The following is a 56,811-nucleotide window of genomic DNA, read 5'->3' as shown; positions in this document are numbered from 1 at the left end:
GTGCCGGTCACCGTCACGCGGCCGCAGGCCCGCCGTGACCCCGCGGCCTGCGTGTCCCAGCGGGGTCGGCGCCGCTGAGGCCGCCGCCGCCGCCGTTGCCCGTGGAACGGCGGCCGCGGGGCCGTGGGTGGTGTGCGCGTCACGCCGCACCACCCACGTGCCCGCCCCGCACGGAAGCCGTCCCGCACGGAAGCCGTCCCGCGCGGAAGCCGTCCCGCTCAGGCCGCGGACGCCTTGTCCGCGATGACGCGCTCCTCGCCCACGGGATGCGTCACGTGGTGCATCAGCGCGGCCAGCACGCCGCCCACCAGGGGCGCCAGGATGAACAGCCAGAGCTGCGTCAGGGCCCCTCCCCCGGCGAACAGGGCCGGACCCAGGCTGCGCGCGGGGTTGACGGACGTACCGGTCAGCGGGATGCCGACCAGGTGGATGACGGCCAGCGCGATGCCGATCGGCAGCCCGTCGAAGCCGGTGACCGCCACGCGGTGCGTGACCCCGAGGACCACGAACACCAGCAGGAACGTCAGCACCATCTCGGCGAGGAAGGCGCCGCCGATGTTGATGCCGACCGCCGACCTGTCGCCGTAGCCGTTGCTGCCGAAGGAGCCGCTCGTCCGCAGCCCCGGCACCTGCTTGGCCAGCAGGAAGAGCAGGGCCGCGCCGATGATGCCGCCGACGATCTGGGCGACCCAGTACGTGACGGCGGTGCGGACGTCGATGCGGCGCGCGCAGAGCATGCCGAGGGTGACGGCGGGGTTCACGTGACAACCCGAGATCGGGCCGAGCGTGTAGGCGAGGGCCAGCAGCGTGAAACCGAAGGCCAGCGCGATGCCGAGGGTGCCGATGTACTCCACGGCGAGCACCGCCGACCCCACGGCGAAGAAGACCAGGAGCAACGTACCGAGGAACTCCGAGATCACCGCTCTTGTCTCCACAGCTACCACCTCGCAGGGTCTGCCGGACTGTCCGGCTCATCGTCCCTTCGGCCGCACGTGCCCGCCTTCCGGGCGACCCGGGAGAAGACGGACCGCCGGCCGTACGGACGGCGGTCCTCTCAGGCCGGGCCGTGCCCCTCGCGCCGGACCTCGCCTCCATCGCTCCGTACGCCCGGTCGAGTGACGGCGATGGTTGAAGACCGGTGATTTCGCCGATGCGCACGGCATGGGATCGCCCGGACAGTGGCCGCTGCCGACAGACGCCTTCCCCCGAAAGGAACCCACCGTCGTGCAGCAGCCCAGCAACGAGACCCAGACCATCACCGCCACCACGCCACCCCCCGGCGGAAACCGGACCCGCACCCGCCTCCTGCGGGCCGGCCTCGCCGCCCTGCTGGCCGCGGGCGGCCTGATGACCGCCCAGACGGGCAGCGCGGGCGCCGCGGACAACCCGTACGAGCGTGGCCCGGCGCCGACCGTGTCGAGCATCGAGGCGTCGCGCGGCCACTACTCCGTGTCCGAAGCGCGCGTGTCGTCCCTGAGCGTCAGCGGCTTCGGCGGCGGGACCATCTACTACCCGACGTCGACCAGTGACGGCACGTTCGGTGCCGTCGCGATCTCGCCCGGCTACACGGGCACCCAGTCGTCCATCTCCTGGCTGGGCCCGCGGCTCGCCTCGCAGGGCTTCGTCGTCTTCACCATCGACACCCTCTCCACGGTCGACCAGCCCGCCAGCCGGGGCCGCCAACTGCTGGCCGCGCTGGACTACCTGACCGAGCGCAGCACCGTACGCGGCCGGATCGACGGCAGCAGACTCGGCGTCATGGGCCACTCCATGGGTGGCGGCGGCTCCCTGGAGGCCGCCAAGAGCCGTCCCGCGCTCCAGGCGGCGATCCCGCTGACCGGCTGGAACCTCGACAAGAGCTGGCCTGAGCTGCGCACGCCCACGCTCCTCGTCGGCGCCGACGGCGACAGCATCGCCCCGGTCGGCTCGCACTCGGAGCCCTTCTACGAGAGCCTGCCCGGCTCCCTCGACAAGGCGTACCTGGAGCTGAACGGCGCGAGCCACTTCACTCCGAACACGTCCAACACCACGATCGCGAAGTACAGCGTCTCGTGGCTCAAGCGCTTCATCGACAACGACGTGCGCTACGAGCAGTTCCTCTGCCCGCTGCCACGCCCGAGCCTGACCATCGAGGAGTACCGGGGGAACTGCCCGCACACCTCCTGAGCAACGCCTTCCGCATCGGTTTACGCGGCAGTAACGTGACGGTCGTGGCCGGACCGACGACCGTGACGACACCTTGCCGGATATACGGCCGGAGCGCCCCGCTGCGCGCCGTCGACGCCCTGTCGGACGGCGTGCACGCGGGCCGTGGCGGGGCCCTGGTGCTCGCGGCGGCTCCCGGGCTCGGGCGCACCACGCTGCTCGCGCACGCCGCCCGCGCCTTCCGCTCCCGCCACCCGTCGGGCGAGGGCACGGTCCTGAGCACGCGTGCCGTGCCCGCGGAGAGCCTGATCCCCTGGAGCGGGCTGCACTCCCTGTGGTGTGCGGGGGCGGACCTGCCCGCACCTCCGGCCCAACCGGGGGCCCTGCTCGCCATGGTGCGCGACCTGGCGGGCGGCGGCCCCCTCCTGCTCTGCGTGGACGACTTCCACCTGTGGGACGCGGCGTCCCGCGCCGCCCTCGGCTTCACCGCCCGCCGCCTGAACGGGCCGTACCGCGTCGGCCTCCTCGTCTCCGTCGCCGAGCGCCGCGCCGGTGATCCGCACCTGGCCGAGCTGCCCGTGCTGCGCCTGGACCCGCTCGCGCCCGACGCGGCGGGCGCGCTCTTCGACGAGCTCACACGGGGCGGTGCCGATCCCGTCGTACGGGACGAACTGCTGCGGGCCGCGGCCGGCAACCCGGGGCTACTCCACGGCCTCGTCGCCGGGCTGACCCCACGCCAGCTCTCCGGACGAGCGGCACTGCCCCGCCCGCTGCCCGCGAGTCCGGCACCGCCCTACGGCGGCATGGCCCCGGAGACCACGGAGCTGCTGCTGCTCGCCGCGGCGGCCCATGTGCCGGGGGCCGAGTGTGCGGGCGCCGACGCCGATCTCGTCCTGCGGGCCGCCGCGGCCGCGGGCCTCGACGGCGCGGCGCTCGGTACCGCCGAGGCGGCCGGGATCGTGCACCTCGCGGACGGCCGCGTCCGCTTCGACGCCCCCGGGCCGCGCGAGACGCTTTACGCCGATGCCCCGCCCGCGCGGCGCCGGGCCGCCCACCGGCTGCTCGCCGCCGCCCTCGACGACACCCGCACCCCGCCGCTCCACCACCGCCTGCACCGGGCGCTGGCGGCGACCGCTCCCGACCCCGGCCTCGCCGCGGCGCTGGTCGCCGCCGCGCACGACGCGGGCACGGGTACCTCCCACGCCGAGCGGGCGGCGGCCCTGGCCGCCGCGGCGGACCTCACCGAGGCCGCGCGGGAGCGGGCGCTGCGCAGGGCGGCGGCCGCCGACCACGCCCGGCTCGCGGGCAGACCCGCCCGGGCCAGGGAGCTGCTGGCCACCGCGTGCTCCGAGTCGACCGACCCGCTGGTGCGCGGAGCCGTCGAACTGACCCGGGGGCGGCTCGCCCTCGGGGACGGTCCCGTGGCCGACGCCCGCGAGGCGCTGCTGCTCGCGGCGGAGCTGCTCCTGCCGCACGACCCGGACGCCGCCGCGGAAGCCCGGTTCTGCGCCATGGCGGCGGCCTGGGACATGGGGGACGCCACGGCCTACCTCTCCGCGCTCGGCACTCCCCCGGCCGCAGGCTCCGCACGGCGGGACCGTACGGACGCCGATCCTCAGGCGGAGGAGTACCGCGCCGCCATGTTCGTCGTCATGCGCGGGCGGCTCGGCGCGGCGAGCCGCGGGCTGCGCAAGGTCGTCGAGCAGGGCGAGCGGGCCGACGAGCCCGGGCGTCTGCTGCGGGCCGGGGTCGCCGCGCTCGTGGTCGGGGACCTCCCCGCGGCCTCCCGCATCAACGCCCGGGCGCTGGCCGCCGCGCGTTCGCGGGGCACGGACATCCACGTACCGCAAGCCCTTGAGCACCTGGCCTACGCCGAGCTGCGCGCCGGGCGGCACGCGCGGGCCAGGGCGCACGCCGAGGAGGGGCTGCGGGCCGCGGAGGCCACCGGGCAGTGCAACATCGCCGCCCAGCACCACGCGATCCTCGCCCTGGTGGCGTCGGTCGAGGGTGAGGACGAGGCGGTCACCGCGCGGGCCTCGGCCGCCGCGAGGATCGCCGACCGGCACGGCCTCGCGCAGGCGTCGACGCTGGCCCAGTGGGCGCTGGCCCGCCTTGAGCTGAGCCGTGGCCGCGCGCCGGAGGCCGCGGCGCGGCTCGGCCCCGTGGTGCGGCCGGGCCCGCGGCGCGGCCACTTCGCCGTGCGGATGCTCGCCGTGCCCTGTTACGTGGAGGCGGCCGTGCTCGCCGGGGAGGGCGAGCGGGCGCGGGCCTGCGTCGCGGAGTTCGCCGAGTGGGCGGCCCAGGGCGCCGATCCGCAGGCCCCCGCGCAACTGGCCCGCTGCCACGCGCTGCTCGCGGGCCCCGAGCAGAGCGACGCCCTCTACGCCGCCGCGCTCGCCCGCCATGAACTGTCGGGCGGCGACTTCGAGAACGCCCGCACCCAGCTCCTGTACGGCAAGTGGCTGCGCCGCAGGCGCCGCCCCGGCGAGGCCAGGGGCAGGCTGCGGGACGCCCTGGTCTCGTTCGAACGCTGTGGGGCGCGTGCCTGGGCCGAGCAGGCGCGGGCCGAGCTGCGCGCCACGGGCGAGGCCGGAGCCGCCGAGCCGCCGGGGGGCCGGTTGTCGTGCCTGACCCCGCAGCAGCTCAGGATCGCCCGCTGCGTCGCGGAGGGCGCCACCAACCGCGAGGTGGCCCGGCGCCTCTCGGTGAGTCCGCGCACCGTCGACCACCACCTGCGGAACGTCTTCGCGCTGCTCGGGGTACGCTCGCGCGTCGAACTGTCCCGGCTCGTCGCCCGGTGCGAGCAGCTCTCCGCGCACGACGGGCGTTAGGCCATCCGGTTTCTGTTATCCGGGCGTGGCCCCCGCGTCTCCCTCGTGCCGGAGGAGACAAGCCCCCCACACAGAAAGTGGACACAGCGTGAGCAGCGAACGCCAAGTCGCGATGGTCAGAGCGGCACAGGACGGGAACCAGCAGGCGCAGGACACCCTTGTGGCGGAGTATCTGCCGCTGGTCTACAACATCGTCGGGCGGGCCCTGAACGGGCACGCGGACGTGGACGACGTGGTGCAGGAGACCATGATCCGGGTCCTGGGCGGTCTGGACGGTCTTCGCGACCCGGAGAACTTCCGCAGCTGGCTCGTGGCGATCACCATGAACCAGATACGCGGCCACTGGCGGGAGCGCGCCACGGGCGCGATACCCGGCGGCGGCGGTCTCGGCGACGGGTACGACGTCGAGGACCCGGGCGCGGACTTCGTGGACCTGACCATCACCAGGCTCGGCCTCTCGGGCCAGCGCAGGGAGACCGCGGAGGCCACCCGGTGGCTGGACGAGGACGACCGGGCCCTGCTGTCGCTGTGGTGGCTGGAGGCCGCGGGTGAGCTGACCCGGGCGGAGGTCGCCGAGGCGCTCGAACTGACCCCGCAGCACGCGGCGGTACGGGTGCAGCGGATGAAGGCCCAGCTGGAGACGAGCCGCGTGGTGGTCCGTGCCCTGGTGACCGACCCCCGCTGTGCGGGCCTCCAGCAGATAGCCGCCGGCTGGGACGGCGTACCGTCCGCCCTCTGGCGCAAGCGCCTGGCGCGCCATGCCCGTGACTGCGCGGTCTGCACGAGCCACTGGTCGAATCTCGTGCCCGCCGAGCGGCTCCTCGTGGCGCTCGGCCTCGTGCCCGCCGGGGCCGCCCTCACCGCCGCGGTCTCCCGTCCCGGGCTGGTCACGGTCGGCTTCGCCCAGGACGCGCCCGTCTCCGCGCGCGCCCTCGCCCGTCGCGCACGCGCCAAGCGGCAGCGCCGCACCGCCGGGGTGGCCGCCGCGGTCGCCGCGCTGGTCGCCGGGGGCGCGGCGGTGCATCTGTTCACGGGCCCGGAGGAGGACGAGAGCTCCCGGGCCACCGCCGCCGCCCCGGCCGACCCCACCGCCGAGAAGACCACGAAGAGCGCCTCGCCCTCCGCGAAGCCGTCCCCCGGCAAGAGCAAGGACAAGACGGAGAAGAAGGAGAAGGAGAAGGACGAAAAGAAGGAGGGAAAGAAGGCCAAGGCGACGAAGAAGCCGAAGCCCTCGCCGAAGCCCACCAAGGCCGCGCCGAGACCGAAGCCCGAGGCCCCCGCCCCCGAGACCCCCAGCGGCGCCGCCGCCCAGGTCGTCTCGCTGGTCAACGCCGAGCGCGCGAAGGCGGGTTGCGGGCCCGTCCGCGCCAACTCCGAGCTGGACACGGCCGCCACGAAGCACTCCGCGGACATGGACGCGCGCGACTACTTCGACCACACCAGCCCGGACGGCACCGACCCCGGCGACCGCATCACCGCCGCCGGCTATCAGTGGAGCACGTACGGCGAGAACATAGCCCGCGGCCAGCAGACCCCGGCCGCGGTGATGGACTCCTGGATGAACAGCTCGGGCCACCGCGCCAACATCCTCAACTGCGACTTCAAGGAGCTGGGCGTCGGCATCCACCGCGCCTCCGGCGGCCCGTGGTGGACACAGGCGTTCGGCACGTCCCGCTGACGGCACCCGGGTCCGCCGGACGGGGCGTCCCCCACAGGCACCTCCGCTGTCGCTTCTACCGCAACCGTGCACAGTTCGCCGTTCCCGCGCACCGCGCGGAAGCGGCGGGCCCTATGCTCCCGCAGTAGATGGCAGCGGGTCACGGCGAGTGCCCGCTCGGGGGCGACGGGGGGACGGGACCGCATGACCGTCGAGGAGTACTGGAGCAGGAGCGACGACGAGCTGTACGCCTTGCTGGGGGCGGAGCTCCTGGGTGCGGGCGTGGGGCTCTCACCCGCTGACGACGAGGACAAACGCCGGTTCGGGCAGCAGTGGTTCGCCAACAAGCACCGGGAACTCCAGAGCAAGATCTGCCATCACGAGCGGACCCAGGCGCTCATGGGCACCACCGGTTCGGACCGGCTCCTCGACGCCTGCGCCCTCCAGGAAGTGCTCCAGCAGTCCTTCGGCGACCCCACGACGGCCGCCCTCATCGCCGTCCTCGTCGCCAGGGTGGGACTCGGCACCTTCTGCCACAACGCGCCCGCGCGCCCATGACGACCCTGGCGGACCGCAAGCGCGCGATGCTCCAGGCGGACCGCGAGGCGGTGCTGGAGGAAAAGCGGCGGCAACTGCGGGAACTCGGGGCCCACGACCTGCTCCGACAGGTCGACGACTACGCCACCAGCTGGCGACAGGACCCTCGGTGCGAGCCGGGCACCGACCTGTCCGCCGGCTTCATGGACATGGTGGGCGAGGAGTTGAGGGCCGCGATGGCCGACCTCGGGGCGAGCGCCGCCCGGCTCGACTCGCTACGCCTCGTCACCACGCTCGACCAAGCCGTGTCGGCCCAGATGACCCCCTTCGACGACGGCTCGGGCCTGATCATCGTCGCCGACGGGATCTTCGGCATCTGCTCCGGCTACTGCCAGTACCTCGCTCTCTGCGCCGACCAGAGGTCCCACGCCGCGTCACCGCCCACGGCCTTCTGGCGACTGCTGCGCGACCTGGGCAAGGGGGAGGTCTTCGGGTACGAGGACGTGCTCACCGCCCTGCTGCGCTACCACACCGCCCATCAGCGGGCCTTGGCCGTGTCGACGCAGTTGGGGGTGCGGCTCAGCCCGCAGGGCGAGCGGTACGCCTGGCAGCTGAGCCACCTCGCCCATCGCTTCGTCATCGGCCATGAGATGGCCCACCACGTTCTCGGGCACTCCCACGGCCCGAACGCGTTCGCGCCGGGCGAGCACCTCCCGGCCTGCTCCGCGGACGACCGCAGGGAACGGGACGCGGACCGGCTCGCCTTCCGGGCCACCAGACGAGCCAGTGAGAGGCAGAGCCACGGCCGGTGGGAAGCGTTGGTCATGCTGGAGCGGGCCACCATGGCCGCGCTGGTGGCCATGATGGCCCTGCACGTGGCGGAACGGACGCTGTTCGTCCACCGCGGTTGCACGCACCCCCCGGCCGAGGTCAGGACGGGCTGGCTGCTGGAGCAGCTCAAGCCGGGCAAGCAGCGGTCCACACGCCGTCTCCTGCGCGTGCCGATGCAGGCCACGGAGGCCGCCACCGATCTGTCGGAGCATGCCCGGCCCTTCTCCTGGCAGGCGTTGGACCCGGACCTGGTGTTCAGCCCCATGCCGCGCTCGCACCTGGAGGCGATCGGCGAGTTCGACGCGTTGCAGTGCGAGACGGAGGCCTTCCACGTCGCCTGGCTGGAACGGCACGCCACGGCCGACACCGCCTGGCTGGGCGAGGGAGCGAGGCTGGCCGCCGCCGGGGAACCGGCGTCCGCGCTGCGGCGCTGGGGCGTGGACGAAGAAACCTCCCGCGCACTGTGCGACCCTCGACGGGCACTCACCTTCTTCACGTTGAAGGAGCACATCGCCCGGTCCTTCACCGCGCGGGGCATCGCGGAGCCGTGGGTGGCGCCGCACGCGCTGGCGGCGGGCATGCTGATCGCCCGGCGCGTGCAGCCGCGCCGGGCGGCGACCACCCGGCCGGGGCTATGACGCAGGCTCTCAGCCGACCCGCTGGGAGTGGAACTGCTCCAGGCGGCGCTGGGCCAGCGAGAGGGCGCCTCGCTGGCGGCCCGGCACCCGTCGGCGCAGGGCGATCATGGCGGGGCCGAGGGCGCGTACGGTCTCGGCGTCGCGTACGCGGTCCCAGAGGTGGTGCGCACGGTCCGCCGCGGCCTCCACCTCCGGTGAGTCGGGCGTCTGACCCGCCGTCAGGCGGGCCGCGGCGACGGCGAGCCAGGTCTCGCAGCCGCGTGCCGGGTCACCGGCGAAGCGCGCGAGGTCGGCGCGGACTTCCATCCAATGGATGACCTCGTTCGAACCGGGTCCGTGCGTGCGCAGCGCGGTCTGCTCCCACGAGGCCGCGAGGGCCGCCGCCTCGCCGTGCCGTCCCGCCTGCACGGCCTCGGTGATCGCCGCGTGCGGATCGGCGGGCCGCTGGGGCAGTGACTGCGGGGGTCGCGCGGCGGGCGGCGCCGTGGCGGGATCGTGGGCGAGCACCAGGTCCTTGGCGTCGTCGCCGAGGGACTGGGCGACGGCCTGCTGGTGGAGCTGGAGGGGCGGCGGGCGGTGTCCGCTGCGCAGGACGGTGGCGAGCGCCTTCATGTACGCGGGGTCGGCGGGCGCCCTGCGGCGGGCCGGCGGGGCGACTCGGCCGTACAGCGCGACGCCGGGGCCGGCTTCGAGCGGGTGCGCGGCCAGGGCCGCCCAGCTCTCGGCGTCGGTGTGCAGGTCGGCGATGACCGTGGTGCTGCCCGCGGGGCGCAGCCGCACCTCCTGGGCGATCCAGTGCCAGGGGAATCCGGTGTACCGCATGGTCGCCGGGGTGGTGCGGGCCAGCGCGAGGTGCAGCATGCGCTGGCGTTTGTCCAGGTGCACCTGTCCGATCAGGTAAATGGTCAGCGGGCCCGGCGCCATGGCCGCGGCGCGCAGCCGGGTCAGGACCGTCTGCGGCTCCAGCGGATCGGCCAGTTCCACCACGCTCGCGGTCGCGGTCCCGGCGAGCGTCGCCGGGGTCACCGCCGCGAGTACGGGCAGGACGGAGGCCGCGTCGACCAGACGGCTCTTGTTCACGGGGGCCGCCGCGACGAGCAGCGCAGTACCTGGCACCGGCCCCTCCCTCTCGATCACCACGTCAGCACCGTAGCCGCTGCTTGCGCCGGGCACGACAACAGGGCGGTGATCCGTACGAATTGGCGGTGGTTATGGGCGGTTCGACCCCTCCTGATGAGCCTCCGGCCGGTCACCCGGAGTACGCCGGATGGCACAGTCGGCGTGCGCCCCGCGCGTTCGGCCGCTGTGCTTGGTGAGATGGAGAACCACATAGACGGCCCGCTTCCGGCGGGCACGACCACACGACGTGAGGCCCTGGGCCTCGCCGCGGGGCTCCTGGCGGGCGGTGCCCTCTCCCTGGGGGCCGCCGCGCCCGGAAGCGCCGCGGACCCCTTCGCCGCGGGAGCCGACGGCGACTGCCTGCTCGACTACGACGCCGAGTTCGAGGAGGCGCTGGCCCACGGAGACGCCGAGTTCCCCGTGGAGGACGACGAGCGCAACCGCGCGCCGCGTCCGCGCCGCATCCTCCCCGTGCGGCGGCGCTACCGGGTCAGTGCCCGCTACGGGGTGCGCGGCAATTGGGCCGCGGGTCACCACACCGGTGTCGACCTGGCGGTTCCGCGCGGCACCCCGGTGTACTCGGTCGGCGGCGGGCGGGTCGTGCTGGCGGGCTGGTCGGGTGCGTACGGCATGGCCGTCACCGTGCGGATGCCGGACGGGTACTACGCGGTCTACGCCCATCTCTCCCGCATCTCGGTGCGGCGGGGCGCCCGTATCCGCACCGGCTCCAGGATCGCGAGCAGCGGCGCGACGGGCCGGGCCACAGGACCGCACCTCCATCTGGAGATCCGTGCCCGGCGCGGCTACGGCTCGGACGTGAACCCCGTCAAGTACCTGGCCCGGCGCGGCGCCCGCATCTGATTACCCTGTGTAGTCAGTGAACTGACGCTCCATCAGTTCCGTCTCTCGCTCAAACTTCCCGACGGACAAGGGTACGAACGCCTCTGAGCGGGAACGATGGACATGGGACCTCGGCACCGTCCTTGGACGGCGACAGCGTCCGAACCCGGTTCCACCAGGTCAAGCCACCTCCAATGACTACGCTCCGTGAATTCCGTGAAGGAGGCAGGAAACTGCTGAACCGTGAGACGGACACTGCCGACTTCACCTTCGGTCTGCGTCACCGCGTGGTGAACGGCACCGATGTCCTTACGTTCTGGGGCGAGCTGGACGCCTGGGCGGACCAGGAGCTCGGCCCCCATGTCATAGCCCTCCTCGACCAAGCGGGCCACCAGGTCGTGGCCGACCTCAGAAAGGTGACGTTCCTGGACGCCGGCGGCCTGCGGCTGCTCGTGCGGATCCGCAAGCGCGTGGCCGCCGACCGGGGCACCCTGTGGCTCGTTCCCGGCCGCCCCGGCAACTGGCGGGTACTGCGGCTCACGCGGCTCGACCGCACGTTCACCATCCCCGCCAGCGCTCCGTACGCGGACGGCCGGACGGGCGTGAGCACCGGCTTCCGCTGAGTCCGCATGCCCCCGCCAGGCGCCGCCTTGACCGCATGAAGCGGTGGTGGCGGGGCATCCGGGAGCCATGCATCTGCCTTCGATGACAGCGCAAGGAAAGGGCCATGCCCGGCGGGCGGCCAAGGGACGGACCGCCGACGCGGTGGCGCGGGCCGGTTTCATCGGCCGTGGCGTGATCTACCTCCTCGTCGGAGCGCTCGCCCTGCGGATCGCCTTCTCCGACGAGGGGCAGCGCCAGGCCGACCGCGGGGGTGCCGTGGCCGAGCTGGCTGACCGCCCGTTCGGGAACGTACTCCTGTGGCTGCTCGGCCTCGCCCTGGCCGGGATGGCGCTGTGGCGGCTCTCCGAGGCCGCGTTCGGCCAGGCCGGGCCGGACGGTCACAAGGCGGGCAAGCGGGCCACGTCCGGCGCGCGCTTCCTCTTCTACTGCTTCGTTTCGTACTCCGTCCTCGCCTACGCGGCCGGCGACGAGGGAAGCGGCAGCGGATCGAGCGACAAGCACACCAAGGACGTGACGGCCAAGGTCCTCGACTGGCCGGGCGGGCAGTGGATCGTCGCCGCCGCGGGCGCCGGTGTCGTCGTGGCGGGGATCTGGATCGCCGTACGGGCCATGATGCGGAAGTTCCACAAGCGGCTGCGCCTCTCCGAGATGCCGCGGCGCACGCGCCAGGGCGTCGACGTCCTCGGCGTCGTCGGCGGCACCGCCAGGGGCGTGGTGTTCGGCGTCGCCGGCGGATTCGCCGTCGCCGCGGCGCTGCGGCACAAGCCCGGCGAGGCCAAGGGCATGGACAACACCCTGCGCTCGTTCACCGGCACCGGCGCGGGCCCCTGGCTGCTCGCGCTCATCGCGGTCGGCCTCGTCGCCTTCGGCCTCTTCTCCTGGGCGAACGCCCGCTGGCGCAAGGTCTGAGCCATCGGCAAGGCCTGAGCCACCGGCACACGCCGGGAGAGGCGCGGCGTCAGTGCTGCGGGGCGAACGCGAACCGTACGCCGGTCAGTTGCCCGGAGACCTCCCACAGGCGGCGTCCTGCCCCGGCGTCGGCCGCCCCGGGTGACAGCTCCACCCGTGTCGGCGCGCCCCGCAGCTCCGCCGGGCCGCCCGGCCCGATGAACTCGCCGCCCACGACGTCCGGATCGGTCGCCGCGCGGAGCTGCGACCGGGCGCCGTCCGCGGGGCGCTGGGCGAACAGCGGGTTGCCGATGCGGCCGAGCAGCACGCGCCAGAGGCCGGTGGGCCCGTTGAGCTGAAGGTTGGTCGCGGTGTAGCCGGGGTGGGCGAGCACGCTGCGCACCGGGCTGCCCGCCTCGGTGAGACGCAGGTGGAGCTCACGGCCGAAGACGGCGTTGGCGAGCTTGGACTGGTTGTAGTAGGCCATGGGCCGGTAGCGGCGCTCGCCGTGCAGGTCGTCGAAGAAGAGCCGCCCCTGCCGGTGGTTCACCGAACTGACCGTCACCACACGCGGATCGCGGCCCGCGCACAGGAGGTCGAGCAGCAGCCCGGTGAGCGCGAAGTGGCCCAGGTGGTTGACCGCGAACTGAAGCTCGTGCCCCTGCGCGCTCAGCGAGCGCGGCGGCGCCATCACGCCGGCGTTGTTGACGAGCACGTCGAGGCGGGAGTGGTCGGCCCTGAGCCCTTCGGCGAAGGCGCGGACCGAGTCGAGATCGGCCAGATCGAGGCGGCGCACCTCCAGGCTCGCACCGGGCCGCTCAGCGGTGATCTCGGCGACGGCGCGACGCCCTTTCGCCTCGTCCCGCACGGCGAGGATCACATGCCCGCCCCTGCGGGCGAGCGCCCGCGCCGTCGCGAGACCGAGTCCGCTGCCCGCCCCCGTGACAATGAAGGTCCGGCCGGTCTGATCCGGCATCTCATCGATGGTCCACTGTCGCTGCGTCATGCGGCACATGCTGCCCTCACTGGCACTGAGTGTCAACATGTTCCCTCAGTGCCAAACACGGCATCAGATGTACGATGACGGGGTGAGCCAACGCCCCGAAATGACCATGGCCGAGCGCAAGCGACGGCTCGTGTCGGACGAACTGACCGAGTCGGCGCTCCAATTGCTGGCGCTGAAGGGGTTCGACGCGGTCACCGTCGACGAGATCGTGACCACCGCCGGTGTCTCCCGGCGCACCTTCTTCCGCTACTTCGCGTCCAAGGAGGACGTGGTCGTCCAGTTCCTCGCCGACATGGGCACCGGCATGCGCGCGGACCTCGCGGAGCGCCCCGCGGACGAACCGCCCTCGGTGGCGCTGCTGCACGCCGTGCGGGTGCCGCTGGCGACCTGCGCCGCCCACTCCGAACGTGCGCTGCGCGTGGTGCAGTTGATCCTGCGCACGCCCGCCCTGCTGGGGCGTTTCCTGGAGCGTCAGGCGCAGTGGCGCGACGATCTGGCCGAGGAGCTGGCGCACCGGCTCGGCCTCGGGCACGGGAGCGCCCTGTATCCACGCCTCGCCGCCGGGATGGCGCTGGCCGCCTTCGACGCGACGCTCCAGCGGTGGAGTGACGCGGAGGGCGCCGAGGACCCGGTCGCGCTCCTCGACCGGGCGTTCGCCGTGATCGCCCCGGCGCTGGACTCCACCGAGGGGCGGTAGCCCGGGACGGACCCCGGGCCACCGTCACCGGTCCTCTCAGACGACCGCCCCCGTCCCGCGCTCCTTCCCCCGCCGCGCCTCCAACGGGCTGTAATCGCCCGACGTCCTGCCGGGCCGTCCGGGCCTGGCGGGCGGCGGCTGGGCGGGGCTGCGCTGTTCGAGGGCCACGGCGATCGGCACGGCCGTGAAGACCGTCGATGCCATGCCGACCAGGACCCCGGCGATCAGCGCCAGGGAGAAGTCGGCGAGCGAGTCGCCGCCGAGCACGGCGAGCGCGGCGAGGATGAACAGCGCGCCCATGCCGGTGTTCACCGTGCGCGGCAGGGTCCGCACGACCGCGCGGTTGGCGGTGGACGCCAGATCGGCACGCGGATCCCGGCGCCTGGCCTCGCGTACGCGGTCGAAGACGACCACCGTGTCGTTGACCGAGTAGCCGATCACGGTGAGCACCGCGGCGAGGAAGACGCTGTCCACCGGCTTGCCCAGCCAGGCGAAGAGGCCCACCACCAGCAGGACGTCATGGACCATCGCCGACACGGCCGCCGCCGCGAACGTCCAGCGGAAGCGCACGCTCAGATAGAGCAACTGGGCGCCGACGGCGATGGCGAGGGCGATGAGTGCCTTCTGCCGCAGCTCGTCGCCGAGGCTGGGGCCGATCAGTTCGTCGCGCTCGACGGTGACGGTGCCGCCTTCCTTCTCCAGCGCCGCCGTGACGCGCCGCTGCTCGTCGTCGGTGAGCTTCTCCGTGCGTACCGTGATGTCGCCCTCCCCCGACTCCTGCACCACGGCGCGCGGGAAGCCCGCGTCGGACACCGCACCGCGGGCCGTGTCCGCGTCGAGGGGCTTGCTCGTGCTGTACTCCACGAGGCGGCCGCCCGTGAACTCCACGCCGAAGTCCAGGCCGCGCAGCACGATGCCCGCCACGGCCACCACGACCAGCAGGGCGCTCGCGCCGAGCCAGCGGCGCCTGTGGCGCAGCAGATCGGGGTCGCGCCGGGCCAGCCAGGCGCGGACCCGGCCGGTGGTGGTGATGCCGGTCAGGGCGGGCCGCCTGCGTACGGCCTCCCGGCTGACGGCGAAGTCGGCGAAGCACCGGGTGATGACGAGGGCGGTGACCATCGAGGCGAGCACACCGACGCACAGGGTGACGCCGAAGCCCTTGACCGGACCGGTGGCGAAGAAGAACAGCAGCCCCGCGGCGAGCAGCGTCGTCACGTTCGAGTCGATGACCGCGCTCCACGCCTTGGCGAAGCCGGTGCGTACGGGCTTCGCCAGATCCGGTGATCTGACCGCGAGGTACTCCTCCCGCGCCCGCTCGAAGACGAGGACGTTGGCGTCGACGGCCATACCGATGGCCAGGACGAATCCGGCGAGCCCCGGCAGAGTGAGCGTCGCGCCGAGCGCCACCAGGGCGGCGTACGAGATCAGCCCGTACAGCGCGAGGGCGAGGGCGGCGAGCGCACCGAGCAGCCGGTAGACGACGGTGATGAACAGCGCGGTCAGGGCGATGCCGATGAGGGCGGCCTGGGTGCTCGCGGCGATGGCGTCGGCGCCGAGCGTGGCACCGACGGTGCGCTGCTCGATGACGTCGACGGGCACCGGCAGGGCGCCGCCCTTGACGAGCGCCGCGAGGTCGCGGGCCTCTGCCTGGTCGAAGCCGCCGGTGATCTGGGTGGAGCCGCCGGTGATGCCGGTCTTGCAGGCCACGTCCGGGTTGACGCTCGGCGCCGAGATGATCTTGTCGTCGAGGGTGATGGCGACGCGCCGCTCGGGTGCGCCCTGCGGCGCGCACGCCGCCTCGCCGGTGACGCGTGCCCAGGCGTCGCCCGCACCGTCTCGGAAGTCGAGCGAGACGGTCCAGCCGGCGAGCGACTGCTGGTCGAGGACCGCCTCGGCGTCCTTGACGCCGTCTCCGGAGAGTACGGCCGGGCCGAGGACGAGACGGCTGCCGGGCCGGTCGGGGTCGGGCAGGGCGCGCGATCCGCCGGGAGCCTTCTTCTCGGCGGTCTCGCCCGTCACCGGGTGCACGGAGAGCTGGGCCGTGCGGCCGATGACCTCGGCGGCCTTGCGCGGGTCCTGGACGCCGGGCAGTTCGACGATGATCCGCTTCTCGCCGGAGCGGGCGAGGCCGGGTTCGGAGACGCCGAGGGCGTCGACGCGCTGCCTCAGCACCTCAAGGGCGCGATCGGTGGACCCGGCGTCGGCCTTGACCTTCGGCGCGTCCTTGGTCTCCAGGACGATCTGGGTGCCGCCCCGCAGATCGAGGCCGAGGCGGGCGGTCTGGGTCAGGGCCACATAGAGCGAGAGGCCGACGACGGCCAGCGCGACGACCGCCCGCCACAGGGTCGCCCGCGACTTCCGGGTGCGTGGCTTGGTGGCGCGTGGCTTGGCGGTGCGTGGCTTGCGGGCGCGTGGCGCACGGGGAGCGGGCGCAGGGGACATGGGTTCTCCACGATGAGGGCAGGACGGAGGGACGCGTGACCGTGCGGCGCGAAAGGCGCCGGGTCAGGCGTCGGGGAGGGTCTGCGTGCTCATCGGTGGGGCGGGCCCCGCGGGACGGCGGCCCCGCTCGCCTGACGCGGCGTCGACCGCGCGGCGGGGCGGGCGTCCGGCTCGTACGGAGCGCGGGGCGGCACCACGTCGGGGGACGTGCGCGGGGAGCCCAGTGGCTGCGGCCCCGGGATGTGGGCGTCCAGGCGGTGGGCGACGGTGACGCGGAGCGCGGGGACGTCCTCGGGCCCGGTCTGCTTGCCCGCGTGCGGCGCCACCGCGTGGTGGGCGAGCCGCCCGTCGCCCGGCACTCCGTACGCCGTCGCGGTGGACGGCACGAACAGGGCGAGGACGGCGACGAGGAGGGAGAGCGCGGACGCGGCCAGGCGTGCGGGACGGCGCTGCTGCGACACGCGGGTCCCCCGTCCTCGGTCTCCGGCACCGCCGGCCGGTGCTTCACGGGGCGCACACGGCGTGCCCCGACCTGCCCAACGTACGAGGCGCTCCCGGAGGTTCCGCACCACGGTACCCACCGCATCGTAGGCGGTGGGCGGCCACGGGAAGCGGGTTCAGGCCCTTTGGCCTGCCGCGGAGGTGACGTCCTCCACGGCTCCGGTGCCGATGTCGAAGACCCAGCCGTGCAGGGTGAGGGCGCCGCGGTCCACGGCGTCGGCGACGCGGGCGTACGCGGCGAGGCGGGAGAGCTGGAGGCGGACGTTGGCACGGATGAGCGCGTCCTTGCGCTTCGACGGCGCGACGTCGGCCGTCTCGGCCACGGCGGCGTCCGCGTGCCGGAGCCAGTCGGCCACCGCGGGCGTGGCGCTCAGGTCGGCCCCCTCGGCGAGGGCCGTCATCGCGCCGCAGTCGGAGTGGCCGCACACCACGACATCGGTGACGCCGAGCTCGGCCACGGCGAACTCGATGCTCGCGGCCACCCCGTCCCCGTACGGCGTGTGGACGGGGATGAGGTTGCCCGCGGTGCGGACGACGAAGAGCTCGCCGGGCTCGCGCTGGGTGATCAGCTCGGGCACGACACGGGAGTCGGAGCAGCCGATGTACAGGGCGTCCGGTGTCTGGCCGGTGGCGAGGCGCTCGAAGAGGCGCGCCTTCGCGGGGAAGACGTCCCGCTGGAAACGTCTCACCCCGGCCGCGAGGCCTTCTGTCACGGTCACTCCCTCGGGTAGGGGGCGGCCCTGTGCGGACCGGCGCGATTCACCATGCCCGACCTCGGGCCATGGAGCCGGAGACGCGGCCGGGCAGTAACTCTGACGGCGGACCGGCGGTCCCACGCGCAACTTCCGGCGCTTGAACATCACTTGAAGCCTTGACGGAGTTCTGACAACCAGTATGGTCTAGGCCAATGAGTCGACCGAGGCGCCCGGTCGTCTCTTCCCCCTCACCCCCCCACCCAGAGGGAGCAGAGATGCGTTCCAAGCGAAAGCTGGCAGCAGTCGTGGGCGCGGGCATCGCGCCCGTGCTCGTCCTGACCGCGGTCGGTCCGGCCGGGGCCCACGGTTACGTCTCCACACCGCCGAGCCGCCAGGCCCAGTGCGCCGCGGGCACCGTGGCGTGCGGCGAGATCACCCATGAGCCGCAGAGCGTCGAGGGCCCCAAGGGACAGACGACGTGCAGCGGCGGCAACTCACGCTTCGCCGAGCTGGACGACGACAGCAAGGGCTGGCGGGTCACCGACGTCGGCTCGTCGCAGGACTTCAGCTGGAAGCTGACGGCGGCCCACCGGACCAACACCTGGCAGTACTTCGTCGACGGCAACAAGATCGCCGAGGTCGACGACGGCGGCGCCCAGCCCGGTTCGACCGTCACCCACAAGGTCGACTTCGGCGGCCTGACCGGCAAGAAGAAGGTCCTCGCGGTGTGGAACATCGCGGACACCTCCAACGCGTTCTACGCCTGCATCGACGTGAACATCAAGGGCTGAACCCACGCCGGTGAGTGGTACGGGCTGAACACCCACCCCCCACACACCCGTGCCGCATCGCCCGCCCCAGGGGAACGCCGGCGTTCCCCCGGGGCGGGCGCTCCGGTGTGTCCCGGGGAGCCCCCGTCACCGGGCCCCGCTAGTCACCCGTATGCCAAAAGGATCCGTCCGGACGCGCATCTCCAGGCATAGCAGGCCGTTGAAGACCTGCACTAGCTTGCCCGAGCCCCCCTCTGCACCCCCACCGCGCACCGCCCCCACGTCCGGAGGAGATCGCTCATGCGGATGCCCGCACAGCAGCGCGCCGTCGCCACCCTCGCCGCCGTCACAGGAATCGCCGCGCTCGGCCTCGGCGCGGGTCCCGCCGCCGCCGAGAGCTCCGATCCGCTGCGGTACGTCGCCCTCGGCGACAGCTACAGCGCCGGATCGGGCGTACTGCCCCTGGACCCGCAGGCACCGCTCCTGTGCGCCCGCACCTCGAAGAACTACCCGCACCTCCTTGCCGCCTCGACCGGCGCGAAGCTCACCGACGTGACCTGCGGCGGCGCGCAGACCAAACACTTCACCACCGCCCAGTACCCCGGCGTGGCCCCGCAGTTCGACGCGCTGAAGAGCGACACCCAGCTCGTCACCCTCACCATCGGCGGCAACGACAACAGCACGTTCATCAACGCGATCCTCTCCTGCGGCAGCGCCGGCATCCTCACGGGCGGCAAGGGCAGCCCCTGCAAGGACAAGTACGGCAGCACCTTCAAGGACCAGATCGACAAGAACACGTACCCGGCGCTCAAGGCCTCGCTGAACGAGATCAGGGCCAAGTCCCCGAAGGCGAAGGTCGCGATCCTCGGCTACCCGTGGATCACCCCGGCGCAGGCCGTCCCCGGCTGCTTCGCCAAGATGCCCATCGCCGAGGGCGACGTGCCCTACCTGCGCGACCTCCAGACCCATCTGAACGGCGCCGCCCAGCGCGCGGCCGGCGAGACCGGCACGACGTTCGTCGACCTGGCCGCGGCCTCCGACGCGCACGACGCCTGCCGCCCCGCCGCCGAGCGGTGGATCGAGCCGGTGCTGTTCGGCACCAACTTCATCCCCGTGCACCCGAACGCGGCGGGCGAGGCGGGGATGGCCAAGGAAGCGGCAAAAGCCTTGAACCTGACCTGACCGGACACCCCGCGCGCGGCCCGGCAGAGGGGGCTGAGATCCTGGTGCGGTGATCGGGATCATATGGCCCACCAGCAAGAACCGCAGCGACCGCGCCCGCAGGGACCGCTCGTCGCGGGCCCTCCGTGCCGGGGTCTGCGGTGCGTTGCTCCTCGCCCTTCTCAGCTCCCTCGCCGCCTGCTCGTCCGGCGGGTCCGACAGGGCCGGGCCCGGCAGGTCCGCGGCCCGGACATTGGGGGACGGCGTCCGTCAGCCCGCTGCCGACGCCGTCTTCGACTACCAGTTGGGCGGGGCATACCAGCCCCCGGCGAAGACGCGGGCCGTCTCCCGCGACCGCTCCGCCGACCCCGCGCCCGGCCTCTACTCCATCTGCTACGTCAACGCCTTCCAGGCCCAGCCCGGCAAGAAGGCCGCCCGCTGGTGGCAGCGCGAGCACCCCGACCTCCTCCTGCGCGACGACGAGGGGGAGACGGTCATCGACGAGGACTGGCGGGAGCCCCTGCTCGACATCTCCACCGGCAAGAAGCGCGCGGCCCTCGCCGGCATCGTCGGCGAGTGGATCGACGGCTGCGCGGACTCCGGCTTCGACGCGGTGGAGCCCGACAACCTCGACTCCTACGAACGCTCCGACGGGCTGCTCACCGCCGACGACGCGGCGGAGTTCGCCCGCCTCCTGGCCGAGCGGGCCCACCGCTCGGGCCTGGCCATCGCCCAGAAGAACACCACGGACCTGATCGACGAGCGCCGCCGCATCGGCTTCGACTTCGCCGTGACCGAGGAGTGCGCCCGCTACCAGGAGTGCCCCGACTTCGCGGCGGCGTACGACGGGAAGGTCTTCGACATCGAGTACGAGAAGAAGGACTTCGCCGCCGCCTGCCGCTCCTGGGGCAAGGAGCTCTCCATCACCCTGCGCGACCGCGACGTCCTGCCCGCGGGCGAGGAAGGCCACGTGTACGAGCACTGCTGAGGCAGGCGCGTCACGCCTTGTCCCGCGGCGGCGGAGGCGGCGTCGGTGCTCCGCGCGGGGGCGCGATCTTCGCGTACGCCGCCGGGGCGCCGGACCCGGGCGCGTCCGCGGCGGCCGGGGTGAGCGCCTCGTCCGGCGGCAGCATCCTGTCGCGGTGGGCACCGGGGTCCCAGCCGGTGTCCACGACCCGCTTCTGGAAGACGACCGCGCCGAGCAGGACGGCGGCGCCGATCAGCAGCATCAGGATGACGCCGCCGGTCTCGCCCGCCTTGGCCGCGTAGCCGATCAGTGTGCCGAACCAGCCGAAGTCGGCGTCCCCGAACGTGGTGTTCTCGTCGCCGAAGGCACCGAGGACCTTCAGGAGCAGCGCGGGCAGGAACGTGATGAGGACGCCGTTGACGAAGGCGCCGGCGGCCGCCCCGCGCCGTCCGCCGGTGGCGTTGCCGTAGACGCCCGCGGCGCCGCCGGTGAAGAAGTGCGGGACCAGGCCGGGCAGGACCAGGGCGAGCCCGAACGCGGGGTGGAAGACCCAGGCGAGCAGGCCGAGGCTGACGAGGCCGCCGATGAAGCTGGAGATGAAGCCGACGAGGACGGCGTTCTGGGCGTAGGGGAAGACGATCGGCGCGTCGAGCGAGGGCACCGCTCCGGGCACCAGCTTCCTCGCGATGCCCTGGAAGGCCGGCACGAGCTCGCCGAGGATCGTGCGGACGCCGAAGAGGATCACGGCGACCGCGATGCCGAACTGCAGGCCCTGCATCACGGACTGCATGACGTAGTCGCCGACGCCGCTCGCGCCGGCCCCGCCGTCGCCGAAGGCCTTGAAGGCGGTCTCCTTGCCGGCCTTGCCGAGGAAGACGAGCGACATGATGAGGTAGATCAGGACCATGGACAGGGCGGTCGCCACCATCGAGTCGCGCAGGAAGCGCAGTCCTTCGGGGAGGTTCATCTCCTCGGTGCTGCGGCTGCGGCGGCCCACCAGTTGGCCCGTGGCGCCGGACGCGATGTATCCGGCCGTGCCGAAGTGGCCGATGGCGACGCTGTCGTTGCCGGTGACCCGCTTGGTCCAGGGGTGCGCGAAGGCGGGCATCGCCACGAGGAGGATGCCGAGCAGGAAGCCGCCGACCACGACCACCACCCATGAGGACTGGCCCGCGATGGCGAGGACCATCGTCAGGAGCGTCGCCATGAACAGCATGTGGTGGCCGGTCAGGAAGACATAGCGCAGGGGTGTGAAGCGGGCGAGGAGCAGGCTGAACGCGAAGCCGAGGATCATCAGCCAGGCGACGCGGGCGCCGTACTGTTCCTGGGCGATGCCGACGATCGCCTCGTTGGTGGGGATCACCCCATGGGCGCCGGTGGCGCCCTGGATCATCTCGCCGAGCGGGGCGAGGGCGCCGACGACGAGCGTGGCGCCCGCCCCGATCAGCAGGAAGCCCAGGGTCGCCTTGATGGCGCCGCCGACGACCTGGCCCGCGGACTTCCTCAGCGCGAGCAGCCCCGCGGCGGTGATGAGGCCGATGAGATAGGCGGGTTGGCTGAGGATCTCGTTGACGAGGAACTCGGCGATCGACACGAGCCAGTCCATGGTGGTTCTCCTTGGACGGCCGGCCGCCGCGGGGCGGTCGGTGGGTCTGGTCCGGTCAGACGTCGTAGGTGTCGCGCAGGACGCGGTCGGCCTCGGCCGCGCTGGTGAAGTCCTCGACGACCTTCACGGGGACGCCCACGTCACCGAGGGTCCGCGCGATCTCCCGCGAGGTGAGGATGGCGACGGCCTCATCGGCCTTGCCCTTGGCCGAGATGGTGTCCGTCGCCTCGACGGTGACGTACCGGCTCCATCCCCAGCGGTCCAGGACGCCTTCGAGGGTCTGCTTGAGGAAGAGGCTGGTGCCGACTCCGTTGCCGCACACGGTCAGGATCTTGTGCGGGCCGCCGCCGCGTGCCGCTTCCTTCCGCGGCGATGCGGGCTCGGCGCCGCCGGCGGGCTCGGGGCCACCGGTCAGCAGCGCGTGCACCGCCTCGGGGGTCGGCGCCTCGCGCAGGGCGCGCGCCTTGTCGGGGTCGGCGAGCAGCCGGGCCAGGGCGCCCATCGCCGCGGTGTGCTCGGAGGCGTCCTTCGCGGCGAGGCCGACGACCAGCTCGACGGGGTCGTTGGCCTCGTGGCCGAACTCCACGGGCCCCGCGAGCCGCACCCACGACATGCCGGTGCCGAGTACGGCGGGCGAGGGCCTCGCGTGCGCGAAGGCGAGACCGGGCGCGATGACGATGTAGGGCCCGTTCCGCTCCACGTTCTCGATCATCTCGGCGGTGTACGTGTCCGTGGCGGCGCCCGTCGCGACCATCAGGTCACCGGCGCGCCGCACGGCTTCGCGCCAGTCGGCCGCCGGGGCGTCGAGGAGGACGGCTTCCACGGGGAGGATTTCGTTCAGCGCTGCCATACGCATGATTCTCACCGACCTGCGCGGATCACGCAGTCACGTCGATGACCTTGCCGCCGACTTCGAGGAGCCGTCCCGCCCCTGCGGCCCCGGTCGGGGTCAGCCGCCACCGCCCGCGGGCCGGACCACCTCGCGAACGAACGCCCCCGGTTCAGGCGCCGACGTACGCCGCGAGGTGCTCGCCGGTGAGCGTCGCGCGCTTGGCCACCAGGTCGGCGGGGGTGCCCTCGAAGACGACCTTGCCGCCGTCGTGACCGGCGCCGGGGCCGAGGTCGATGATCCAGTCGGCGTGCGCCATGACGGCCTGGTGGTGCTCGACGACGATGACCGACTTGCCGGAGTCGACGAGACGGTCGAGCAGCCCCAGCAGTTGCTCCACGTCGGCGAGGTGGAGCCCCGCGGTCGGCTCGTCCAGGATGTAGACGCCGCCCTTCTCGTTCATGTTCGTGGCGAGCTTGAGCCGCTGCCGCTCGCCGCCCGAGAGCGTGGTGAGCGGCTGGCCGAGGCTCAGGTAGCCGAGCCCGACGTCGACGAGGCGGGTGAGGACGCGGTGCGCGGCGGGTGTGCGGGCCTCCCCCTCGCCGAAGAACTCCGCGGCCTCCGTCACGGACATCGCGAGGACCTCGCTGATGTCGCGCCCGCCGAGGCGGTATTCGAGGACCTCGGGCTGGAACCGCTTGCCCTCGCACTCGTCGCAGGGCGTGGAGACCCCGGCCATCATCGCCAGGTCGGTGAAGATGACGCCGGCGCCGTTGCAGGCGGGGCAGGCGCCTTCGGAGTTGGCGCTGAACAGTGCGGGCTTGACGCCGTTGGCCTTGGCGAAGGCCTTGCGGACCGGGTCCAGCAGACCGGTGTACGTCGCCGGGTTGCTGCGCCGTGAGCCGCGGATCGCGCCTTGGTCGACGACCACCACATCCGGGTCGACGCCCTGGGAGCCGCCGACGAGCGAGCCGTGCACCAGCGAGCTCTTGCCGGAGCCCGCGACCCCGGTGACGACGGTCAGCACGCCGAGCGGGATGTCCACGTCGACGTCGCGCAGGTTGTGCGTCGAGGCGCCGCGGATCTCCAGGGCGCCGGTGGGTTCGCGCACCGTCTCCTTCAGGGACGCCCGGTCGTCGAAGTGGCGTCCGGTGAGGGTGCCGCCGGACCGCAGCCCCTCGACGGTGCCCTCGAAGCAGACGGTGCCGCCCGCCGCGCCCGCGCCGGGGCCGAGGTCGACGACGTGGTCGGCGATCGCGATCGTCTCCGGCTTGTGCTCCACGACGAGCACGGTGTTGCCCTTGTCCCGCAGCCGAAGCAGCAGGTCGTTCATCCGCTGGATGTCGTGCGGGTGCAGGCCGACGGTGGGCTCGTCGAAGACGTACGTGGTGTCGGTGAGCGAGGAGCCGAGGTGGCGGATCATCTTCACGCGCTGTGCCTCGCCGCCCGAGAGCGTGCCCGCGGGCCGGTCGAGGGAGAGGTAGCCGAGGCCGATCTCCACGAACGAGTCGAGGGAGCGCCGCAGCGCGGTCAGCAGCGGCGCCACGGAGGGCTCGTCGAGTCCGCCGACCCACGTGGCCAGGTCGCTGATCTGCATGGCGCAGGCGTCGGCGATGCTGATCTTCTCGATCTTCGAGGACCGCGCCTCGGCGCTGAGCCGGGTGCCGTCGCACTCGGGGCAGGTGGCGAAGGCGACAGCCCGGTCCACGAAGTCCCTGATGTGGGGCTGCATGCCCTCGCGGTCCTTGGCCAGGAACGACTTCTGGATCTTGGGGATGAGCCCCTCGTAGGTGAGGTTGACGCCGTTGACCTTCACCTTGACCGGCTCGCCGTACAGGAAGGCCTGGAGCTCCTTCTCGGTGTACTCGCGGATCGGCTTGTCCGGGTCGACGAAGCCCGACTGGGCGTAGACCTGCACGGTCCACTGGCTGTCGGACTTCCAGCCGGGGATCGTGAAAGCCCCCTCGGCGAGCGACTTGGAGTCGTCGTAGAGCTGGGTGAGGTCGATGTCGGAGACCTTGCCGCGGCCCTCGCAACGCACGCACATGCCGCCGGTGCGGTTGAAGGTCGCCTTCACGGTTTTGGTCTTGCCCGCGCCGCGCTCGACGGTGATCCCGCCGCTCGCCCGGACCGATGCGACGTTGAAGGCGAACGCGTTGGGCGAGCCGATGTGCGGCTTGCCGAGGCGGCTGAAGAGGATGCGCAGCATCGCGTTGACGTCGGTGGCGGTGCCGACCGTGGAGCGCGGGTCGGCGCCGAGCCGCTGCTGGTCGACGATGATCGCGGTGGTGAGGCCGTCGAGCACGTCGACCTCGGGCCGGGCGAGGCTCGGCATGAAGCCCTGCACGAAGGTGCTGTACGTCTCGTTGATCATCCGCTGCGACTCGGCGGCGATGGTGTTGAACACCAGGGAGCTCTTGCCGGATCCCGAGACGCCGGTGAACACCGTGAGCCTGCGCTTGGGGAGTTCGACGCTGACGTCCTTGAGGTTGTTCTCCCGCGCCCCGTGTACGCGGATCAGGTCGTGGCTGTCGGCGGCGGGCAGCGCGGGCGCCTGCTCGTCCGTACGTGGGGCCTTGCTCATCGTCTCTTCCTCTCCCGGGGCGTGCTGTGCGTGGCGCCCAGGTTATGGAGGCTGTGGTGCGGGCGCTTCTTGATTCCTGATCGGTTGCGGAACCGTGCCCTGCCCGCGGGGACGCGGCGCCGGACCGACCGGCCAAAACGTCCTCCGCACACGGCTGGGCGGGCCGGCCGGAACCCCTTTGTCAGGTGGTCCCGGCCGGCCCGCCCGGCGGGTACGACGGTGTGTCAGCGGCCCACGGGCGCCAGCTCACGTTCGGTCTCCGCGCCGGGCGTCGCCGTGTCGCCGAGGTTCTTGTGCAGCTTCTCGCCCTCCACGTCCACGTTCGGCAGCGCCTTGTCCAGCCAGCGCGGCAGCCACCACGCGGACTTGCCGAGCAGGGCGAGCACCGCGGGGACGATCGCCATGCGGACGACGAAGGCGTCGAAGAGGACGGCGACGGCAAGGCCGAAGCCCATCATCTTGATCATGTCGTCGTTCTCCATGATGAAGCCGGAGAAGACGCTCATCATGATGACCGCGGCCGCGGCCACGACCCGCCCGCCGTGGGTGAAGCCGGTGACGACCGACTCGCCGGCGCTCGACCCGTGGACGTACGCCTCGCGCATCCGGGTCACGAGGAAGACCTCGTAGTCCATGGCGAGACCGAAGACCACGCCGATCATGAAGATCGGCATCATGCTCATGATCGGGCCAGGCTGGTCGACGCCCACGATGTCCGCGAGCCAGCCCCACTGGAAGACGGCGACGACTGCGCCGAGCGCGGCCGCCACCGAGAGCAGGAAGCCGAGCGCCGCCTTGAGCGGGACCAGGATCGAGCGGAAGACCAGCATCAGGAGCAGGAACGCCAGGCCGACGACCAGGGCGAGGTACGGAATGAGCGCGTCGTCCAGGGTCTGCGAGAAGTCGATGGTCATCGCGGTCTGGCCGGTGACCAGGATCTCGGAGCCGGTGTCGTCGCCGATGTCACCGGCGTTCGAACGGATCGTCTTGACCAGTTCCTCGGTCTCGTGGTCGCTCGGCCCGGTCTTCGGCACCACGTTCATGATCGCGGTGTCGTCGGCCTTGTTGGGCGCGGGCGGCGTCACGGCGACGACTCCCTCGACCTTGGCGAGCTTGTCGCTGACGGTCTTGGCGGCGGCCGCCACGTCGGCGTCCTTGCTGATCGTGACCATCAGGGGGCCGTTGAAGCCCGCGCCGAAGGACTCGGACAGCATGTCGTACGCCTTGCGCTGGGTGGTGTCCGGCGCGGACGTGCCCTCGTCGGGCAGGCCGAGTTCGAGGCTGGTGGCAGGCACCGCCACCGCGCCGAGGCCGACGACCGCGACGATCAGGACGGCGAGCGGGCGGCGCAGGACGAAGCGGGCCCAGCGGGTGCCGAGCTTGGGCTTGGCGTGCGGGTCGTCCAGCGTGCCCGCGGGCTTCTTGCGGTCCTTGCGGCGCAGCACCTTGCGGCCCGCGAAGCCGAGCAGCGCGGGGATCATGGTGAGCGCGATGAGGACGGCGACCACGACGGTGCCTGCGGCGGCCAGGCCCATCTTGGTGAGGATCGGGATGTTGACGACCGCGAGGCCGGAGAGGGCGACGACGACGGTGAGTCCCGCGAAGACCACGGCGGATCCCGCGGTTCCGGTGGCCCGTCCCGCGGCGTCCTCCGGCGTGCGGCCCTCGGCTATCTCCGCCCGGTAGCGGGAGACGATGAAGAGGGCGTAGTCGATGCCGACGGCGAGGCCGATCATCATGGCCAGCGTCGAGGTGGTGGCGGAGAGGTCGAGGACACTGCCCAGCGCCCCGATGGCGGAGATGCCGATGCCGACGCCGATGATCGCGGTGAGCAGCGGCATGCCCGCGGCGACCATCGAACCGAAGGTGAGGATCAGGACGACCGCGGAGATCGCGATGCCGATGAGTTCGGCGGTGCCGCCCATCTCCTGCTCGGCCATGACGGCGTCACCGCCGGTCTCGACGGTGAGCCCCGCGTCACGGGTCTCGTCGGTGGCCTTGGTGAGGGCCTCCCGCGACTTGTCGGTCAGCTCGGTGGCGACCACCTTGTACGTGACGGACGCGTACGCGGTGGTGCCGTCCTTGCTGACGGTCTTCGCCTTGTACGGGTCGTCGACGCTCGCCACCTGCGAGCCCTTGCCGATGGCCGCGATCATCTGCTCGACCTCGGCCTTGGGCTTCGCCGAGGTGATCTTCTCGCCCTCGGGGGCCCGTATGACGACGCGGGCACTGGCGCCATCGGCGCTGGCGGCGGGGAAGCGCTTCTCCAGGAGGTCGAAGGCCTTCTGCGACTCCGTTCCCGGCATCGAGAACGAGTCCTCGGGCGCTGCCGGAGCGGTCGAGGCCGCGACGATCGCACCGCCGAGGAGAGCCACCCATAGCAGTGCCACATAGCGGCGTCGCCTGAAGGCGAGGCGGCCTAGTTTGTACAGGAACGTAGCCACGGCGAAGGAGACTCCCGTCGGGGTTGGGCAGGCAGGGTCGGCCCCCTTCGATGCGCGGTCTCCGCACATCCGAGGTGCGATCTCCGCACGTCAGGGGGTCCAGCAGGATGCCTTTCCATAGTCACCGCCGAATGCGGGGCGGAAGTCCGACTGCGAGCCGGACTATCGACCCACATGCGCTGTACTGCGTCACGCGGAGTGTCATCCCGTGGGATGAGAGCGCCTCCCGGCTTCTCGGCCACAGGGTGCAGTCACGTGTCAACGGTTTGGACGTCATTGGCGCGGAATTTTCGGTTCCCCTTCGCCCGGTACCTGCACGATGTGCAGGAATGTCCGCGCCTTGACGCCCTAGCCCGGCCGCGCTAGCCGGCCACGTACTTCCTCAGATGCTGTGCCGTCACGGTGTCCCCTTCGGCGACGAGTTCGGCCGGGGTTCCCGTGAAGACCACTCGTCCGCCGTCGTGCCCACCGCCGGGGCCCAGGTCGACGATCCAGTCGGCGTGGGCCATGACGGCCTGGTGGTGCTCGATGACGATCACGGTGTTGCCGTCGTCGACGAGGCGGTCGAGGAGGGCGAGGAGCTTGTCGACGTCGGCCAGGTGCAGTCCGGTGGTCGGCTCGTCGAGGATGTACGTCGACGACTTCTCCGCCATGTGGATGGCGAGTTTCAGCCGCTGCCGCTCGCCGCCCGAGAGCGTGTCGAGCGGCTGGCCGAGCCGCAGATAGCCGAGACCGACGTCGAAGAGCCGGCCCAGGATGGTGTGCGCCTGCCTGGAGGTGGACGTCTGCCGGGAGCCGGACTCCTGCCCGGAGCCGAAGAAGTCGCGCGCCTCGGCCACCGACATCCCGAGGACCTCGCTGATGTTCTTGCCGCGCAGCCGGTAGGTGAGCACCTCGGCGGTGAAGCGCTCGCCGTCGCACTTCTCGCACACCGAAGCCACCCCGGCCATCATCGCCAGGTCGGTGTAGACCAGGCCGAGTCCGTTGCAGCCGGGGCACGCGCCCTCGGAGTTCGCGCTGAACAGCGCCGCCTTGACGCCGTTGGCCTTGGCGAAGGCGGTGCGGATCGGACCGAGGAGCCCGGTGTACGTCGCCGGATTGCTGCGCCGGGAGCCACGGATCGGCGACTGGTCGGCGACGGCCACACCGTCCCGGACCGAGAGGTAGCCGTGGATCAGCGAGCTCTTGCCCGAGCCCGCGACTCCGGTGACCACGGTGAGCACGCCGGCCGGGATGTCGACCTCGACGTCCTTGAGGTTGTGCAGGTCGGCGCCCTTGACGGAGAGCTGCCCGGTGGGCGTGCGCACCGTCTCGCGCAGCCGGGCGCGGTGGCCCAGATGCCGTCCGGTCAGCGTCCCCGAGGCCCGCAGCCCCGCCACGTCACCGGTGTAGCAGACGGTCCCGCCCGCCTCACCGGCCCCGGGCCCCAGATCCACCACGTGGTCGGCGATCTCGATGACCTCGGGTTTGTGCTCCACCACGAGCACGGTGTTGCCCTTGTCCCGCAGCCGGACGAGCAGGTCGTTCATCCGCTGTATGTCGTGCGGGTGCAGGCCGATGGTGGGTTCGTCGAAGACGTACGTGACGTCGGTGATGCTGGAACCGAGGTGGCGGACCATCTTCACGCGCTGCGCCTCACCCCCGGACAGCGAGCCGGACGGCCGGTCCAGACTGAGATACCCGAGCCCGATCTCGGTCAGCGACTCCAACAGCTCCCGCAGCCCGGCGATGAGCGGCGCGACACCGGGGTCGTCGAGCTCGCGTACGAACTCGGCGAGATCGCTGATCTGCATCGACGAGCACTCGGCGATGTTGCGCCCGCCGATCCGCGAGGAGAGCGCGGCGGCGGAGAGCCGCGTTCCGTCACAGACCGGGCAGCGCGCGAAGACGACCGCGCGGTCCACGAAGGCCTTGATGTGCGACTGGAGGGAGTCGCGGTCCTTGGCGAGCCAGGTCCGCTGCATCTTGGCGACGAGACCTTCGTAGGTGAAGCCGTTGGAGCCGACCTTCACCTTGACGGGCTCCTTGTGGAGGAGGTCGGCCCACTCCTGCTCGGTGAAGTCGGCGAGCTTCGTGTCGGGATCGTAGAAACCGGAGTGGGCCATGACCTGCCAGCTCCAGGAGTCGACCGCGTAGTTCGGCACGAGGAGAGCGCCCTCGTTGAGCGAGAGCGAGCGGTCAACGATCTGGTCGACGTCGACGGTGGAGACCTCGCCGGTGCCCTCGCACTCGGGGCACATGCCCTCCGGCAGGTTGAAGCTGAACGCCGCCGACGTGCCGATACCGGGAACGCCCAGGCGGCTGAAGATGATCCGCAGCATCGTGTACGCGTCCGTGGCGGTGCCCACCGTGGAGCGCGAGTTGGCGCCCATCCGCTCCTGGTCGACCACGATCGCCGCGCTGAGGTTGCGCAGCGCGTCGACGTCGGGGCGGCCGAGGCTCGGCATGAACGACTGGACGAAGGCCGTGTACGTCTCGTTGATCAGCCGCTGCGACTCGGCGGCGATGGTGCCGAAGACGAGCGAGGACTTGCCCGATCCGGAGACTCCGGTGAAGACGGTGAGCCGTCTCTTGGGCACGTCGACGGAGACGTTCCGCAGGTTGTTCTCGCGGGCGCCGCGGACCTGGATGACGGTGTGGCTGTCGGCGGAGGTGGGGCGGCGGTCGTCGGCGGGGTCGGTCTGCACGGGGCACTCCTTGGCAGGGCAGGGCAGGGCGGGGTGAGGCAGAGGCAGAGGCAGGGGGGCGAGTCAGAGACGGAGACAGGGAAAGCGTACACCGTACCCAATTTCAGCGAAGAGGTTTTCCGCGGGCGAGTGCCACGGGACGGGGCGTCCAGGGCGGCAGCCGTCGGCGGAGGTCTGTGGTCCGGGCGCCCCTTCCTCCTCCAGACTGGCCCCATGCATACCGAACAGACCGATGCCTACCTGCGGCGCATCGGCGTCGAGCGCCCCGCTTCGCCGAGCGCGCGGGCCCTGCGCGAGCTGCACGTGGCGCATCTGCGCAGCGTCCCCTTCGAGAACCTCTCCATCCACCTCGGCGAGGAGATCGAACTCCGCGACGAGGCACTGGTGGCGAAGGTGGTGGACGCTCGCAGGGGCGGCTTCTGCTACGAACTCAACGGCGCGTTCGCGGCCCTCCTCACCTCCCTGGGCTTCGGCGTCACCCTGCTCCAGGCCCGGGTGTACGGCGAGGCGGGACGGCTCGGCATCCCCTACGACCACCTCGCGCTGCGCGTGCGCACCGAGGACGGCGGCGACTGGCTGGCCGACGTCGGCTTCGGCGCCCACAGCCAGTTGCCGCTCCGCTTCGACGAGCGGGGCGACCAGGCCGACCCCGCGGGCACGTTCCGCCTGGTGGAGACCGCCGGGGGCGACCTTGACGTGGTCCACGCCGGAAACCCGCAGTACGTCCTGGAGCTCCGCCCGCACGAGCTGGCCGACTTCAGGGCCGGCGCCTGGTACCACCGGACGTCACCGGAGTCCCACTTCACCCGGAAGCTGGTCTGCTCGATCCTCACCGAGGACGGCCGGACCACGCTGAGCGGCCGCAAGCTCACCACGACGGTGGACGGCGAGCGGCACGTGACCGAGCTGACGTCGGAGGCTGAGGTGCTGGCGGCGTACGAGCGGCACTTCGGCGTCGTCCTGAAGGAGGAACCCGTTCTCGGGCACATTGCCTGACGGTGCGGCGATGAGTTCCGGGCGGCGCGGCGGTCTCCAGTACTAGGAGCGCGGCAGCAGCCCGCGGCCGCGACACGGGACAGGAGAGTCCTCATGCCGAAGATCAAGCCGAACCTGTGGTTCGACACACAGGGCGAGGAGGCCGCGAAGTTCTACTGCTCGGTCTTCCCGAACAGCTCCATCAAGAACGTCGCGCACTACGGGGAGGACGCCCCGCGCCCGGCCGGCACCGTCATGTCGATCGAGTTCGAACTGGACGGCAATCCGTTCACGGCGATCAACGGCGGCCCCGAGTTCCAGTTCACCGAGGCCATCTCCCTCATGATCGACTGTGCTGACCAGCAGGAGGTCGACCACTACTGGTCCAAGCTCACCGAAGGCGGCGAGGAAGGCCCCTGCGGCTGGCTCAAGGACAAGTACGGCCTGTCCTGGCAGGTGATCCCGCGCGCCCTCACCGAGCTGCTCGGCGACCCGGACCCGGCACGCGCCCAGCGAGCGACGCAGGCGATGTTCGGCATGAAGAAGCTGGACGTGGCGGGCCTGTACGCGGCGGCGGACGCGAAGGCGTAGGAGGAGAGGCGCGGCCCCGGCAGCGGCCGTCCGACGCGACGTGCGCGTCCGCCGCCCGGCGGCAGTCGTCGGCCCGGCCCCGGGGCCGCGGGGGGCGAAGTGGCACACGGCCGCCGCACGCGATTGGCCCAGCCGGGGCCGCCGCCCGCTGCCTAGCGTCGACACGTCAGCCAGGGCCGGCCGGAAGGCCGCCGACTCGGGGAGCTTCGTGTCGTTCCGTCTTCTTCCGCCGCCGGGGGCGCCCCGCGTCCTCGCCACCGCACAGCTCAGCAACTCCGTCGGGGACGGGGCCTTCTACGTATCGTCCGCGCTGTACTTCACCCGTGTCGTCGGCCTCTCCCCCGCGCAGGTCGGACTCGGGCTCACCGTGGCGTGGGCGGTCGGGTCCGTGGCCGGGGTGCCGCTGGGCGCGCTGGCCGACCGGTGGGGGCCGCGCGGGGCGTCGGTGCTGCTCGCCGTGGCCACGGGGGCGGCCGTCGGATCGTTCCTGTTCATCCACTCGTTCGCGCTCTTCGTCGCGGCCGCCGTCCTCTACGCCGTCGCCCAGTGCGGCCTCGCCGCGGCCCGGCAGGCGCTGCTGGCGGGGCTCGTGCCGCCGCCGGCCCGCACCGCCCTGCTCGCCCACCTCCAGTCGACGCTCAACGCCGGGCTCGCGGTCGGCGCCGCCATCGGCGGCCTGGCCCTGCGGTACGACACCGCCGACGCCTACCGCGCGGTGTTCGTGCTGGACACGGTGAGCTTTCTGCTCTGTGCGGCCGTGCTGCTGCGGCTGCCCGCCGTGGCGTACGGGACCTCACCGCACGGCCGCGGGCCCCGGCTCGCCGTGCTCCGCGACCGGCCCTACGCCGCGGTCACGCTGCTCAACGCCGTGCTGCTGCTCCGGCTGCCGCTGCTCAGCCTCGCCATCCCGCTCTGGATCGTGGAGCGTACGGACGCCCCCCGGTGGCTGGCCTCCGCGCTGTTCGTCCTCAACACCCTGGCGGTGATGGCCTTCCAGGTGCGGATGGCCCGGGGCGTCACCGGCCTGGCCGGCGCCGCGCGCGCGGTGCGGTGGTCCGGGCTCGTCATGGCCGCCTCCTGCCTCGTCTTCGCGCTGTCGGCTGCGGCCGGGCTTCCGCCCTGGGCGGCGGCCGCCGTCCTCGTCGCGGGGGCGGCGCTTCACGTGGTCGGCGAGATGCAGCAGTCCGCGGGGTCGTGGCAGATCGGCTTCGCGCTGGCGCCCGCCGCGCACGTCGGCCAGTACCAGGGCTTCTTCGGTACGGGCGTGCCTCTCGCCCGTACCTTCGGGCCGCTCCTGCTCACCTGGCTCCTCGTGGTGTGGGGCGTGCCGGGGTGGCTGGTGCTCGGGGCGGTCTTCCTCGGGGCGTCCCTGGCCATGGGGCCCGCCGTGCGGTGGGCCGAACGCGCCGCAGCGCGTGGCCCGGAGGCGCACGCCGCGGGCCCGGAGGCGCACCGGCCCCTCATACCCTCCGGGCCACGACCAGCCGCCAGTGCGGGCTTCCGTCCGGGCGGCGGCCGAACTCCTCCAGGGGCAGCAGCCGCACCTCGAAGCCCGCGCGGATGAGGTCCTCGCGTACGGCGGCCAGCTCGAAGGTGCGGTAGTACATGACGAACGGCGGGCGCCACAGTGCGTTGCGGACCCGCATCACCCCGTCGAAGCCGAGCAGCGCCCAGTGCCACGGGGAGCGGACCGGCTGCGGGGCGCCGATCGGGAACGCGAAGAGGCCGCCGGGGCGCAGCGCCCGGTGGACGCCGGCGAAGAGCGCGGGGCGCTCGGCGGGCAGGAAGTGGCCGAAGGCCCCGAAGCTGACGGCGAGGTCGTAGTCCCCGGCGAAGGGCAGGGCGCGGGCGTCGGCCCGGACGAAGCCGACCGTGGGCCCGCCCCCGGGGCCGCCCCGCACCGCCGCCGCGGCGGCCCCCAGCATCCCCGCGCTGAAATCCACCCCGGTGACCCGCTCCCGGCAGAGCGGCAGCAGCGTCGAGACGCCCGCCCCCGTCCCGCAGCACACGTCGAGACCGGCGTCGAAGGGGCCGAGCGGGCGCAGCGCTTCGGCCGTCGCGGCGAGAAACCGGTCAGGAGTGCGGAACGGTGTCCGGTCGAACTTCGGGGCGAGCAGGTCGTAGCCCCGCTCGGTGGAGGAGAGCGCCTGAACGGCCAGTTCGCGCAGCGTGGGACCCTGGGAGGTGAACATCGGCACCAGGGTAGCCAGGGCGGCGGTCCCGGGGCGGTGCCATGGCCGGTTACCGCCACGAGGTCTGTCGGGGGCGGCGCGGTTCGGGTAGAGCTGCACCTCGGCTCAGCCCCCGTCCCGTACTTCCGGAGGTGTCCCATGACCACCGACCAGCCCAGGACAGACCAGCCCGCCCAGGACCGGCCCGCGACGGACCGGCACAGGACAGCGACCGCGTCGGGCAAGACCCGCTTCGACGACATCTACGACCGGCCGGACCCGCGCGACTACTTCCGCACGCTGGCCCCTTACGAGTACGAGATCCCGCACCACGCCCAGGCCGTGTTCCGCCGCACGCGCGAGCTGCGCTCCCGGGGCCTCGCCACCGGGCAGCCGCTGACCGTACTCGACCTCTGCTGCTCGTACGGCGTCAACGCGGCGCTGCTCAACCACGACGTCACCCTCGCCGACCTGTACGCCCACTACACGTCGCCGAAGGCCGCCGCACTCACCACGCAGGAGCTCATCGAGCGCGACAAGGAGTTCTACGCCCTGCGGCGGCGCCCGGACGCCACGAAGATCATCGGGCTCGACACCGCGCCGAACGCCACGCGGTACGCGCTGGACGTCGGCCTGCTCGACGAGGCGTACGCGGAGAACCTGGAGCGGCACCCGCCCAGTCCCGCGCTGCGCCGCGCGGTCGCCCGTACCGGGCTCATCACCGTCACCGGCGGCATCGGCTACATCTCCCACCGCACCTTCGACGCACTGCTCGACTGTGCCCGTGAACCGGTGTGGGTGAGCGCGTTCGTCCTGCGGACCGTGCCCTACGGGCGCATCGCGGCGACCCTGGCCGCGCACGGCCTGGCCACCGTCACGGACACCTCGCGGACCTATCCGCAGCGGCTCTTCACCAGCCCGGAGGAGCGGCGTGACGCCGTACGTCAGGTCATCCGGGCCGGCGCGGACCCCACCGGGCGCGAATCCGCGGGCCGGTACCACACGCGGCTGCACGAATCCCGGCCACGCACGGACTGAACCGGCCCCCGCCGGAGAGGCGTCAGAGCGTCAGCGCGAAGCTGGTGCCCGGCCGGCCGTCGAGGCGGACGTCGCCTGTGGGCACGAAGCCGGCTCGGGTGAGCACGGCCCGTGAGGCGGGGTTGTCGAGCGTCGTGGCGGCGCGGAGTCCGGTGAGACCGTACGCGGTGACGGCGAGGTCGCAGGCCTGCTGCACGGCCCTCGTGGCGAGGCCCTGGCCCGTCGCCTTCTCCGCGATCCGGTAACCGAGCTCGGCGCCGCCGTCCGCCACGTCGACGAGGTTGACCCGCCCGAGCACGTCGCCCCCGTCGCCCACGAGGACGTGGAAGTAGCAGTCGCCCGCGGCCTGTTCGGCGAGGAGGGCGCTGTGCCGTGCCGCGAAGTGTTCGAAGTAGGCGTCGCCGCGGTCGGGGACCGACGCGGCGAAGTAGGCGCGGTTGGCCTCCTCGAAGGCGAGCAGCGCGGGGGCGTGCTCGGGGCGAAGCAACTGGAGCGAGGGGGTTGTTGAAGGCGTGGACATGGAACAACCCTACGCAACCGCCGCGCGACCACCGGGTTTCAGGAGCGGCACCGGAGGCCTTCGCCGTGTGGTCGCTCCCGGGTTCAGTCGGTGCCCGCGCACCCACCTCAACACGATGTACTGGCGTGACGGCGAGCGCCTCGAACAGTCCTGGAGCCCGCCGCACGTCCACGGCGCGCGTTTCGGCGGCAGCAAGCCGCTCTACGTGCTGACGGGTTCCCGCACCTTCTCGGCCGCCGAGGAGCTCGCCTACGACCTCCAGCAGCTCGGGCGGGCCGTCGTCGTGGGCGAGGCCACCGGCGGCGGCGCGCACCCGCGCGAGGGCTGGACGGTGCACCCGCACCTGGAGGCGTCGATACCGGTGGGCCGCGCGGTCAACCCGGTGTCGGGCACCAACTGGGAGGGCACGGGCGTACGTCCCGACGTCCCGTGCCCGGCGGCCGACGCACTCGACCGGGCGCAGGCCCTCGCGGAGGAGAGCCTGCGGTGACGGTTCGGGGCCGCCCCGGCCGGAGCGGCCCCTCGGCTGCTACCGGGCGTCCCGGACCGTGCCGGTGACCACCGGGCCGCCTGGCAGCGGCTCCCAGCTCCCGTCGTAGACCGACAGGCGGGCCTTCAGGGACTCGACCGGTTCGCGCACGTCGTCCTTGACGGTGGGCACACGTACCTCGGTGCTCTTCTTCCCGGCGGGCACGGCGACGTACAGGGACTCGTCCTCGGACATCCGGGACAGCTTGCGCGCCGGACCGGCCGGTACGCCGACCACGTCCCGCAGCCAGCGCTTGTCCACGTCCAGCGTGGACAGCTCGGCACCGCCGTCGACCGGCAGGAAGGTGAGCCCGGCCGTGATGTCCACGTCCACGGCCTCCGACAGCGTCATCCGCCACTTCAGGGGTTTGCCCTCGGTGACCCGGTCCGCGACCGGTTCGAGCGTGACCTTCGGCATCGGGTCGTCGTCGCGCGCCGTCACGCCGCCGTGGTGGGAGCCGACCACGGCGCCGCGCACCGCCTTGACGAACGCGTCGTGGCTGACGCCGTAGCCGTAGCGGGTGTTGCCGCGCACCTCGACCGGTATGTCGATGTCGTGCGTGCCCGGCCGTATCTTCACCGTGCGGTGGGTGCCCCGGCCGGTGCCCGGCCCGGGCAGGAACAGCCTGACCTCGCCGCTGCCCTTGCCGGAGACGCGGACCGGGATGTGGTGGGTCCGCACCCCGGAGTCCCCCTCGTCCACGGTCAGCCGGCCCACGTCCACGCGGGGCAGCGCGACGGGCTTCACCGCGGGCGTGCCCGGCCGCCAGCCCCAGGCGTCCATCAGCCAGGCCTTGCCGGAGCGGCTGCGCGGGGTGAGCTCCAGGGTCTTCACCCGCTTGAGGTCCAGCTTGTCCCGGACCTCCGGCGACAGCGGTACGCGGACCTCTCGCGCCCAGTACGAGGCGGTCCGCTCGCTGCCCGGCAGGCCGTCGACACGGACGCGGCCGAGCTTCGCGCGGTGGCCCGAGGTGTCGACGAGCGTGACGTCGAGCTTCGTGCCCGTGGTGTTGGGCGGCACGATCAGGCGCAGCGCCAGGCGGTCGGCGCCCGCGAGCGAGACCGGGCGTGCGGGGCTCACCCGCACCGGGGCGCCCGGCCGCGTCCAGCGCAGCGCCACCGCGTCACGGCCCGGCTCCGGTGAGACCTCCCACTCGGCGAAGTGCGGTGACGTCCCCGCCGTGGAGGCCGGCAGGCAGGCGCGGTCGGCGCTCGTGTCCACCTGGGCGCAGACCTTCCCGCCCCTGACCGTGGTCGAGGCGTCCGGCAGGAAGGCGGCCGTCCGGCGTGCGCCCACGGCGTGGGTCAGCACGCGGGCGGGGTCCGCCGAGGGAGCGCGCCGCTCCGCGCCGTCCAGGAGGGGACGCACCCGGTCGTCGCCCGCGACGAACAGCCTGGCCGCAGCGGCTATGTACGTGGCTCCCGCGCGCTGCTGCTGGGAGGCGGTGAGCCGGGTCTTCTTCTCCGGTGAGCACAGGGGGTCGGTGTCGTCGCCGAAGTCGTCGTCGGCGGGCGCCTTCGCCTGCCCGGGAGTCCACTCGCTGTTGAAGAAGTTGTGGTTGGCGCCCACCATGTACACCGCGCTGTGCAGGGCGGTCCCGCGGCTGACCTGGCGCGTCCCGTCGACGTAGATCTCGCCCTGGAGGTCGGAGACGTCTCCGTCGCAGCCGGGCAGGATCGTGGCGGACGGCACGTCGGGAACCGGGTTCTGGCCGAAGATCGTGGGGCCTATCAGGACGTTGCCGCGTATCTTCCAGCGCGTGGGGCCGTGGTAGCCGTCCTGGTCGGCGGGCGGGGCGTGGAGGCTGTCGAGCGCGGCCCGGTTGACGCCCTCGCCGCCGCGGGAGTGGCCGACCAGCAGGACGCGGGAGAGGTCGGCGGGCGCGACGGCGCGTACGGCCGCCGGGGCGCCGGACGGCTTCTCGGCCCAGTCCGCCCAGCGGCCGAGGTGCAGCCGCACCAGCGAGGAGCGGGCCTGCGCGCCGCCGTCCTCGGCGAGGTCGTCCTGGCCGTTGATGCCGTTGGCGGCGATGGACACGGTGACGTACCCCTGGGAGGCCAGGAGTTTCTGGGCCTTGTGGTAGCCCGCGTGGCTCGGTACGGGCTTCGTGCCGCGTCCGCAGGGCCAGCCGCCGCCCTGCCCGTCGCCCGACCCGTAGCAGGTGTAGTGGCGGCCGTGCAGGAACAGCGCGAGCGGCCGCTTCCCCGGCGCGTTCACGGGGCCGATCACGTCGGCCCGCATCTCCACCGGTTCCGGGAAGCCGGGCAGTTTCACCGACTTGAGGGTGTACTCGCCGCCGGTGGTGCGGTACCGGCCCTTCTTCCCCGGGTCGACCGCGTTGGCGGGCGGGAGCGCCGCGGGCGACGCGGCTCGTGGGGTCCTCGTCCGCGGTGCGGGTGCCGCCGCGTCCAGGCGGCGCCCGCCGGCCAGTACCCGCAGCTTCTTCGCCGCGCCGATGCGGTCGCCGTTCAGCGGCAGCCGGAACGACCGGCGGTCCGGCGTGGCCGACGGCCTGCCGAGGAGCTTGTCCCCGGCGTAGAACTCGACCCGGGCGTCGCCCATGGGCACCGGCTCGTCCGCGGCCCAGACCAGCTCCGTGCCGCTGCCCTCACCGGCCAGCCGCCAGCCCTCCGGGAGTCCGTCGCCGCTGCCGGGCGGGACGGGCTCTGCGGGCGAGGCGGTGGGTGACGCGGTGGGTGGCGCGGGTGGCGGGGTGTCGGCCGACGGCAGCGCGTGCGCGGCCCCCGGTGTCGCCACCGCGAGCGCCAGCACCGCGAGCGCCGTGGCCGCCACGCGTGGGACAGGTCTCAAAATGGTCTCCTCGTCTCAGTCTTCTCAGGCTTCTCAGGGCACCCAGCCGAACTGGCGTGCCCCTCCTGCCTCTTCGAGGACGGTGAAGGGCGACTCGGCGTTGCCTCACGGTGTGTGGCGCGCCGCGAGGGGAGCCCTCCGCACGTCCCGGTGAGCGCCCCTGCCAGGATTCGGTCATGCACATCTACGAAGAGCGGCTGAGCGTCCCCCGCTCCTGGTGGGCGCTGGTCGCCCTCGGCGGGGCCGGTCTCGCGGTGGCGGGGATTCCCTTCGGTGTGATCGCCGCGGTGACCGCGGCGGCGGCCGGCATGGCCGTGTCCGCGGGCATCGTGTACGCGCACGGCAGGGTGCGCATCCTCGTGACGCCGGGCTCCCTGGTCGTGGGCGGGCGGAAGATCCCGATCGAGGCGCTCGGCACCACCGAGATCCTCGACGAACGCGAGGCCTTCGAGTGGCGGACCGTCAGGGCGAACCCGTACGCGCTGCTCCTGCTGCGCTCCTACATCCCCACGGCCCTGCGCATCGAGCTGAGGAACTCCTACGGCGGCGCCCCGTACATCTACGTCTCGACGCGGCAGCCCATGAACCTGGCGGCCGTGCTGGCCTTCTCGCGGGGCTGACCGGCGGCCGTCCCTGGACCGGGAGGGCCGGGGCGCCGCACCCTGGTCACGTGATCGTTCAAGCGACTGACTCCGTGGCCGGTTCTCCCTCCCCTCTCCCCTGGTACGCGCGGCCCGCCGCACGGTCGTGGACGTGTCCCCCGCTTCCGTCCGACGCCTGGGCCTTCCACACCGCGCTGCCCGGGTACGCGCCCACCACGCTGCACGAACTCCCTGCCCTCGCCTCGGAGTTCGGTGTGGCCCGGGTCTTCGTCAAGGACGAGTCGACCCGGCTGGGCCTGCCCGCGTTCAAGGCGCTCGGCGCGTCATGGGCGATCCACCGCGTCCTGGCGCGGCACGAGCGGAACGGGGCCGCGGACTCCGGCGCGCCGCCGCTGCGCCTGGTCACCGCCACGGACGGCAATCACGGCCGGGCCGTGGCACACGTGGCGCGGCAACTCGGGCGGCGCGCGCACGTCTTCGTGCCCCACGGGGTGCATCCGGCGGCCGTGGCCGCCATCGAGGGGGAGGGCGCCGAGGTCACGGCCGTGCCCGGCTCGTACGACGCGGCGGTGCTCCGCGCCGCGGAGGCGGCACGGGCGCCGGACGCCGTACTCATCCAGGACACGGCGTGGGAGGGCTACGAGGAGATCCCCGCCCTCGTCGTCGAGGGGTACGCCACGCTGTTCACCGAGGTCGACGCCCAACTGGCCGCCGCCGGCGTACGAATGCCCTCGCTGGTCGCGGTCCCCGTGGGCGTGGGGTCGCTCGCGCAGGCCGCCGTCACGCACTACCGCGGCCGCCCCCGCGTGGCCGGTCGCCACGACACGCCTCCCGCGCTCCTCTCGGTGGAGCCCGAGGGCGCCGCCTGTCTGCTGACCAGCCTGCGCGCGGGGCGGCTCAGCAGCGTGCCGACCGGCGTCACGGCCATGGCCGGGCTCAACTGCGGCTCGCCGTCCGCGCTCGCGTGGCCGCCGCTGCGCGACGGGCTCGACGCGGCGGTCGCCGTGACCGATGCCGACAGCGCGGCGGCCGCGCGCGACCTCGCCGAGCTCGGTGTCCCGTCCGGTCCGTGCGGCGCCGCGCCGCTCGCCGGGGTGCGCGCCGCCCTCACCGGCGAGGGCGGCGCGGAACGCCGGGCCGACCTGGGCCTGGGCCCCTCGTCGACCGTGGTCCTCCTCAGCACGGAGGGTGCGACCGCCAATCCGTACGCCCAGGGGACATCTACGGCAACCCGGGGCATCCGCCCGTCTTCACGGTGAGTTCTCCATCAGCGATCATTTCCGGTCGTTGCCGTTAGTCGAAGAAAGAACCAATTTTTCGATACCGCAGGTCAGACGGTCGTCTGGCTTTATACCAATGCCGGTTGTCCACATGCTGGACATGGGTGCGCGGCCGACGCCACCCGCCTTGAGCTGCCCGAACGACCATGCGAGTACCGCTGAGCGAACACACTCATCCGGAAATCGACCATGCGTGTGGCGCTCACTCTCCGCGCAGGCAAGACTCCTCACCGCAGTCAACACCCGCATCGACAAAAGGAGAGCCCACCATGCGTCGCACCCTCAGGATCGTGGGAGCAGCCGCGGCGGCGGCGACCTGCGTCCTCGCCGCGACATCAGGCACCGCGCACGCCGAGGCCCCGAAGCCGGCCGGCCTCTACGCGCCGTCCGCCCTGGTGCTCGCGGTCGGCCAGGGCGAGGACGCCGCCTCCGCGACGGTCGAGCGCGCCGTCACGCTGACCTGCGCGCCGCGCCCCGGCGGAACCCACCCCGCGGCCGCTGCCGCGTGTGCCGAACTGACCGCTACCGGCGGGCAGTTCGCCCAGCTCGTGGGCGGCACGTCCGGCGTCATCTGTACCAAGGAGTGGCGGCCCGTCACGGTCTCCGTCACCGGCGTCTGGTCCGGCAAGCACGTCAACTGGTCCACCACCTTCGCCAACCGGTGCGAGATGAAGGCGGGTCTCGGGGAGGGCGCCGCTCTGGCCTTCTGACGGGACCGCAAGGACCCTGATCCACACTCAGGGTAGTCCCGGTGTCCTTTCGTGGGGGAAGGCTGCCGGGGCGCGGGTCGGCCCCCGGTGCTCTCGGGCACCGGGGGCCGTAGTGTGCCTCACCGCCGCCTCAGCGCCGCCGCCTCAGCGCCGCCGCCTCAGTGCCGCCGCCTCAGTGCCGCCGCCTCGTCGAGTCTCTTCAGGACGCGGGCGCGGAGCAGTTCGTACTCTTCGCGGCAGCGGCGGATCTCCGGGGGCCGGACGACGACCGTCCCTTCGGTGACGATCTCCTCGGGCGCGAACTGCTCACGGGTGAGGGAGTGACCCCGCACTGGCCGCGGGCCGGGTTGTCCGGCGGCCAGGTGTGCTCGGAGTCGGGCGGGTAGGTGTCTGCGCCCCAACTGTCGCGGACGGCCGCCTCGATGTCGGTGAGAAGGAGATGAGTCATGGCGGAACCCTCGCACCCACCACTGACAACGGCCGGGCACAGCCGGGGCACAGCCGAGGCGCAGCCGGGGCACAATGCGCGCATGCCCACTCCGCCCTCCGGCAGCCCGCCGATGCCCGCCGGGATCCGCACGGCCCGCCTCGACCTCGTACCGCTGCGCGTCGAGCACGCCGATGCCATGGCCGTCGTACTGGACGACCCGGCGCTGCACACCTTCATCGGTGGCGCCCCCGACGACGCCGGCGCGCTCCGCGCCCGCTACCGGCGCATGCTCGCGGGCTCCCCCGACCCCGGCGTCTCCTGGTGCAACTGGGTCATCCGCCTCCGCGAGGACGGCGGCGCCCGTCTGGTGGGCACCGTGCAGGCCACCGTCGCCTCCGGCGCGCCCGGACCCGTCGCGGAGATCGCCTGGGTGGTCGGAACGGCCTGGCAGCGGCGCGGGATCGCGACGGAGGCGGCCCGTGGCCTGGTGGACTGGCTGGCAGGGCAGGGCGTGCGCACGGTGGTCGCGCACGTCCATCCAGACCACGCGGCATCGGCTGCCGTCGCGGCGGCGGCCGGTCTCGCCGCCACGGACACGGTCCATGACGGCGAGATCCGCTGGCAGTCGGCCCCGGACGAAGCGCGAAGCCAGTAGCACCGACCAAAAGCCGATGGCCCGTAGCCAGTGGGGGCCGGGATCAGTACGGGCGGTCGCCCGTGATCGCGACGCGTTCGGCGACCCGGCGGTGCGGCGCGTAGTCGTCGACCGCGTAGTGCTGGGTCGCGCGGTTGTCCCAGAACGCGACGTCGCCCGCCTGCCAGTGGAAGCGCACCTGGTACTCCGGCACGTGGGCCTGGCGCACGAGGAAGCTCAGGAGCCGGTCGCTCTCGTCGCGGTCCATGCCGACGATGTGCGTGGTGAAGGAGGTGTTGACGAAGAGCATCCGCCGCCCGGTCTCCGGGTGCGTGCGCACCACGGGGTGGGTGACGGGCGGGAAGCGGTCCTGGTGCGGGACGAGCTTGTCCGGGCCGTAGAAGCGGGCGAAGCCGGGGATGAAGTCGTGCACGGCACGCGCCCCTTCGATCCGCTCCTTGACGGTTTCGGGCAGGTTGTCGTACGCGGCGGCCATGTCGGCCCACATGGTGTCCCCGCCGTAGGGCGGCACCTCGCGGAGCTGGAGCACCGCGCCGAGGGCCGGACGTTCGCGGAAGGTGACGTCCGTGTGCCAGACGTTCTCGTACGTGGGGGTGGCGCTGCCGCCCTTGTCGAAGCGGACCACGTCGTCGGCGGAGCCGCGGGCGAGCAGCGGGTTGGTCTCGAGCTCGCCCCAGTTGCGGGCGAAGGCGCGCTGCTGCTCGGAGGTGATGTCGGCCCCGCGGAAGAACAGCACCTTCCATTCGAGGAGGGCGCGGTTCAGCTCCTCGCGCAGGGCGGGCGTGAGGGGCCGCGTGAGGTCGGCGCCGCGGATCTCGGCGCCGATGACGCGCCCCTGCGGGACGACCTCGATCAGTTCGTACGGCCGCTCCTGCCAGCCCTCGGGGAGGCGGTGCAGGGTGCGGCGGCCCTCGTACATGCCGTCGGCGGGGACGCGGGCCTCGCGCAGGACCGGGGAAGGGGCGCGGTCGGTCACAGTCATGGCGGGAATGATCCTTTGAGGAGAGTGGGAACGGGCGGCCATGCGGAGAGGACTCCGGCAGCTAGCGGCCCGATCGCTCGCACCCGCGCCGCCACGGGACGCCGAACGTCCGCTCGGCGGCGGTCAGGTGCTGGATCATGGTCGTCATTCTGGGGCGTACCGCGCCCCAGGTCAACCGGGCCGTGACGTCAGCCGTCGCGGCGTGCCACCCGCAGCACTCCCCCGTACTCGTAGATGCCCTTGCCGGCTTCGGTGGCGCCGAGGTACGGGACGAGGTCCTGGTCGACGGGCGCGAGCGGCGGCTGGTCGGCGTCGGGCCGCCAGTCGGTGAGGTTCACCAGACCGGGGTCGAGCGGGTCGAGGCCTTCAAGGAGCGCGTCGACCTCGGCGGGGGTGCGCGTCTGCCACGGGACGCCGCCGCCGGAGATGTGCGCGGTCATCGCGGCGCCCCGGGCGGCGTCGTCGGCGACCACCTGCGAGAAGCCGAGGAGGCTGCCGGGCGCGGCCCGGTCGATGATGGTCCGCAGGACGCGCCGGGGTCCGTCGGCGTCGACGAGGTGGTGGCCCACGGAGAGGAAGAGGACCGCGACCGGCTCGTCGAAGTCGATGAGCCGCGCGACGTCGGGGTGGCCGAGGACCGCCTCCTGGTCCCGCATGTCACCGTGGATCACCGTGGTCGACGCGTCGTCGGCGAGCAGCGCGCGGCCGTGCGCGAGGACGATCGGGTCGATGTCCACGTAGACGACGCGGGCGTCCGGGGCGAAGCGCTGGGCGACCTGGTGGACGTTGTCGTCGGTGGGCAGACCGCAGCCCATGTCGATGAACTGCCGGATGCCGGCCTCGCGGGTCAGATACCGCACCACGCGGAAGAGAAACTCGCGGTTCTGCCGGGCTATGTCGACGCACTCCGGGAACGAGGGCAGGGTGGAGAGCAGGAAGTCCCTGTCCACCTCGTAGTTGTCCTTGCCGCCCAGCATCCAGCCGTAGGCGCGTGCCGAGGTCGGGATGTCGTAGGGGATGGACGTCGGGTCCACCGTCCCGGGCCGGTTGTCGCTGTCCACTGCGCGCTCTCCACCTCTCCCTTGTGCTTCACGCTCTCCCTTGTGCTTCACGGAACGTGATCGGTGACCGTGACACTAGCCGGTGATCCACGTTCGGGTGAACAGAGTGGGAGAAGTCAACAAGGTTGGCCTGATGGGTGGTTGGGCCGTCCGTGGGGCAGCGCACGGGCGGGTAACTTCTCCGGCGGGCAGTGGCGTGCGCCACCCTCGCGCCGCGCGGGCCCCCGCATGGCGCATGATCGTGGCACAGAGCCACCCGCACCACCGTTCCCGTACCACCCAGAGAGGACCTCCCCATGGAAGACCGCTTCGACGTCGTCGTGCTCGGAGCAGGACCCGGCGGCTACGTGGCCGCCATTCGCGCCGCCCAGTTGGGCAAGCGGGTAGCGGTCGTCGAGGAGAAGTACTGGGGCGGGGTCTGCCTCAACGTCGGCTGCATCCCGACGAAGGCGCTGCTGCGCAACGCCGAGCTGGCCCATCTCTTCACGCACGAGCAGAAGACGTACGGCATCAAGGTCGACGGACAGGTCTCCTTCGACTACGGCGAGGCGTTCAGCCGCAGCCGCACGGTCGCGGACGGCCGCGTCAAGGGCGTCCACTTCCTGATGAAGAAGAACGGCATCACGGAGTTCGACGGCCGGGGCACGTTCCTGGACGCGAACACCCTCCAGATCGCGAAGTCCGACGGCACCACCGCGACCATCGGCTTCGAGAACTGCGTCATCGCCACCGGCGCCACGCCCCGCCTGCTGCCCGGCACCAGCCGCAGCGAGCGCGTCGTGACGTACGAGGAGCAGATCCTCGCCGACTCCCTGCCGCGCTCCATCGTGATCGCGGGCGCGGGCGCGATCGGCATCGAGTTCGCCTACGTCCTGCACAACTACGGCGTGAAGGTGACGATCGTCGAGTTCCTCGACCGCGTCGCGCCCCTGGAGGACGTGGACGTCTCCAAGGAGCTGGCCAAGCAGTACCGCAAGCTCGGCATCGACGTGATGACCTCCACCCGCGTCGAGTCCATCGACGAGTCGGGCGACCAGGTCCGGGTGACCGTCACGGGCAAGGACGGCAAGGAGCAGGTGCTCGAGGCCGACAAGGTCCTCCAGGCCATCGGTTTCGCGCCGAACGTGTCGGGCTACGGCCTGGAGGCGGCGGGCGTACGGCTCACCGAGCGCGGCGCGATCGACGTCGACGGCCGCTGCCGCACGAACGTCCCGCACATCTACGCCATCGGTGACGTCACCGCGAAGCTGATGCTCGCGCACACCGCCGAGGCCATGGGCGTCATCGCCTCGGAGACCATCGCGGACGCCGAGACGATGGAACTCGACTACGTGATGATCCCCCGCGCCACCTACTCGCAGCCGCAGATCGCCAGCTTCGGCTGGACGGAGGCGCAGGCCAGGGAGAAGGGCTTCGACGTCAAGGTCGCCAAGTTCCCCTTCCAGGCGAACGGCAAGGCGCACGGCCTCGGCGACACCGTCGGCTTCGTGAAGATCATCAGCGACGCGAAGTACGGCGAGATCATCGGCGCCCACCTGATCGGCCCCGACGTCACCGAGCTGCTGCCCGAACTGACCCTGGCCCAGCAGTGGGACCTCACTGTCCACGAGGTGGCCCGCAACGTCCACGCGCACCCGACCCTCGGCGAGGCCGTCAAGGAAGCGGTGCACGGCCTGGCCGGACACATGATCAACTTCTGAGTGTCCCCCGGGCGCCCCGCCGTGAACGCGAGTGACCGAAAGCGAGTGGCTCAAGTGGCGGGGCCGCCCGGACCGGCCGATCCTTGTCGGGACACGACTGTGTGCCTCGGGGGCGAGGAGAGGCAGTAGCCGATGTTTTCTGGTCTGGGCCGATTCGTGGTGCGCCGCCCGTGGTGGATCATCCTGGCATGGGTGGTGGCGGCGGGCGCGGTGATATCACTGGCGCCGAAGCTCACCTCGAGCTCCGACGAAGCAAGTTTCCTGCCCGAGCACTACGAGTCCATCCGCGCCGCCGACGTGCAGGAGAAGGAGTTCCCCGAGCAGCGGAACGTCGGCGCGATCATCGTCTTCCAGCGCTCCGACGGCGGGAAGCTGACGGCCGCCGACTCCGCCGACGTGGAGCGCGTCTCCAAGGATCTCCAGGCACGGAAGATCCCGGAAGTGCAGGCCGTCGCACCGGGCGAGGTCTCGCCCAACAAGCTGGTACGGACGTCGGTCGTCGCCATGCCGAAGATCACCGACCCCGAGGACACCTCGCAGCAGGACGCCGTGGAGAAGCTCCGGTCGGGTCTTGAGCCGGAGCTGAAGGGCACCGACCTGTCGGCCGGGATCACCGGTTCGGCGGCCCAGGCCCTCGACGAGAGCGACGCCTCCAAGCGCGCGGGCATGCTCGTCGGGGTCGGCACGATCGTCATCATCGTCGTGCTGCTTCTCGTCATCTTCCGCAGCCCCATCATCGCGCTGCTGCCCGTGGTCCTCATCGGCCTCATCTCCCCGATGGCCACCGGCCTCATCGCCTCCGCCAACAAGGCCTTCGACATGAAGGCAGACTCCTCCGTCCAGGAACTGCTCACCGTCGTGCTGTTCGGCGTGGGCACGGACTACATCCTGTTCCTGCTCTTCCGCTACCGGGAGGCGCTGCGGGCGGGTGAGGAACCCAAGGGCGCCATGGTGCACGCCGTCGACCGGGTCGGCGAGGCCATCACGTCGGCGGCGGGCGCCGTCATCGTCGCCTTCGCCGCCCTCACCCTCTCCTCGCTCGGCATGCTCCAGTCCATGGGCCCCGCGCTCGCCATCGCGGTCTTCCTGACGCTGCTCGCCGGCCTCACCCTCGTGCCCGCCGTGGTCTCACTGCTCGGCACCAAGGTGTTCTGGCCGTCGAAGTCCTGGCGGCGCGAACCGCAGGGCACCGGCTTCGCCCGGCTCGGCACGTCGATCGCCCGCAGGCCCGCGGTGTGGGCGGTGGTCTCGGCACTGTTCATGGGCGCCCTGACCCTCGGCGCCCTCGGCTACAAGGCCAACTTCGACCTCGCCGGGTCCTCGCTGCCGGACGACAAGGAGTCGATGGTGGCGATGCGGGACCTGGAGAAGGGCTTCCCCGCCGGTTCCACCGACCCGACCTCCGTCTACCTCTCCTCGACCTCCGGCAAGCCGCTGTCGCAGCCACAGGCCGCCGCCTTCCGTGAACGGCTCGCCGACGTGTCCGGCGTGGGCACGGTGGCGGCTCCCCGCCTGAACCCGGGCCGTACGACGGCCTCGTACTCCGTGATCCTCTCGGACCCGCCCGCCTCCGACCGCGCGCTCGCCACGGTCAAGGACCGGCTGCGCCCCGTGGCGCACGAGGGCGCCCCGGACGGATCACAGGCGCGCGTCGGCGGCACGACGGCCATCTACGTCGACATCAACAAGGCGGTGGACCGTGACTATTCGGTCGTCTTCCCGGTGGCGGCGCTCGCCATCATGGTGATCCTGGGGCTGCTGCTGCGGAGTCTGGTGGCGCCCTGGTACCTGATGGTGTCCGTCGCGCTGGGCTTCGGCGCGACGCTCGGCGCGACCTCGCTGATCTTCCAGCAGATCGGCAGCCAGCCGGGGCTGATGTTCATGCTGCCGGTGATCATGTACTTGTTCGTGGTCGCGCTCGGCACGGACTACAACATCCTCATGGTGTCGCGCCTGCGCGAGGAGGCGCGGGAGGGCCGCAGTCCGCGCGACGCCGCGGGTACGGCGGTGCGGCACTCGGGGCCGACGATCGGCTCGGCGGGCGTCATTCTCGCCGGTACGTTCGCGACGCTGATGCTCGCGGGCAACTCGACGCTCTCCCAGATGGGTTTCTCCCTCTCCTTCGGCATCCTGATCGCCGCGTTCGTCATGGCGATGATCTTCACGCCCGCGCTGACGGCGCTCATCGGGCACGCCGCCTGGTGGCCCGGCCACGGGGACGAGAAGCGGAACGGGGGCGGTGCGAGCCCGCCGCCGAGCGGTGCGGAGGAGGAGCAGCAGCGGGCGGACCGGGCGTCGCGTCCGCTCTGAACACACGCGCTCAGCGGGGCGGTCGGGGCGGTTCGGGGCGGTTCACCCCCGGGCGACCCCCGTGACCGTCCCGCTGAGCGCCACGCACACCACGCCCACGCCGACCGCGAGGCACACCTTCGCCACCCCGAAGCCGGCCGCCGCCGCGGTGACGGCGGCGGCGCCGAGCGGCCCCAGGGAGTAGTGCGTCGTCCAGAAGGCCGCGGTGACCCGTCCCAGGAGGTGGCCGGGGGTCACCTCCTGGCGCAGGGACATCGAGCTGATGCCCGCGACGCCCGTGGCCAGCAGCATGCCCGCCGAGAGCGCACCGATGACCGGCACGCTCCCCGAGAGACCGAGGCAGGCGACGGCGACCCCGGCGAGAGCCGTGCCGCCGATCCAGGTCGCCCCGAACCCGAAGGCCTTGCGTACCCGCGTGACCGCGAAGGACCCGAGAAGGGTGCCGACGGTCCCCGCGCTCAGCACATAGCCCACGGTGTCGTCGCCGTGCCCGAGGTCTTCCTTGACGCGGAAGATGATGACGTCCGTCATGCCGTGGGTGAGGAAGACGACGGCGGACAGGAGCACGGTCAGCGGGCGCAGCACGGGGTGGGCCCACAGGAAGCGGATGCCGGCCAGGAAATCCTCGCGCACCCCGCCCTTGCCCGCCCCTCCGGGTTCGTCGGCGGGCGGTCGCAGCCTGACGAGGAGGAGCCCGGCGGCGGAGAGGGCGAAGGTCACGGCGTCGATCCCGATGGCGGCCACGGGGCCCGCGGCGGCCGCGACGAAGCCCGCGAGGGTGGGCCCGCCGACGGTCGCCACGGCGTACGAGCCGAAGAGGTGGGCGTTGGCCCTGGTGATCTGGTCGTGCCTGACGATGGCGGGCACGACCGTCACGTACGTCACCTGGAACAGCATCGCGAAGCCACCGGCGAGCGGAACGACCGTGTAGATCACCCATATCGGGGTCGCGAAGAGCCAGACCACCGGGATCGTCGCGTAGAGCACACAGCGCGCCACATCGGTGGCCATGAGCAGTCGGCGCCGGTCGACGCGGTCGGCGATCACTCCGGCGAAGAGCCCGGTGACGATCGACGCGACCCCCGTGAGCCCGGTGACGAGCCCCATCTGGACGACGGAGCCGGTGCTGTGCAGCACGAGCAGGGGAATCGCCACGAAGGAGAAGGAGTCGCCGAGGGCGGAGAGCGCCTGGACGACGAGGAAGACGCGGTAGTCACGGTTGGCCCAGAGGGAGGCCGGACGCGCCCTGCTGTCCCCGTCCACGTCCACGGCCCCGTCCACGTCCCGTCCCCCGTCCGCCCCCGTCCGTCCCGCGTCCGCCCGCGGGCCGAAGGGGCACGCTAGTCGGCGGGCCGGGCCCGGTCCAGACCGTTTCTCCGGCCACACACACGGCCGATCAATTTGCCTTCCCGAGGAAAGTGTGAACCCACCCCGGGCGACCCGAATTCTGTGCTCACACTTTTTCCGGGAATGCAAATAACTGTCTACGGCCCCATTGCTCACACTTCTAAGCCGCATGTCAAACGCAATACAGGCTGCGGCGAGAGCGGCCGAACGACCCCACGACCAGCACTTATCCAGTGTTAAGGTATTCACTCGTCCCGAGCCCAGGCCGCATTCCCAGCGCCGAGCCGCTCGGATTGCATTGCGGTGCCGCCGCCTCCCAAAGCGGTTCACCAAGACTTCTCACTCCGGAATGGAAGCGGCTCTCCCGCGCCTGCTCCCCATTCCGGAGGAATACGTCCACGCCTTGACCTGGAGTTCTCTCATGTCTGCTGACAGCCCCGCTGTCACCGCCCCCGCACCGGCGGACGCCCCCGGCGCGTCACCCCGAGGCCGGCACCTCGGCCTCGCCCTGTTCGTGATCGCCGCGGCCCAGCTGATGGTGGTCCTGGACGGCACGATCACCAATATCGCCCTGCCCAGCATCCAGACCGCCCTCGGTGTCTCCGACGCCAACCTGGCCTGGATCGTCAACTCGTACGCCCTGGCCTTCGGCGGACTGCTGCTGCTCGGCGGGCGCGCGGGCGACCTCTTCGGGCGGCGCCGGATGTTCCAGGTGGGCATCGCCCTGTTCACCCTGGCGTCCCTGCTCGGCGGCCTCGCACCGAACGAGGGCCTGCTCATCGGCGCGCGCATCCTCCAGGGAGTCGGCGCGGCCGTGGCGGCGCCCAGCGCCCTGTCCCTGATCGCCACGACCTTCCCCGAGGGCAAGCCGCGCAACAAGGCGATGGGCGTCTACGCCGCCATGGCCGGCATCGGCGCCACCGTCGGACTGCTGCTCGGCGGCATCCTGACCGACGCCCTGGACTGGCGGTGGGTGTTCTTCGTCAACATCCCCATCGGCCTTGCCGTCCTCGCCGGCACCAGGACGCTCGTCGAGGCCGAGCGCCACCAGGGACGCCTCGACCTGCCCGGCACCATCACCGGCACCGGCGGTCTGATCGCGCTGGTCTACGGCATCACGCGGGGCGGCGAGCACGGCTGGACCGACACCGTCACCCTGTCCTGCTTCGTCGTCGCCGCCGTCCTGCTCAGCGCCTTCCTCCTCATCCAGAGCCGCACCGAGCACCCGATGCTGCCGCTGCGCCTCTTCAAGGACCGCAACCGCTCCGGCTCGTACGCCACGATGCTGTTCATCGGCGCCGGCATGATGGCGACCTTCTACTTCCTGACGCTCTACATGCAGCTCATCCTCGGCTACAGCGCGGTCAAGACCGGCTTCGCCAACCTGCCGTTCAGCCTCGGCATGGGCATCGCGGCCACCCTCAGCTCCAAGCTGATCACCCGCCTCGCTCCACGGCTGATAGCCGGCCCCGGGCTGCTCGTGGCCGCCATCGGCATGTTCTGGTTCGCCACGCTCACCCCCGACTCGTCGTACGCCGGGCACCTGATGCCGGCGATGTTCGTGACCGCGCTCGGCCTCGGCATGGGCTTCGTACCCATGACCCTCGGCGCGGTCAGCGGTGTCGAGCACCAGGAGACGGGCATCGCCTCCGCGCTGCTCAACACCGCCCAGCAGATCGGCGGCGCGCTCGGCCTCGCCGTCCTTTCGACCATCGCCACCTCGGCGGCGAACGACAGGCTGCCCGACGCGGCCGCCTCGTTCTACCGCGGCGTCGCCACCAAGGACCAGGGCCTGGTGGCCGACGCCGCCGACGCCCTGACCCACGGCTACACGCTGGCGTTCGTCGCCGCGGGCGTCATGTTCCTGGCGGGCCTCGTGGTCACCGCGCTCGCCGTCAACGCCAGGGCTCAGGAGGCGGCCGAGGGCGTGGCCCCGGTCCACATGGGCTGAGCCCCGTACGCGTCAGGTCAGTTGGCGGGCCTCCAGCCGCCGAGCCAGTCCGCGGTCTCCTGGGCCGCGGCCTGGGCGTCCGTCAGGTGCGGGCGGTCGGCACTGGGGCCGCCCGCACCCGGACCTGTGTTCTCGTACTCGGCGAAGCGGTCGTCCTTCCAGGAGAAGCCGCCCATGTCGGTCCAGGGCGTCTTCTTGACGGCCGCGCCGAGTGTGGTGTCGCGGACGGTGGTCTGCGGGTCGAGGCTCGCGTCACCGCCCGCGTGCCAGGGGCGGCCGAGGTGGAAGCTCCCGGCGGCCACGTCGCCGTCGACGGTCGAGCGGGTGATGAGGAAGCCCTTGCGTCCCGCGGGGGTGCTCGGCGCGGTGACATACCCGGCCGAGGTGCCGTTCCAGCGCTTCTTCAGGGTGAGCACGGACCTGTCGATGACCGCCGTGGCCCGGCCGAAGACGAAGTCGGTGTTGCCGATCACGTAGGAGTCGGTCAGGTGGACCCGGCCCGTCCGGTCCTTGGCCGCCGTGTCGAGGAGCAGCGTGTCCTGGTCGCCGCTGACGATGAGGTCGTCCAGGCGTACCCGGTCGGCGGCGGTGCGCAGGGCCACCGCCTGCTGACCGTTCACCTGCTGGTTCCTCGCCTCGTCGAAGTCGTTCGAGATGGAGAGGTTGCGGGCCGTGAAGTCGTCGGCCTCGACGGCGACGGTGGCGCTGCCGCCGGTGCCGTAGGTGCCCCCGCCCGGCTTGGCCATCCCTGAGGCGTGGCCCTCGACGATGACTGTGTCCTTGCGGCTGCCGCCGGTGCCCTCCATCGTGACGTGCGGCTTGTTCGACGGGACCTTGACGGTCTCGCGGTAGGTGCCGGGCGCGATCCGGATCACGGCGGGTGAGGTGTTGTCCGCGGGGACGGCGTCGACGGCCTTCTGGACGCTGCGGTACTGGCCGCTGCCGTCCTTGGCCACCGTCAGGGTGGTCCTCTTCACGGCCTGCGCCCCGGCCGTCGTACCGATGTTCTCGCGCGGCCCCGCGCCGGCCTTGAGCAGCCCGGGGACGGCGGCGGCCTTGTCGAGGGTGTAGTCGTAGTACGCCTTGGGGTCGAAGGCCGTGCCGCCGCTCTCGTTGCGCCCTGTGGTGCCGGAGAAGACGTTGCCCCGCTGCACGAGGGCCGCCGCGCTGTCCTTGATGACGGGATTGTTCACGCCACGGAAGTAGCTGTTCTCCAGGACCATCTTGGTCCTGCCGCGCGCGTAGTTCCCGTAGGACGAGGTGATGTCCGTGCCCGGGTCGTCCTGGAGATAGTTGTTGTAGAGGTGCGCGTGCGCGGCGTTGTCCGTGGAGGGGTTGCGCTGCTCGGTCTCGCGGAACCAGTTGTGGTGCAGGGTGAGATCGGCGGTGGTGTTCTCGGTCCAGCCGATGCCGAAGGTCTTGTTGTTGTCGGACAGCCTGTTCCAGGACACCGTCACGTTCGTGGTGTCCTTGCGGCTGTCTATCAGGCCGTCGGCCATGTGCCGCAGATCGTTGTGGTCGATCCAGACGTGGTGGGCGCCGTCCATCTGGATGGCGTCGAAGTCGTGGTCCTTGTCGTTCCAGACGCCCGCGTACGAGTCCCGGATCGTGAGGTTGCGGATGATCACGTTGTGCACGCCCTGGCCGAGGAAGAAGCCGCCTCCGACGATCTCGCCCGAGGTGCCCGCGCCCACGATCGTCTTGTCGGACGCGACCTTGATCTCCTTGCCCTTGGGGTTCATCGGGATCGCCGCGGCCACCACGATGACGTAGGGCTCGGCGGCGGTCGCGTACTTCTCCAGGTCGGCGAGGGTCCGCACCGTCACCGTTCGCCCGTCACGGCCGCCGTAGGTGCCCTTCTGGCCGCGGGCGTCGACCGACGCGAAGCCGTCGGCGGTGTCATGGGCCCAGGCTGGGGCGGGGGCCGCCGCCGCCCTCGGCTCGGCGTCCGCGCCGAACATCCCGAAGGCCGTGCCGTAGGCCATGGCCGCGGCGGCCGCCAGTGCCAGCGGGACCCCTGCCACCAGGGCCGTCCTCCTGCGGCGGTGCCGTGCTCTGCCGGAGCCGTGCAGCTCAGTCATACGTCCGTTCCCATCTCTACGTACGTGGGGGGCGCCCGTGTCCGGTGGAACGGGCCACTGATCAGTCGCCGCCGCGACGCGAGAGGTTGCCGCCGTCTTCGCCGCCGTCCCTCTAGCATCGGAAAACAGAGACAGAAAAACTTCCCGCGAGGTGTAGAGAACGCGCCGCCCGCTCCGACGTCCCCGGTGAAAGTCGCCCACGAGGGGTGACGGCGCGAACCGAGGAGACACGTCATGAAGTATCTGGTCATGGTCCAGGGTTCCCAGGCCGACTACGACAGCATGTCGGGCAAGGCCTCCGAGACGAGCCCGGCCTGGAGCGAGAAGGAACTCCAGGCGATGTACGCCTTCATGAGCACCCTCAACGACGACCTCGCCGAGTCCGGTGAGCTCATCGACGGACAGGGCCTCACCGAACCCGCGCAGACCCGCTTCGTCAGCGCGGGCAAGGACGGCCGCCCGGTGATCACGGACGGCCCCTACGGCGAGACGAAGGAAGTGCTCGCCGGGTACTGGCTGCTCGAGTGCGAGAGCCTGGAGCGGGTCACCGAGATCGCCGTGCGCATCACGCAGTGCCCCGGCCCCGAGGGGGTCGTCGACCCGCCCGTGGTGATCAGGCCCGTGCAGGGAGCGGGAGGCGGGTGCTGAGACGCACCACAGGGACCGAGGACCTGCTGCGCCGCCACGCGCCGCAGGTTCTCGGCGCGCTCGTACGCCGGTACGGGCACTTCGCCACCGCCGAGGACGCCGTGCAGGAGGCGCTGCTCGCCGCGGCCCGCCAGTGGCCGGACGAGGGCGTGCCCGACAATCCGCGCGGCTGGCTGATCAGGGTGGCCTCGCGCCGCCTCGTCGACCAGCTCCGCGCGGACGAGGCGCGGCGGCGGCGCGAGGAGGACGCGGCCCTGCTGACGCCGCGCGACGCCTTCACCGCTCCCCCGCCGGGCGAGAGCCGCGCCCCCTCGGACGACGACACCCTCACGCTGCTGTTCCTCTGCTGCCACCCCGCGCTCACCCCGGCCGCGCAGGTCGCCCTGACGCTGCGCGCCGTCGGCGGTCTGACCACGGCGGAGATCGCCCGCGCCCATCTGGTGCCGGAGGCGACGATGGCGCAGCGGATCAGCAGGGCGAAGGGGAGGATCAAGGGGGTCCCGTTCCGGCAGCCGGTCCCCGCCGACCGCGACGCGCGGCTCGCCGTGGTCCTCCAAGTGCTGTATCTGATCTTCAACGAGGGATACACCGCGACGTCCGGCAACGCCCTGCACCGCGCGGACCTGGCCCGCGAGGCGATCCGGCTGACGCGCGCCGTGCGCCGCCTGCTGCCCGCGGAGGGCGCCGTGACGGGGCTGCTCGCGCTGATGCTGCTCACCGAGGCGCGTACCGCCGCGCGGACCGGGCCGCACGGCGAGCTGATCCCGCTCGACGAGCAGGACCGCGGCCGCTGGGACCGGCAGGCGATCGCCGAGGGCACGGCACTGGTGGAGGAGGCGCTGTCGCAAGGGCCGCCGGGCGCCTACCAGTTGCAGGCGGCCATCGCCGCCCTGCACGACGAGGCGGAGCGTGCCGAGGACACCGACTGGCCCCAGATCCTCGCCCTGTACGACGTTCTCGTACGCCGTGTCGCCGAGCCCATGGCCGGGCTCGGGCGGGCCGTGGCGTACGCGATGGTGCACGGGCCGCGGGCCGGGCTCGGCGAACTGGCCGCGCTTGAGGAGCAGTTGGGCGGCCACTACCGCCTAGAAGCCGTCCGCGCCCACCTCCTGGAGAGGGCGGGCGATCACCAAGGGGCCATCACCGCCTACCGTGCGGCGGCCAAAGGCACCCTCAGCCGCCCCGAGGCCCACTACCTCCAGACGCGGGCCGCCAGGCTGCTGCCCTGAGCCGGTACCTGGCCGAGCGGGTCGCAGTGCTCCGCCACGGTGTCGCCGAAGGCGCGGCCGCGCGATGCCGCGCACGGGCTCGCCGAGGGCGATCCAGGCCGGGTCGAGGCCGCCGCGGCGAGGATTGACTTGGGTTTTCCCCTGACTGAAGATCGTCACAGGTCCGGGCGGCCACCCGGCGACGGGCGTCGACCCGGGGCCCGAGGCTCGGGAGAACCGGACCGAGGGCCGGGCGAAAGGTGATGTGTGGAAGCGCTCGAATTGGTGGCGGTCGGAGCCGCCGGGGTCGCGGCCGGCGGGATCAACGCGGTGGTCGGCTCCGGCACCCTGATCACCTTCCCGACCCTGCTGGCCTTCGGCTGTCCGCCGGTGCTCGCCAACGTGTCGAACAACCTGGGCCTCGTGCCGGGCACCCTCAGCGCCGCGTACGGCTACCGGCGCGAGATGAAGGGGCAGGCCCGGCGCCTCGTACGGTTCGGCGCGGCCTCGCTCATCGGCGGCCTCATCGGCGCGCTGCTCCTGCTGAAGCTGCCCGCCGACGCCTTCCAGGCGGTGGTGCCGGTGCTGATCCTGACCGCCTGCGTCCTGGTGGTGCTCCAGCCGTGGCTGAACCGGCGGCTGAAGGAGCGGGGCAGCGACGGCAAGCGGGACGGCGGCATACCGATGTGGTGCGGCGTCCTCGCCACCGGCG

Annotated in this window: 45 protein-coding genes and 1 pseudogene (1 of these 46 cut by a window edge); 27 read left to right on the top strand and 19 right to left on the bottom strand. The window is 72.3% G+C overall.

Translation table 11 applies throughout. The features are described 5' to 3' along the window. Nucleotides 1-218: 218 nt before the first annotated feature. Nucleotides 219-944 (bottom strand): MIP family channel protein, encoded by a 726-nt coding sequence (locus ACZ6JY_RS10195; protein WP_469194198.1) that lies wholly within the window; start codon nucleotides 942-944, stop codon nucleotides 219-221. Between the two features lie 280 nt (nucleotides 945-1,224). Here ACZ6JY_RS10195 and bdeA point away from each other — a divergent pair, with 280 nt between their 5' ends. From bdeA to ACZ6JY_RS10170, 5 genes are all read left to right on the top strand, one after another. Continuing rightward, complete coding sequence (bdeA, locus tag ACZ6JY_RS10190; RefSeq protein ID WP_469194196.1) at nucleotides 1,225-2,166, top strand: bis(hydroxyethyl) terephthalate hydrolase; 942 nt, start codon at nucleotides 1,225-1,227, stop codon at nucleotides 2,164-2,166. Between the two features lie 44 nt (nucleotides 2,167-2,210). Further along, nucleotides 2,211-4,976: a helix-turn-helix transcriptional regulator gene (locus ACZ6JY_RS10185; protein WP_469194194.1), complete on the top strand. Its 2,766-nt coding sequence runs from the start codon at nucleotides 2,211-2,213 to the stop codon at nucleotides 4,974-4,976. 88 nt (nucleotides 4,977-5,064) lie between these two features. Further along, complete coding sequence (locus tag ACZ6JY_RS10180) at nucleotides 5,065-6,654, top strand: sigma-70 family RNA polymerase sigma factor (RefSeq protein WP_469194192.1); 1,590 nt, start codon at nucleotides 5,065-5,067, stop codon at nucleotides 6,652-6,654. 183 nt (nucleotides 6,655-6,837) lie between these two features. After that, nucleotides 6,838-7,191: a hypothetical protein gene (locus ACZ6JY_RS10175; RefSeq protein ID WP_469194190.1), complete on the top strand. Its 354-nt coding sequence runs from the start codon at nucleotides 6,838-6,840 to the stop codon at nucleotides 7,189-7,191. Beyond that, complete coding sequence (locus ACZ6JY_RS10170) at nucleotides 7,188-8,639, top strand: hypothetical protein (protein ID WP_469194188.1); 1,452 nt, start codon at nucleotides 7,188-7,190, stop codon at nucleotides 8,637-8,639. The genes ACZ6JY_RS10175 and ACZ6JY_RS10170 overlap by 4 nt, the downstream gene beginning before the upstream one ends. 9 nt (nucleotides 8,640-8,648) lie before the next feature. Here ACZ6JY_RS10170 and ACZ6JY_RS10165 read toward each other — a convergent pair whose 3' ends face one another. Further along, complete coding sequence (locus ACZ6JY_RS10165; RefSeq protein ID WP_469194186.1) at nucleotides 8,649-9,755, bottom strand: hypothetical protein; 1,107 nt, start codon at nucleotides 9,753-9,755, stop codon at nucleotides 8,649-8,651. 201 nt (nucleotides 9,756-9,956) lie between these two features. Here ACZ6JY_RS10165 and ACZ6JY_RS10160 point away from each other — a divergent pair, with 201 nt between their 5' ends. The 3 genes from ACZ6JY_RS10160 to ACZ6JY_RS10150 all read left to right on the top strand — a co-directional run bounded on the left by ACZ6JY_RS10160 (nucleotide 9,957) and on the right by ACZ6JY_RS10150 (nucleotide 12,131). Next, complete coding sequence (locus ACZ6JY_RS10160) at nucleotides 9,957-10,619, top strand: M23 family metallopeptidase (RefSeq protein WP_469194184.1); 663 nt, start codon at nucleotides 9,957-9,959, stop codon at nucleotides 10,617-10,619. Nucleotides 10,620-10,792: 173 nt separating this feature from the next. Further along, nucleotides 10,793-11,221: an STAS domain-containing protein gene (locus tag ACZ6JY_RS10155; RefSeq protein ID WP_469194182.1), complete on the top strand. Its 429-nt coding sequence runs from the start codon at nucleotides 10,793-10,795 to the stop codon at nucleotides 11,219-11,221. A 67-nt stretch (nucleotides 11,222-11,288) separates the two neighbouring features. After that, nucleotides 11,289-12,131 carry a DUF1206 domain-containing protein gene (locus ACZ6JY_RS10150; RefSeq protein ID WP_469194180.1) on the top strand — a complete coding sequence of 281 codons (843 nt, stop codon included), beginning with the start codon at nucleotides 11,289-11,291 and terminating at the stop codon, nucleotides 12,129-12,131. A 49-nt stretch (nucleotides 12,132-12,180) separates the two neighbouring features. On the opposite strand, the gene ACZ6JY_RS10145 is transcribed toward ACZ6JY_RS10150, so the two are convergent. Then, nucleotides 12,181-13,116: an oxidoreductase gene (locus ACZ6JY_RS10145; RefSeq protein ID WP_469194178.1), complete on the bottom strand. Its 936-nt coding sequence runs from the start codon at nucleotides 13,114-13,116 to the stop codon at nucleotides 12,181-12,183. A 100-nt stretch (nucleotides 13,117-13,216) separates the two neighbouring features. Between ACZ6JY_RS10145 and ACZ6JY_RS10140 the strand changes: the two genes are divergently transcribed. Further along, nucleotides 13,217-13,813, top strand: coding sequence for an acyl-CoA-like ligand-binding transcription factor (locus ACZ6JY_RS10140; protein ID WP_469195010.1), 597 nt, complete (start codon nucleotides 13,217-13,219; stop codon nucleotides 13,811-13,813). A gap of 36 nt (nucleotides 13,814-13,849) precedes the next feature. Here ACZ6JY_RS10140 and secD read toward each other — a convergent pair whose 3' ends face one another. From secD to ACZ6JY_RS10125, 3 genes are all read right to left on the bottom strand, one after another. Then, the gene (gene secD, locus ACZ6JY_RS10135; RefSeq protein ID WP_469194176.1) at nucleotides 13,850-16,255 is read right to left on the bottom strand and encodes a protein translocase subunit SecD; all 2,406 of its coding nucleotides are present in this window, start codon (nucleotides 16,253-16,255) and stop codon (nucleotides 13,850-13,852) included. Between the two features lie 89 nt (nucleotides 16,256-16,344). Next, nucleotides 16,345-16,716 (bottom strand): hypothetical protein, encoded by a 372-nt coding sequence (locus tag ACZ6JY_RS10130; RefSeq protein WP_469194174.1) that lies wholly within the window; start codon nucleotides 16,714-16,716, stop codon nucleotides 16,345-16,347. Nucleotides 16,717-16,872: 156 nt separating this feature from the next. After that, a complete protein-coding gene (locus ACZ6JY_RS10125) occupies nucleotides 16,873-17,469 on the bottom strand; it encodes a carbonic anhydrase (RefSeq protein WP_469194172.1) in 597 nt (198 codons plus the stop codon). Nucleotides 17,470-17,726: 257 nt separating this feature from the next. Here ACZ6JY_RS10125 and ACZ6JY_RS10120 point away from each other — a divergent pair, with 257 nt between their 5' ends. The 3 genes from ACZ6JY_RS10120 (at nucleotide 17,727) to ACZ6JY_RS10110 (ending at nucleotide 20,370) form a co-directional block, all read left to right on the top strand. After that, entirely contained in the window at nucleotides 17,727-18,242 is a 516-nt protein-coding gene (locus tag ACZ6JY_RS10120) for a lytic polysaccharide monooxygenase auxiliary activity family 9 protein (RefSeq protein ID WP_469194170.1), read from the top strand. Nucleotides 18,243-18,527: 285 nt separating this feature from the next. Beyond that, the gene (locus ACZ6JY_RS10115) at nucleotides 18,528-19,403 is read left to right on the top strand and encodes an SGNH/GDSL hydrolase family protein (protein ID WP_469195008.1); all 876 of its coding nucleotides are present in this window, start codon (nucleotides 18,528-18,530) and stop codon (nucleotides 19,401-19,403) included. A gap of 58 nt (nucleotides 19,404-19,461) precedes the next feature. Further along, the gene (locus ACZ6JY_RS10110; RefSeq protein ID WP_469195006.1) at nucleotides 19,462-20,370 is read left to right on the top strand and encodes an endo alpha-1,4 polygalactosaminidase; all 909 of its coding nucleotides are present in this window, start codon (nucleotides 19,462-19,464) and stop codon (nucleotides 20,368-20,370) included. A gap of 10 nt (nucleotides 20,371-20,380) precedes the next feature. On the opposite strand, the gene ACZ6JY_RS10105 is transcribed toward ACZ6JY_RS10110, so the two are convergent. The 5 genes from ACZ6JY_RS10105 to ACZ6JY_RS10085 all read right to left on the bottom strand — a co-directional run bounded on the left by ACZ6JY_RS10105 (nucleotide 20,381) and on the right by ACZ6JY_RS10085 (nucleotide 30,499). Further along, nucleotides 20,381-21,955 (bottom strand): PTS ascorbate transporter subunit IIC, encoded by a 1,575-nt coding sequence (locus tag ACZ6JY_RS10105; protein WP_469194168.1) that lies wholly within the window; start codon nucleotides 21,953-21,955, stop codon nucleotides 20,381-20,383. A 55-nt stretch (nucleotides 21,956-22,010) separates the two neighbouring features. Then, nucleotides 22,011-22,805, bottom strand: coding sequence for a PTS sugar transporter subunit IIAB (locus ACZ6JY_RS10100; RefSeq protein ID WP_469194166.1), 795 nt, complete (start codon nucleotides 22,803-22,805; stop codon nucleotides 22,011-22,013). A 151-nt stretch (nucleotides 22,806-22,956) separates the two neighbouring features. Further along, the gene (locus ACZ6JY_RS10095) at nucleotides 22,957-25,368 is read right to left on the bottom strand and encodes an ATP-binding cassette domain-containing protein (protein ID WP_469194164.1); all 2,412 of its coding nucleotides are present in this window, start codon (nucleotides 25,366-25,368) and stop codon (nucleotides 22,957-22,959) included. Between the two features lie 224 nt (nucleotides 25,369-25,592). Beyond that, nucleotides 25,593-27,812 (bottom strand): MMPL family transporter, encoded by a 2,220-nt coding sequence (locus ACZ6JY_RS10090; protein WP_469194162.1) that lies wholly within the window; start codon nucleotides 27,810-27,812, stop codon nucleotides 25,593-25,595. Nucleotides 27,813-28,174: 362 nt separating this feature from the next. Then, nucleotides 28,175-30,499 (bottom strand): ATP-binding cassette domain-containing protein, encoded by a 2,325-nt coding sequence (locus ACZ6JY_RS10085; RefSeq protein WP_469194160.1) that lies wholly within the window; start codon nucleotides 30,497-30,499, stop codon nucleotides 28,175-28,177. Nucleotides 30,500-30,712: 213 nt separating this feature from the next. On the opposite strand from ACZ6JY_RS10085, the gene ACZ6JY_RS10080 reads away from it, so the two are divergent. The 3 genes from ACZ6JY_RS10080 to ACZ6JY_RS10070 all read left to right on the top strand — a co-directional run bounded on the left by ACZ6JY_RS10080 (nucleotide 30,713) and on the right by ACZ6JY_RS10070 (nucleotide 33,629). Then, entirely contained in the window at nucleotides 30,713-31,495 is a 783-nt protein-coding gene (locus ACZ6JY_RS10080) for an arylamine N-acetyltransferase family protein (RefSeq protein WP_469194158.1), read from the top strand. A 93-nt stretch (nucleotides 31,496-31,588) separates the two neighbouring features. Continuing rightward, complete coding sequence (locus ACZ6JY_RS10075) at nucleotides 31,589-32,065, top strand: VOC family protein (RefSeq protein ID WP_469194156.1); 477 nt, start codon at nucleotides 31,589-31,591, stop codon at nucleotides 32,063-32,065. Between the two features lie 208 nt (nucleotides 32,066-32,273). Further along, on the top strand, nucleotides 32,274-33,629 hold the full coding sequence (locus ACZ6JY_RS10070) for an MFS transporter (protein WP_469194154.1): 1,356 nt from the start codon (nucleotides 32,274-32,276) through the stop codon (nucleotides 33,627-33,629). Here ACZ6JY_RS10070 and ACZ6JY_RS10065 read toward each other — a convergent pair. Further along, a complete protein-coding gene (locus ACZ6JY_RS10065) occupies nucleotides 33,526-34,257 on the bottom strand; it encodes a class I SAM-dependent methyltransferase (protein WP_469194152.1) in 732 nt (243 codons plus the stop codon). The genes ACZ6JY_RS10070 and ACZ6JY_RS10065 overlap by 104 nt on opposite strands. A gap of 138 nt (nucleotides 34,258-34,395) precedes the next feature. On the opposite strand from ACZ6JY_RS10065, the gene ACZ6JY_RS10060 reads away from it, so the two are divergent. Then, the gene (locus ACZ6JY_RS10060) at nucleotides 34,396-35,274 is read left to right on the top strand and encodes a hypothetical protein (RefSeq protein WP_469194150.1); all 879 of its coding nucleotides are present in this window, start codon (nucleotides 34,396-34,398) and stop codon (nucleotides 35,272-35,274) included. Nucleotides 35,275-35,296: 22 nt separating this feature from the next. On the opposite strand, the gene ACZ6JY_RS10055 is transcribed toward ACZ6JY_RS10060, so the two are convergent. Beyond that, nucleotides 35,297-35,794 carry a GNAT family N-acetyltransferase gene (locus tag ACZ6JY_RS10055; protein ID WP_469194148.1) on the bottom strand — a complete coding sequence of 166 codons (498 nt, stop codon included), beginning with the start codon at nucleotides 35,792-35,794 and terminating at the stop codon, nucleotides 35,297-35,299. A 115-nt stretch (nucleotides 35,795-35,909) separates the two neighbouring features. Here ACZ6JY_RS10055 and ACZ6JY_RS10050 point away from each other — a divergent pair, with 115 nt between their 5' ends. Beyond that, nucleotides 35,910-36,284, top strand: a complete 375-nt coding sequence (locus tag ACZ6JY_RS10050; protein ID WP_469194146.1) for a S41 family peptidase — start codon at nucleotides 35,910-35,912, stop codon at nucleotides 36,282-36,284. A 39-nt stretch (nucleotides 36,285-36,323) separates the two neighbouring features. Here the strand turns inward: ACZ6JY_RS10050 and ACZ6JY_RS10045 are convergent, their stop codons facing one another. Beyond that, on the bottom strand, nucleotides 36,324-38,885 hold the full coding sequence (locus tag ACZ6JY_RS10045; protein ID WP_469195004.1) for an alpha/beta hydrolase family protein: 2,562 nt from the start codon (nucleotides 38,883-38,885) through the stop codon (nucleotides 36,324-36,326). A gap of 425 nt (nucleotides 38,886-39,310) precedes the next feature. Here ACZ6JY_RS10045 and ACZ6JY_RS10040 point away from each other — a divergent pair, with 425 nt between their 5' ends. The 3 genes from ACZ6JY_RS10040 to ACZ6JY_RS10030 all read left to right on the top strand — a co-directional run bounded on the left by ACZ6JY_RS10040 (nucleotide 39,311) and on the right by ACZ6JY_RS10030 (nucleotide 41,726). Continuing rightward, complete coding sequence (locus tag ACZ6JY_RS10040) at nucleotides 39,311-39,754, top strand: DUF3093 domain-containing protein (RefSeq protein ID WP_469194144.1); 444 nt, start codon at nucleotides 39,311-39,313, stop codon at nucleotides 39,752-39,754. A gap of 50 nt (nucleotides 39,755-39,804) precedes the next feature. Then, nucleotides 39,805-40,995, top strand: a complete 1,191-nt coding sequence (locus ACZ6JY_RS10035) for a diaminopropionate ammonia-lyase (RefSeq protein ID WP_469194142.1) — start codon at nucleotides 39,805-39,807, stop codon at nucleotides 40,993-40,995. 290 nt (nucleotides 40,996-41,285) lie between these two features. Further along, a complete protein-coding gene (locus tag ACZ6JY_RS10030; protein WP_469194140.1) occupies nucleotides 41,286-41,726 on the top strand; it encodes an SSI family serine proteinase inhibitor in 441 nt (146 codons plus the stop codon). Nucleotides 41,727-41,884: 158 nt separating this feature from the next. Here ACZ6JY_RS10030 and ACZ6JY_RS10025 read toward each other — a convergent pair. After that, nucleotides 41,885-42,174 (bottom strand): annotated as a pseudogene (locus ACZ6JY_RS10025) (YunG family protein). Nucleotides 42,175-42,256: 82 nt separating this feature from the next. Here ACZ6JY_RS10025 and ACZ6JY_RS10020 point away from each other — a divergent pair. Further along, on the top strand, nucleotides 42,257-42,811 hold the full coding sequence (locus tag ACZ6JY_RS10020; RefSeq protein ID WP_469194138.1) for a GNAT family N-acetyltransferase: 555 nt from the start codon (nucleotides 42,257-42,259) through the stop codon (nucleotides 42,809-42,811). Nucleotides 42,812-42,854: 43 nt separating this feature from the next. Here ACZ6JY_RS10020 and ACZ6JY_RS10015 read toward each other — a convergent pair whose 3' ends face one another. Together ACZ6JY_RS10015 and ACZ6JY_RS10010 are read right to left on the bottom strand one after the other, a co-directional pair. Then, nucleotides 42,855-43,730 carry a TauD/TfdA dioxygenase family protein gene (locus ACZ6JY_RS10015; RefSeq protein WP_447041786.1) on the bottom strand — a complete coding sequence of 292 codons (876 nt, stop codon included), beginning with the start codon at nucleotides 43,728-43,730 and terminating at the stop codon, nucleotides 42,855-42,857. Between the two features lie 251 nt (nucleotides 43,731-43,981). Beyond that, nucleotides 43,982-44,854 carry an SAM-dependent methyltransferase gene (locus ACZ6JY_RS10010; protein WP_469194136.1) on the bottom strand — a complete coding sequence of 291 codons (873 nt, stop codon included), beginning with the start codon at nucleotides 44,852-44,854 and terminating at the stop codon, nucleotides 43,982-43,984. A 296-nt stretch (nucleotides 44,855-45,150) separates the two neighbouring features. On the opposite strand from ACZ6JY_RS10010, the gene lpdA reads away from it, so the two are divergent. After that, the gene (gene lpdA / locus ACZ6JY_RS10005) at nucleotides 45,151-46,554 is read left to right on the top strand and encodes a dihydrolipoyl dehydrogenase (RefSeq protein WP_469194134.1); all 1,404 of its coding nucleotides are present in this window, start codon (nucleotides 45,151-45,153) and stop codon (nucleotides 46,552-46,554) included. 132 nt (nucleotides 46,555-46,686) lie between these two features. After that, nucleotides 46,687-48,864 carry an MMPL family transporter gene (locus ACZ6JY_RS10000; RefSeq protein ID WP_469194132.1) on the top strand — a complete coding sequence of 726 codons (2,178 nt, stop codon included), beginning with the start codon at nucleotides 46,687-46,689 and terminating at the stop codon, nucleotides 48,862-48,864. A 42-nt stretch (nucleotides 48,865-48,906) separates the two neighbouring features. Here the strand turns inward: ACZ6JY_RS10000 and ACZ6JY_RS09995 are convergent, their stop codons facing one another. Further along, the gene (locus ACZ6JY_RS09995; RefSeq protein ID WP_469194130.1) at nucleotides 48,907-50,145 is read right to left on the bottom strand and encodes an MFS transporter; all 1,239 of its coding nucleotides are present in this window, start codon (nucleotides 50,143-50,145) and stop codon (nucleotides 48,907-48,909) included. Between the two features lie 487 nt (nucleotides 50,146-50,632). Between ACZ6JY_RS09995 and ACZ6JY_RS09990 the strand changes: the two genes are divergently transcribed. Beyond that, nucleotides 50,633-52,162, top strand: coding sequence for a DHA2 family efflux MFS transporter permease subunit (locus ACZ6JY_RS09990; RefSeq protein WP_469194128.1), 1,530 nt, complete (start codon nucleotides 50,633-50,635; stop codon nucleotides 52,160-52,162). Between the two features lie 17 nt (nucleotides 52,163-52,179). On the opposite strand, the gene ACZ6JY_RS09985 is transcribed toward ACZ6JY_RS09990, so the two are convergent. Next, a complete protein-coding gene (locus ACZ6JY_RS09985) occupies nucleotides 52,180-54,243 on the bottom strand; it encodes a pectinesterase family protein (protein WP_469194126.1) in 2,064 nt (687 codons plus the stop codon). 234 nt (nucleotides 54,244-54,477) lie between these two features. Between ACZ6JY_RS09985 and ACZ6JY_RS09980 the strand changes: the two genes are divergently transcribed. The 3 genes from ACZ6JY_RS09980 to ACZ6JY_RS09970 all read left to right on the top strand — a co-directional run. Continuing rightward, nucleotides 54,478-54,891, top strand: coding sequence for a YciI family protein (locus ACZ6JY_RS09980; RefSeq protein WP_469194124.1), 414 nt, complete (start codon nucleotides 54,478-54,480; stop codon nucleotides 54,889-54,891). Continuing rightward, entirely contained in the window at nucleotides 54,885-56,120 is a 1,236-nt protein-coding gene (locus ACZ6JY_RS09975) for an RNA polymerase sigma factor (RefSeq protein WP_469194122.1), read from the top strand. The genes ACZ6JY_RS09980 and ACZ6JY_RS09975 overlap by 7 nt, the downstream gene beginning before the upstream one ends. Before the next feature lie 246 nt (nucleotides 56,121-56,366). After that, nucleotides 56,367-56,811, top strand: the 5' portion of a protein-coding gene (locus ACZ6JY_RS09970) for a sulfite exporter TauE/SafE family protein (RefSeq protein ID WP_469194121.1). Its footprint extends 311 nt past the window's final position; only the first 445 of its 756 coding nucleotides appear in the window; its start codon is at nucleotides 56,367-56,369; its stop codon lies beyond the right edge, outside the window.

Source organism: Streptomyces sp. NPDC046335 (genome assembly GCF_055587985.1).
The sequence above is the reverse complement of the archived record's forward strand: the minus strand, read 5'-3'. Positions and strand labels throughout refer to the sequence as shown.

What these genes read in the sequence shown, in the direction of transcription:
- ACZ6JY_RS10175 (WP_469194190.1), top strand. Translation starts at nt 6,838, where the DNA reads ATGACCGTCGAGGAGTACTGGAGCAGGAGCGACGACGAGCTGTACGCC.
- ACZ6JY_RS10170 (WP_469194188.1), top strand. Translation starts at nt 7,188, where the DNA reads ATGACGACCCTGGCGGACCGCAAGCGCGCGATGCTCCAGGCGGACCGC.
- ACZ6JY_RS10160 (WP_469194184.1), top strand. Translation starts at nt 9,957, where the DNA reads ATGGAGAACCACATAGACGGCCCGCTTCCGGCGGGCACGACCACACGA.
- ACZ6JY_RS10155 (WP_469194182.1), top strand. Translation starts at nt 10,793, where the DNA reads ATGACTACGCTCCGTGAATTCCGTGAAGGAGGCAGGAAACTGCTGAAC.
- ACZ6JY_RS10150 (WP_469194180.1), top strand. Translation starts at nt 11,289, where the DNA reads ATGCATCTGCCTTCGATGACAGCGCAAGGAAAGGGCCATGCCCGGCGG.
- ACZ6JY_RS10145 (WP_469194178.1), bottom strand. Translation starts at nt 13,116, where the DNA reads ATGACGCAGCGACAGTGGACCATCGATGAGATGCCGGATCAGACCGGC.
- ACZ6JY_RS10140 (WP_469195010.1), top strand. Translation starts at nt 13,217, where the DNA reads ATGACCATGGCCGAGCGCAAGCGACGGCTCGTGTCGGACGAACTGACC.
- secD (WP_469194176.1), bottom strand. Translation starts at nt 16,255, where the DNA reads ATGTCCCCTGCGCCCGCTCCCCGTGCGCCACGCGCCCGCAAGCCACGC.
- ACZ6JY_RS10120 (WP_469194170.1), top strand. Translation starts at nt 17,727, where the DNA reads ATGCGTTCCAAGCGAAAGCTGGCAGCAGTCGTGGGCGCGGGCATCGCG.
- ACZ6JY_RS10115 (WP_469195008.1), top strand. Translation starts at nt 18,528, where the DNA reads ATGCCCGCACAGCAGCGCGCCGTCGCCACCCTCGCCGCCGTCACAGGA.
- ACZ6JY_RS10105 (WP_469194168.1), bottom strand. Translation starts at nt 21,955, where the DNA reads ATGGACTGGCTCGTGTCGATCGCCGAGTTCCTCGTCAACGAGATCCTC.
- ACZ6JY_RS10100 (WP_469194166.1), bottom strand. Translation starts at nt 22,805, where the DNA reads ATGGCAGCGCTGAACGAAATCCTCCCCGTGGAAGCCGTCCTCCTCGAC.
- ACZ6JY_RS10095 (WP_469194164.1), bottom strand. Translation starts at nt 25,368, where the DNA reads ATGAGCAAGGCCCCACGTACGGACGAGCAGGCGCCCGCGCTGCCCGCC.
- ACZ6JY_RS10080 (WP_469194158.1), top strand. Translation starts at nt 30,713, where the DNA reads ATGCATACCGAACAGACCGATGCCTACCTGCGGCGCATCGGCGTCGAG.
- ACZ6JY_RS10075 (WP_469194156.1), top strand. Translation starts at nt 31,589, where the DNA reads ATGCCGAAGATCAAGCCGAACCTGTGGTTCGACACACAGGGCGAGGAG.
- ACZ6JY_RS10065 (WP_469194152.1), bottom strand. Translation starts at nt 34,257, where the DNA reads ATGTTCACCTCCCAGGGTCCCACGCTGCGCGAACTGGCCGTTCAGGCG.
- ACZ6JY_RS10060 (WP_469194150.1), top strand. Translation starts at nt 34,396, where the DNA reads ATGACCACCGACCAGCCCAGGACAGACCAGCCCGCCCAGGACCGGCCC.
- ACZ6JY_RS10055 (WP_469194148.1), bottom strand. Translation starts at nt 35,794, where the DNA reads ATGTCCACGCCTTCAACAACCCCCTCGCTCCAGTTGCTTCGCCCCGAG.
- ACZ6JY_RS10050 (WP_469194146.1), top strand. Translation starts at nt 35,910, where the DNA reads ATGTACTGGCGTGACGGCGAGCGCCTCGAACAGTCCTGGAGCCCGCCG.
- ACZ6JY_RS10045 (WP_469195004.1), bottom strand. Translation starts at nt 38,885, where the DNA reads ATGGGCGACGCCCGGGTCGAGTTCTACGCCGGGGACAAGCTCCTCGGC.
- ACZ6JY_RS10040 (WP_469194144.1), top strand. Translation starts at nt 39,311, where the DNA reads ATGCACATCTACGAAGAGCGGCTGAGCGTCCCCCGCTCCTGGTGGGCG.
- ACZ6JY_RS10030 (WP_469194140.1), top strand. Translation starts at nt 41,286, where the DNA reads ATGCGTCGCACCCTCAGGATCGTGGGAGCAGCCGCGGCGGCGGCGACC.
- ACZ6JY_RS10020 (WP_469194138.1), top strand. Translation starts at nt 42,257, where the DNA reads ATGCCCACTCCGCCCTCCGGCAGCCCGCCGATGCCCGCCGGGATCCGC.
- ACZ6JY_RS10015 (WP_447041786.1), bottom strand. Translation starts at nt 43,730, where the DNA reads ATGTACGAGGGCCGCCGCACCCTGCACCGCCTCCCCGAGGGCTGGCAG.
- lpdA (WP_469194134.1), top strand. Translation starts at nt 45,151, where the DNA reads ATGGAAGACCGCTTCGACGTCGTCGTGCTCGGAGCAGGACCCGGCGGC.
- ACZ6JY_RS10000 (WP_469194132.1), top strand. Translation starts at nt 46,687, where the DNA reads ATGTTTTCTGGTCTGGGCCGATTCGTGGTGCGCCGCCCGTGGTGGATC.
- ACZ6JY_RS09990 (WP_469194128.1), top strand. Translation starts at nt 50,633, where the DNA reads ATGTCTGCTGACAGCCCCGCTGTCACCGCCCCCGCACCGGCGGACGCC.
- ACZ6JY_RS09985 (WP_469194126.1), bottom strand. Translation starts at nt 54,243, where the DNA reads ATGACTGAGCTGCACGGCTCCGGCAGAGCACGGCACCGCCGCAGGAGG.
- ACZ6JY_RS09980 (WP_469194124.1), top strand. Translation starts at nt 54,478, where the DNA reads ATGAAGTATCTGGTCATGGTCCAGGGTTCCCAGGCCGACTACGACAGC.